Here is a 57,671-nt window from a genome sequence, read left to right on the forward strand (position 1 = left end):
GCAAAATTAATAGTGAGGATGTAACGATAAATAAAGTATCTAATGAAGAAATAAAGTCCTTAGTTTCATATGCTATAGGTTGCTCCCTAGGTAGATATTCTCTCGACCATGAAGGACTTGTTTATGCAGGTGGTGAGTTCAATCCTACACAATATCAAACATTTGCTGTGGCTCGGGATAATATCCTCCCAATCCTTCCGGAAGCCTACTTTGAAGATGATATTGTCTCCAGATTTATTAATTTTGTTCGAATAACTTTTGGAGAAGAAGCACTTTCAGAAAATCTCAATTTTGTGGCGGATGCACTTGGTAGAAAGAAAGGTGAAACGGCTAAAGAAACTTTGCAACGTTATTTTTTAAATGACTTTTATCAGGACCATTTAAAGACTTATAACAAGCGACCAGTTTACTGGTTGTTTACTTCAGGTAAGGAGAAGGCATTTAATTGTCTTATCTACATGCACCGATATGATAAAACGACTTTATCCCGAATCCGTACCGATTATTTGCATGATTATCAAATAAGATTGGATGCAGAAAAGAAAGACTTGCTTAACATCATCGACGGGGATTCAACAGCAAAAGAGATTAGCAATGCGAAGAAAGAACTGAAATCTCTTGAGAAGAAGATTGATGAATTGAAAGCATATGATGAGCTACTACATCATATGGCAGATATGCAAATTGAAATAGATTTAGATGATGGGGTTAAAGTAAATTATGAAAAGTTTGAAGGACTTGTTGCTAAAATTTAATTAACTCTAACTAGGATACATCGGCGTTTTGCTGGTGTATCTTTGTACTATAATGATAATAGAAGGTAGGTGAAGTGATTGAACATAAATCAAATAGAATCTGCATTATCAGATATATTCAATGAGCCATTAAAGGATGGGGAACAACGGAAAATAGTGTTTTGGGTGGACAAGGATGATGAGTTTACCGAGGACATACAACAGCTTACCGTTGATAACGTAAAGTTTCATACACTTACAGATCGTAACCAGTTTCAGACTAAGTATTTGCTCGAAGAAGAAGATACTACGTCTCCCTACTTGATTTATACAAACCTGGAATTAGGTGTGGAAGACAACTGGTTAGCGGATACTGTGTTTTATTCGAAAACGTTCTATGCAGATCGAATTTCTCTAATTCTAAGCGAGTTGCAAATAGACCCGTCACTTCGAGCTGTAATCAAAAAGTATGAACGCTTCTTTAATAACAAAGAGAGATTTAAAAAATTCTCAGCATTGAATATTGAAACCTATTCAGAGGGACTCATTGAACTTTCAATAATGAGTGTATTGTGTAACGTCAAAACACCTGATTTTGAAGAGATTTTAAAGACGGTGTTAATGGATACACTGGAGGATACTGAGAATAGATTCTTGTCCCTTCTTGAGAAATTCTTTGATATTGAAGTGTTCTGGAAGTATGTTTCTAATCACTATGGTTATGAACGAGAGAAGAAAAGCCTAAAAACATTATTCATTCAGTTAGTAGTTACGGCATTTAGCCAATCGGTTGCTGATGAGGATATATGGGATTTAGAAGTATTTATTTCCAATCGAAATAAAACGAATGCAGTTGTGTTTATTGACCATTGGATGCACCATAAGACGGATTATGTGATTTTTGATGAATATGCGGAAATGGCTGAACAGGAAATTCAACTTTCGAATATAATCAATAATCTTCCAATTGGAATTTTTAAACAAGCGGATACTTTTCCATATATCGACCGAGCAATCATCATTTACATAGCTAATGGATTAGTTACACAGCTTGAGGATTATGAAGAATACACGAAACTCATTAAATTGAGAAGAGCAAAGCATTATTATGATAACTTTGCTTCCATATATGAAGCACTATACTACACTGTGAAGATACACGAGTTTTATAAAGAACATCAGCAAGGTATTCCACAGGGACGAGCTATTGATTTGTATAAAGCGTATGTAAATGATTATCATTTAATGGATACATATTATCGTAAGTTTTATGTGGCCTATGATGAAGAGAGTAATCATGATTTATTAAAAAAATTAAAAACACTGATAGAAGATTTATATACAAACTGGTATATGGGTGAGTTGAGTTCCCATTGGTCGCAAGCAGTTGAGTCTGAAATGACAAAGGATTGGTCATTACCAGGCGTTAAAAATCAACAAGACTTTTATTCTGCTTTTATTGACTCTAAAGTTAGGAATGGGGAACGAGTATTTGTTATCGTCTCAGATGCGATGAGGTATGAAATAGGTGTTGAGTTGGCAGAACGGCTCAATACTGAAACGACGGGTGTTTGTGATGTGGAAACATTACTGGGTGTAGTCCCTTCTATTACAAAACTGGGGATGCCATCACTCCTACCACATAAAGAAATAGATATAGATACAAATGGTAGAGTTTTTGTAGATGGAAAAGATTCATCTGGTTTGGAAAATAGGAAAAAGATTATTGCATCAAAAGTGTCTGAGAGTATCGCAGTTCATTTTCAAGACGTACTATCAATGAATAAAGCTGGGCGAAGAGAAACCTTTAAGGGCAAAAAGCTCGTTTACATCTATCACGATACGATTGATGCTATGGGGGACAAGGCTTCAACAGAAGTCTATACGTTTAATGCAGTCGAAACCTCATTAAACCAATTGTATGACTTAGTGAAAATTATTCGAGATGATTTAAGCGGAACGAATGTGTTTATTACGGCTGACCACGGCTTCCTTTACCAAAGAGATGAGTTAGAGGAAAGTGATAAAATTGCTCAGGGTTCAATAGATGCGATTGAAGAGAAACGTCGCTATATTATTTCAAAAGAGTTGAATGGTGTTTCTGGTCAATTGGCTATTAATCTTTCAACCATTATAAAAAATGATCAGCAATTAACAGCATATTTACCCAAAGCGACACTTAGAAACAAAATGCAAGGTTCAGGTATCAATTTTGTTCATGGTGGTGCAAGTCTTCAGGAAGTAGTAGTACCATTGTTAACATTTAAAAACAAACGGACTGGGCAAAAAGGTGCTAAGGTCATTAAAAAAGTAGATATTAAACTTACGAATACTACTCGTAAGGTGACGAATAGCATTTTCAACCTGGAGTTTTTCCAAACTGAAAAAGTAGAAGACAAGATAATTCCTCGAACTGTTGTCATCTATATGGCTGATGAGGAAGGCAGCGTAATCTCTAATGAGGAAACGATTATTGGGGATCGATCTTTTGATAATCCTGCTGAACGTACATTCAAGCTAAAGTTTGTATTGAAAAGTATTCCTTATAATCGTAATAAAACATATTACTTAACTATAAAGGATACTGAGACTGGCATGGTAATAGAAAAAATACCATTTAACATCAACTTGGGTATTATCAGTGACTTTGACTTTTAAGAGGGAGGAGGACAGTGAATGGCAGAAAATATGAATGAAGGATTAACCGTTGATTTAGATAAAAAACTAAATGACGTTTTTGCTGGAAGGGTTGTACGTAAGGATTTAACGAATCTTATTAAAGAGGGAGCGAACGTTCCAGTATACGTGCTAGAATATCTCCTTGGCATGTATGCAGCAACCGATGATGAGGATAGCATTCGTGAAGGGTTAGAACGAGTGAAGAAAATTCTTTCAGAAAACTTTGTTCGTCCCGACGAGGCAGAAAAGATTAAATCAAGAATCCGTGAATATGGTCAATATTCTGTTATAGATAAAATAACAGTAGCGTTAAATCCGAAGATTGATACGTACGAAGCTGAGTTCTCCAACCTTGGATTAAAAGGTGTTCCCATTTCATCTATGTATGTGAAAGAGTTTGATAAGCTCCTTGTCGGTGGTATATGGTGTATGGTCAAAATTGATTATTTTTACGACGAAGAGGTACGCAATTCAAATCCTTTTAATGTTAGTAGCTTACAACCAATTCAAATGCCCAACATGGATATTCAGGAGGTATTTGAGGGCAGAAAGAGCTTTACAAAAGACGAATGGATTGATGTGTTAATTCGTTCGACAGGAATGGAGCCAACTCAATTAGAAGAACGTGTGAAGTGGCATTTATTGCTGCGATTGGTTCCCCTTGTAGAAAATAATTACAACATGTGTGAACTCGGACCTCGTGGTACGGGTAAATCACATGTCTATAAAGAATTATCTCCAAATTCCATTCTTGTATCTGGTGGCCAAACAACGGTAGCCAACCTTTTCTACAACATGTCTACTCGAAAAATAGGACTTGTAGGGATGTGGGACTGTGTCACATTTGATGAAGTCGCCGGGATTCGCTTTAAAGATAAAGACGGCATTCAAATAATGAAAGATTATATGGCATCTGGTTCATTTGCTAGGGGAAAAGAGGAGAAGAATGCTTCAGCCTCCATGGTTTTTGTGGGGAATGTTAATCAGAGCGTAGACACGCTGATAAAAACATCCCATTTATTTGCACCATTTCCTGAAGAGATGGCAAATGATACTGCATTCTTTGATCGGATGCACTATTATCTGCCAGGTTGGGAAATTCCGAAGATGCGTCCAGATCTAATTACTGAAAAATATGGATTTATAGTGGATTATATTGCAGAGTTTTTCAGAGAAATGCGGAAACGCACTTTCAGTGATGCGATTAATCGCTATTTTAAACTAGGAAACAACTTAAACCAGCGTGATACAAATGCTGTCAGAAGAACGGTTTCTGGTATGTTAAAACTCTTATATCCTCATGGTGAATTCACGAAAGAGGATGTTATAGAGGTATTGGAGTATGCTCTCGAGGGTCGTCGTCGTGTTAAGGAGCAGTTAAAGAAAATTGGTGGTATGGAGTTTTATGATGTTATGTTCTCTTATATTGATAAAGAAACACTTGAAGAGCATTACATTTCTGTTCCAGAGCAAGGTGGAGGAAAACTAATTCCTGAAGGAATGGGTAAGCCAGGCCATGTCTACGTTGCTGGACACAGCCATTCTGGAATGATTGGTATCTATAAGCTAGAAAACCAAGTTGTCAGTGGAACAGGTAAATTTGATAAATCAGGTGTTGGTTCCAACCGTGAAGCAAAAGAAAGCCTAGATACAGCATTTCGCTTTTTTACAGCCAACAGTAAAGGCATTAGTAATACCATTAGCACCAAAACAAAAGACTATCTCATGCACATAAGTGATCTTCAAGGTATTGGGTTGACGGATGAACTTGCCATTGCTGAATTAATTGGTCTATGCTCAGGAGCGTTAGGAAAGCCAACACAAGAGAGTTTAGTCGTCATAGGTAATATGACTGTCGGTGGGACTATTTCTAAAGTGGAAGAGTTTGCAAACACTTTACAAGTATGCGTAGATGCAGGGGCTAAAAAAGTATTAATACCTGCAGCATCAGTTATGGACTTGCAGACAGTTCCACCAGATCTTTTGGTAAAAGTGCAGCCAGTGTTTTATTCTGATCCAATAGATGCTGTGTTTAAGGCTTTAGGAGTTAGCTAAATAGAGTCATTATATAAGAAGGAGTCGGTCATCCGATTCCTTTTTTAGTATGTTTACATTAATTTTATGAAGTGAGTTCAAAGAGTTTCCCTTAGAGGAATCTATTTTGATAGCATTTTTTTGTAATTCTTGCTAAGTACAATCTACCTTGATGAAAAGAACCACCTTGACGGTAAAAACATAGCTATTTACTCAAGGGGGGCTTTGCTTGCATTAATTGAAGGGCTTCATTCAACTGCATTAATAGATGATACGAGTGAAACGAGGATGTTACGTCATCTCTTTTAAACGCTATATCTGAACTCTTAGACTAATTTAGATTTCTGTTAAATTCATTGAAAGGGTAAATTCTTTTCTTGTACGAGTGAAACGAGTATATAATGACAATTCTTTTCTTATTCTATTGTTTTACTTTATGAGATTAGGCTATTTATTACCTTAGTGATCTATATCAACTACAATTGCTTCTTATGTATTATGGAAATTCTTAATGTATGAAGCATTTATTAAAAAACGAGTATAACGAGTAAAGGTTACTAAAAGTTTAATAGATTTAATTAATAATCTTGGTTTTCATTATAAGAATGTTAAATATAAATAGAACAACTGCACTCGTTTTACTCGAAAGATACAAAACTCGGGTTAAGAATCCAATACATCAATTATAGTAGGTTCTCACAATGAGTGATTAAATTACATAATAAGGTGAAGTGTATTTAAGCATTAAATAAAGTAAATCAAATTCACTCGTTTTGCTCGTATGAGGTAAGAAGGGCTTCATTCAATGCAATTGATTTCTGTTAACAGGTTCTCTTAATTACAGTAAAGGTTACATGTTTCAGAATGTGAATGAAGGTTTTAATATTCCTATAAATAGATAAAGTAGACTAACTGCTCGTTTCACTCGTTTATGATTGTGAATGTGCTTATGGAAGTCAAACCGTGTTAATTAAGGTAGTTAAGTTTTTTTTCAGTTTAGTTGTTTGGAGCTATAACTAGAATTACTTTATTGTTGCCTTGGAAATTACGAATTAAATAATTTGTATAGCATTCCTTTTAGAAATCCATCACTCTTTGTATCTAGTTCATCCTGTTTTTTCCATATTTCTGCTAATTCTTTACACCATCTGTCAATTCTTTGTTGATCAAAATTTTCCTTTGTCTCTTCATTATCAATTAAGGCTAATAATGATTTAGCACGTTCATGATATTGAGAACTTATATTATTTCTAATCTGCTTCTGGTTTTCTAAATCGGAGGCTAATCTTTGCCTTGTGTAGTCAGCAATAACAGGTATCACTGCCTTGGCTGTTTCCTTTAACAGTGTTTGTCCGAAGGAGCTCGTTTTCTTGGTATCTATTACTTCCATGTCTTTCATATTAATAATCTCTAGGCTTTCTTTAGATGAATTTTTACTCATTTTCCCCATCTACCTTCCAATTAAAAGTTGAATTCAAGAACAAGACTACAATAACCTTATTATACATTAGCGAATATCCCAAACTATTAACTTTTAAAAAATTCGGTAATTTTACTATTTGGTTTACCAAGTGTAATTCTTGAATGAATAAACGCAGCTATACGGGAAATAAAGCCATTCCCTTCAATCCACAATCCAAATAATAGCCTCAAGAATTCCCTCCAAATCCTACTCTGTTTTTTGTCATAAGCTGTCTTATCGATGATCGTAATCGTTTAAGTAAAGTAAATAGAGGAGGTAGGGCGTTAATAATTTTGGTGGGTAGCAAAAGAGTAGTACAATAATATTACGTAAACATCTACTTTCAGTGTTAAACGAAAAAGCCCCATGCTTATCGTGGTATTTAATAAGTTAGACAAAAAATCAGTTGCTCGAACATAAAAAAATATTGACATTAGGCAATAATCGAATATAATAAGAGTATGGACAGGCAATGAAGTTGTGAGGAGATGGATATTTGGAAGAAAATAAAGTACCCAGATTTGGACAACTTATTCTAAAGAAAAGGAAATCTAAAGACTGGTCCCTAGCCAAGTTAGCAAATGAGTCTGAAAAGTATGGGCATCGCCTCAGCGAAAGCTATCTGAATAGATTGGAGCGTGGTGAACGGACAGAGCCGAGTATTAGCGTAGTCATGGTTCTCATTCAAGTGTTGGGGCTTTCTTTAAAGGAAGTTTTTGAAAGCCTTGAAATGGGATACATATACGACAAGGCAATACAGGGTAATACGGCTACGACCTTAGTTCTCCCTCATGACTTGAACAAACTCAATCTTGTGGTTACAACGGAAAAGGACGAAATTTCTATGTCCGATGAACAAAAACAGTTAATTGGCAAGATGATCGCTGATTTATATGAAATCACACTCTATGGTGAACCTAGTTATTTTGAAAATGAGTCAGCAGGATATGTCCTAAGTTTAGGTAGAATTTTAGAAAAAGATCTGTACTTAATTGAACTAGAGAATCAAGGATTCAAACTATTCTTCGATGTTAGAGTAATGGTTAGCAAGTATAACCTCCTAAAATATGATATTAAATCATCGCTGGAAAACATCAATATAAAAGCATTGTATAATACCGAAATGTCTATTCCTTTACCAATACTAGATGAATATTGGTCGACAGTAAGAGAAGAGGACAAAATAATAATAGTAGACAAAGTATCAGAAACATTAAAACCTTATATAAAACCTTAGTAATGGGGGAAACCCCATTATAATTTCATCACAATATTGCCTAAAGGCAATTTATATAGTGGTGAACTACACAATATAAGGAGGAACCATTATGCTAAAAGAAGAAAAGATTTTGAATTATGATCTACCACAGGAATTAAGAGAGGCTCGAATTTTTGTTTGTACAAAAACTGAGCAGATAGGTAAGGAAGAAGTAACCACTTCATGGGACCCAACAACTGATGAACAAGTAGATGCAAGTAATCCATCCTACTTGATGACTTTAGAGGATGCACTTGAATTGAAGGAAAATGCCCCTAAATATGCAAATGCAGGAATAGGGCTTGTATTAAGACGAGAAAATCCCTATATTTCAATTGAAATTCTTGATGCAAAGAATTCAAATGGGGAATTAAGTGAAGTAGCAAGAGAAACCACAGACATGCTTACAGGCAGTTTCTATGGGGAATTTGTTGGATCATCTTTAAAAATGATTGTAAAAGGCTTCTCTATTGGAAATCATCAATTTAAAAATATCAAGGTGAACTATTTTGACAGTGATCATTTGGTGCCATTAAAAGGAAGTGTATTTAGGAAACCTAAATCTCCGTGGAGTCAATCTGAAGGGTTGGAAAAAATCAAAGAATATCATTTCAAAAAGAACTGTCAGGTTGATGAGAACTCAAAAACCCTTCCAGAACATTATATAAAAACAAATAGTGGTCTAAAGCTGCTACCTAATGTTCTCGTATCGACACTATTGAGACAAAAAGAATGGCTCATCTGTAATTCAATGGTCTATGCTAGGGATAAAAGTAAAGGTATTTTTCAAAAAGTTGGAATTGATGAAGTTGAACTTGAAATACTAGATTACATGTCACCTAAATATCTAACAAACAAAGATATTGAGGACACCAAAAAACTCCTATTGAAAAGAATACCCAAAGATAATGAATTGACAGATTCGATTCGAATGAAGGAAAAGGTAAACTTCAAAAATGGCGTTTATGACATAGAGTCAAGTACATTTGGGTCTTATGAGCAAAGCTACAAAACTGCTTTTCAATTAAATGTTGGGTATCAGATGGATGCACAGTGTCCTAGATTTGAAGAATATATAGCAGCTTCATTAACAAAAGAAGATGCTGACACAGTTCAGGAAATGATAGGTTACTTGCTTACAACAGAAATGAAGGCACAGAAGGCCTTTATAATGTACGGTCCTGGAAATACGGGCAAATCAACATTAATTGAAATCATTGAGGGAATTATTGGTAGAGATTATGTGTCCAATGTTCCATTTCAAGAATTAGGAGCAAAATACCGTACAGTGAAGCTATTCGGAAAATTACTGAATTCCTATGCTGACCTCCCGCAAGGAACCATTAAAGATACCTCCGTATTTAAGGCGTTGGTCTCTGGAGATAGTATGCACGCAGACGATAAGTATGAAAAAGGATTTGACTTTAACAATACCGCTCGTCTCCTATTCGCCGCAAACAAATTACCTTCGAATTACGTTGATCAAACCTCTGGATTTTACAGAAGATTAACCCTAATCCCCTTCCAAAATGTTGTTTCCAATGAAAATATTGATCGAAATTTGAAAGAAGAAATGTTTAAAGAACGAGAAGGCATTGTCCAGTGGGCTTTAATTGGTTTGAAACGTTTAATTTCAAACAATTACCAGTTCACGGAAAGTGATGGTTCAAAGAACTTAATGAAGGAATACAAGAAAGGAAATAATAGTGTTCTTTGGTTTTGTGATGAATTTTGTCTTTTAAATTTAGCAGCAAAGGTATCTGGCAAAAGACTTTATGATGAATATAAGAAAGAATGCTTAGATGCTAAGGTATCAGCAGTCCCTCAACGTGAATTTTATTCACAAGTGGAATGCTTATTTGCTAATGAGGGTGTTGCAAAACGACAAGGGTCACAAACTAGAGCTGTTGAGTTTGTTAGCATCAAATTAAGATGAAAAATTCAGGGAAATCGATGTCCTAAAGTAAGACATCAAACTATCAAAAAAATATCCAATAAAGTAAAGGAGCTGGAGAGGGTTTCAATAGTTCTCTCCTCCAGATACCTTATAGAACAACCAAAAAACAAAGAAAAAGGAGTAGATCATAATGACAATTTCAAGAGAATTCCATCCATATCGTTCTGCATTTATCCAAGAAAAAACTTTAGCAAAAAAGGAATTATCTAAAAGTGAAAAGGACTTTAAGTGGAAAAAAAGGAAGTACGACGCTTCAGCAATTTTTGGTGACATAAATACTCATGATGAGTTTGAAAGAGTATCAGAAGAAAAGAATGTCTTTTCGATGGTATTTACAAATTTAAAGGATATAAAGGAAGAAGCACTTTTTCCTTGTGAAATATTTGATGGAAACGAAGCGTGGATAGGTAAGGATGCCATAGGAAAATACAAGTATTTCACAGGGGAACCCTTCAATGAAGCTGTGGCTTATTCGATTTTTGATTTGCTGCTTTGCTTTCAAGGAGTACAAGGAAAGGGGTATACACAGCAACGAAAGTTCGTAAGAGATGAACTAATCAATTTGTTGAACGTGTTTAATGGTGATGCGGATTGGGAGCAAAAGGAAAGGGAGAAATACATTGAAAATATACACATTCTCACCTTGTTTAAAAATCAAGAGTTTCAAGCGAAGTATCCCAATCTGTTCAAAAAAATAAAGTCTTATCTGTATGTACTCGAAGATATGTTAATTCATGGTCAAAAGTTCATTAACATAGAAAAAAGGAATGAGAAAAACAACTCTATCTTCTCAATGTATGCTAGTCAAAGTAAAGTATCTCCAGCAAGTTTCAGTAATGTTGTCAAAAGGTTCAAGGAATTAGGATTCCTTTTTGCTGAAGAAAAAAGGGTAACTTTTTTCGATAAGAGGATTCAATCAGAGTGCCTAACCAACACAACATTCTACTCATTTCCTCTTTACTCGGAGACATTCTTCAAAGAAATAGAAGAAAGTTTAAAACACAACAAGGGACATAAATAATTAAGTGCCCACATTTCCACTCGTACCCACCCCACTTGAGCTTGATTCAAAAAGCTGCGAACCTCACCATAACTTAGAATCCAAAAGTCAAACAGCATAGAATTAGGTGCAGAAATCGTGCCGATTTAGCTACAGGGATTTTCGCAAAAATTTGAATCAATTTAAAAATCCAAATCAAAAAAGAAATACGTAATTAGAATTAACAAAACCAATTACAGGAGGAATTTACATGGGAACACAAGCATCATTCATCAAATTTAAGGATAGTTCGACAATGAAAAGAGAGTTAAGAAAGTATGACAAAAGAGTTAAAAGTGATGATGTAGTAGAGATTGTAGCCTTAGAAAAGGTTAAAAGAGATATTTATCCATTTGAGAAAGGTGAAATTGTTGCAGTTGTAGTAGGAGAACGCTGGATTCAAAAGGAAACTAAAGAGCTTTGTAAGGAGCTGGGTGTAAGAAGCATTGTTGAAATAGTATTTGTCGATAATCCATATTATTGGGATTTGGCAATTGAAAAGGATAGAAGCCTTGATGAAATGCTTGGTGAGCATTTTGAAAAGCTCTCAGATGAGGAATATGAGGTGCTTTTGCAATAAATGACTCAACACCACTTGAACATTACTATTTTGATTATTTTTGAAGTCAAATAGTAAGATAAATTAGATGTTATCAATCATAAAACAAAAGGAGAAATGAAAATGATTAAAATTATTGATGGAAAACGTTACAACACTGATACAGCAGAAGAAATTTGTGATTGGACAAACGGTAAGTTTGGTAAATTCGAATATCGTGAAAAAACAATGTTTCGAACAAAGAAAGGTAATTGGTTTATTTATCATTATGGAGGGCCAATGACTGACATGGCAATTTCTGCCGGCATGAATTCATGGTCTAGTAGTGAAGATATTGAACCGGTTACTGAAAAGCAAGCTCTCGATTTTTTGGAAAAATATAATGGTTACAAGGCTATTGAAAAGTATTTCCCAAATCAACTTCAAGATGCTTAATTAAGTTGCTTAAATTCAAGAAACTTCTTTATGAAGAACCCCCTTCTTCAAAAAATTTCCACAATTGAACCCTCAAAGTCTTCATTAGGCAGCACTCAGAGTATTTTTTCCAAATCAATGAATTCACTGATATGTTCATTTCTTTGAAACTCTAATTCCAACTATTGGTTCTATCTTATTTCAAAATTGGTCTTTCGGCTATTTTCTGCTAGAGGTAAACAAGTGATAGCAGGAATAAAACAGGGTAGAACCTTGAAGGGTGATTAAGCAAGATGGAAAAGAATAGGGTAAATAAAATATAAAAACAAGAAAAGGGAGAGATGTTCCTATGAAAAATAACGTAATTCAATTAGATCAGAATAGCCACAACAGTATGTATGACTTCGATTTTGAAAGTTTGCTAGAGATGATATTGGACCACGAAGATGATTTAGATAAACCAATTTGCAAAAGTGCTAGGTTAGATAAAGATGGGAAGCAATATGATGAGGAATTCTTTTCGAATAGGGATGGAGAGATCGTTTGTGGATTAATCTTAACCAGTTTTAAAGAATGTGAGGCATTTGACGGAGAAATAAACATTCACTGGGAGATTTTTGTCACAAGGTCCGGAGAATGCTTGGTCTTTTATGCGACTTATGAAAAGATTTATGACCGCAACAATGATGAAGAAAAGAGTAGAGTATATCGTTTCTTTCCTACGGATCAATCCCTATTGGAGGAAGAAAAATCGGAAGCCATTAATGAGCTATTTTATAGACATTATAAGGGCTAAATGAAATCCAGTTTTGAGAACCGTTCAAAAAATAGTCAACTGAAAGGTAAGGGATTGGATGACTTTCCATCCCAGCCACCGTTATCCAATCTAAAAAGGAGATGATTCAAAATGAATGAAAAGGTTAAACAAATACAACAAGAGTATCGGGAAATTCGGGAATTATCGAATTACAGTATTTTTGATATTGAAAGTAGCCTTAAAAGTTTTGCAGAGAAAGGATTTGTCTGGATTCTGAAAGATCTAAAAGACATCTGTGAAGCTGAGGGAATCCTAATTGAACACTATTGCGATAAGTTCAGCTCCTGCCAGATTTACGACAGCCTCGAAGACTCCCTCTCCTCAAAACCCTCAAATGAATCTGCTTCAACATCACCCAACCAATCTTCATTAAATATAGTACCTGTACACAAAGAAAAACAACCCAAGCATCAACAGCACCTTGAAGTAAGAGATGTAAAGCAATTCTTAGGTTATAAGAAAGCCAAGGAATTGGAAGAAAAGATTATTGAACTATGCAAAAGTTTTCCCTCGTATGAAAAGAAACATGTTATCGACCAAATTCATAGGAGTGCAAAATCAATAAAAGAACGAATCGCTATTGGAGAACAGATGTATATTGGTGAAAAGTTTAACCAATATAGTGTGAGCATAGGATCGGCAAAAGAAACTTCCGCATGGTTACAAATCTCATTGGGACAAAAATATATAACACAAGAGCAATATGATGATTTGGATTACTTGGTAAACCAAGTGGTGTCTATCTTAACCAAAACCCTATGTCATTTAAAGGACAACCATGGCAAGGGGATAAATTTGCCTAATCCTTATACTCCAAATGTGAAAAATTTTGGAGCATACGAGAATGCTCTATTGCTGGTGGAAAGAATTTATGAGATTACAAGGCAACGAGAATTTTGGCGGGAAAAAGATATTTTATATGGCATGCGACAATGTTCCACTTCATGTATTGCCAATATCGCAGAAGCTCATCAGTTGTATATACCCAAAAAGTTTCGTTTCTTCAATGATTCATTGAAGGCGTTACAAGGGCTCGACAGTTTGTTGGAAACATCCTTGAACAAAGGTATTATTTCTGAAGCGACCTTAAAAGAAATTGAAGAGTTAAGGATTTCTATACGAAATGTACTTTCATCGAATATGGCAAACATTAGCGATCAGAAAGTGAGCTAACCAATGGAAGGATAAGGAGATATAATGCTCTTTATCCTTTCTTGTTTGGATGGAATATATGATTTTAAATTTGCTACTAATGTAGCTTAAAAACTTATATATAAGTGTGCGGATTCTTTATTACTGATAATGCCTCAGCCTGCAATCTCTCGTTCTGGAAATCCTTGAACTGTCTACATACCTTAAATCCTTTTTATAACATTGAAATTGGAACCCTTAGCTGGAACAGGTGTTATACTAATTAATTGTGTCCTATCTATTTTGCTTTTGCTAATTTACATCCTTTCTTTTAATTATATTTGTTTTATATTTCGCTGATGTTTTTGTTATTATATAGTAGTATTCGTATTACCATATTTTCATCCATAATGCAACGTGGTTTGGAGGATGAAAGTGCTTTATAGTTCGGTTGAAAGTTATACATATATATGCTACTTGAAGCATCATATTTTAATATATATAGTGTTTGTTTATCTAGCGAATTTGAAAAAGTGAATAAAAGAGATGAAATGGAAACATAAGAGGAACATAAAAGATTGATAATGATAGAATTTGGATATATAATAAAATTAGGTAAATGGGAGGCGGTAGAATATATGGATTTTAATATTGAATGGTATTCACCAAGTATTGGAACACCAATTGTTTCCTTGGCGGAATATGGTGTTGTTTTTAACAAAGCTGCTATAGTATCGCTAGGATCCCCACACTCTATAAAATTAGGTTTCGATAAAGAAAATAAATATATAGTCGTAGTAGGAGTTACAGAAGAGGAATCACCAGAAGATACAATTGTTTTTAATAGTAAAGAAAAAAATGGTTTTATCCGTATCAATAATAAAGATTTTATTCGTTTCGTTCTCCGATATTGCCCCGAAATAAAACTTGACAAGGCAAAAAGATTTTTAAGTATAAAAGAGGGCGACTTTTTGGTTGTGGACTTGAATTCACCTGTTGATGTAAACGATGATGCAAACGGATTTGATTAAGGAGGAACTTGTGTGGGAATTTTTTATATAGATGAAGCAGGGAATACAGGTCTTCAAGATAAACAGCAAAAGCTATTAATTTACGGTGGACCCTATGTAAATGTCTCGGAGTGGAAAACAATAGGTAATGGACTAGCGGGAATACAAAATAAATATTTTAGTATTATTGTAAGTAGGTTTCAATCAGGGTTAGGTCCGGATACCAATCCTACTCAGTTTTTTAGGGATATAAGCAGCCATGTAGGTTTCCTTCAAGATTTTCATTTCCACGCTAAAAATATCGTTAATAGGACAGGGTTGTGGAGTAAATTAAATAATGATGAACGCTTTGATGTATTAGAAGACATCTTAGATTTGTTGATTAAACATAATGTCACCTTATATATCGGAGCCTTGGATAAGGCACAATATATTGCAAATCCTAAAAATTCTAAGAAAAAAATGGCTGAATATAAGTTTTTACATAACTCATTTTTGGAATTCTTGGAAAAGGATGTTCCTGATCAAGATCAAATTATTACAATAATTGATGATGGAGATATTACAGAAAAGAAAGTATTAAAAGACAGTCTTAATAATTCATCAAGGAGAAAATTCTTTGGAGAATTGGTGAGTGGTAAAGCAAGAGACTATCCTTTGTTACAAGTAGCAGATGTTGGAATTTGGATTTTCCAGGCCTTTCATCGTTTAGATGAGGAAAGAGACGATGAATATGCTAATAGAGTTAGGAGTTTGTATAAAAAATTAGAAAGTACCACGAAGTTATATAGATGCTAAATAAAAAAAGCTCCAGGTCGCACGATCCGTAGCGGCCTGGAGCTTTTCCTCACACGATCCGTAGTGAGGATATTTAATATTATGCCCAATAAGGGGGGAATATACATCTTTGCTATCGACAAAAAAAGCCAAATCACTATGATTGGCCTTTTTCATCAAAACCCACACGATCCGTAGTGAGTTTTAACAGGCCGAACGATCCGTACCGACCCAAGATTGTATGTAAGTAAGTCACACGATCCGTAGTGGCTTACTTATCTGTATCTTTATTATAGCTCAAATAGATAAGATGTCAACAATATAGGTCAGTTTTGTCAATCTTATTTATATGTGATTTGAATTAGTTGGAGTTTTTATTAACTCTAACTCGCTCTATATATTACTTCTATATCGCCTCATTTAATTCCTTCTTATTAGTAGAAATTAAATGTATAGTTAAAAGGTTTGGAATTGCTGTTTAGCCTAAATCTAGTTTAAAGTTGTTTCTAGCTTATTCCCATTTTTAAAATTGTCATCCCAAGTGATAATGATTTCATAAGGTAGTGTGGTATTACCAGCAATAGACAATAGGATATTTACTGTCTGTCCTCCATTTATTTTTGACGGAATTTTATCTATTATTGGGTTAATTTTACGTTTCTCACCCTTATTAAAACGGTTATAATTGTAGAATTCAACCTGGACAGCTCTAGCTTCCGATTGTCCGATGTTATGTAATAAAAATCTATCTTGCATTTGTCTTGATCCCATTTGTTTGGTTCGTTCAACTTGGAAAATTGCTTTTTTCTTTGCTTCAAGGCGTTCTTTTTCTACTCGTTTCGTAATAGTTGTTCTTTGTTGATTTAAAACTAACGCCCAAATCCCTGTTATCGAGCCGAGAATCGCTAATCCTAATGAAATCCATTGTGTCCATACAGGCAATATTTTCACCTACATTCTATAAGCTGGTAATTTCCTTTGTTTTCCATTATATCAAATATACGAAAGGTTTTGGAAGATTGTATCGGAATAATTAATTTACTTACATAACGATACGGTTTATGAGTGTGCAAATAATATTTTGAAGATTACTTTACAAAACCCTGTTGTGTAAACAAGAAAATCCTATTAAATCAGCATTTTTATTTTTGGATTTTGCCTCTAGGCTGTTGAACCTTACTTAAACAGCGATATACAATGATTATGTAAGATTCAAAAGGAGGTGAACAAAATTGAAAGTTGTTCAGCCGATTCGGGATTTAAAACAACTTGAAGCTGTAAAAGGATACCTTCGTGGGAAGAACAAAAGAGACTATTTGTTGTTTATGGTTGGAATTTCATCAGCTCTAAGAATTTCTGACATTTTGATGTTGAAAGTAAATCAAGTATGGGATGGTAGGAAACCTACAGAATTTATTGAAGTAAACGAAAAGAAGACTGGTAAATATAAGCGATTTCCGATTACACCAAATTTAGCGAAGAGTATTAAAGAGTTTGTGATAGAGTTTCCTGATAAGAAACAAGATGACTTTCTTTTTACCAGTAGAAAAGGAACAAATCAACCTATCACAAGGCAATATGCTGCGTCGATGTTGAACGAAGCCTGTGATATGGTAGGGATAAATGAAAGATTTGGCACCCACGGCATGCGGAAAACTTGGGGACTATTTGCTTTTAAGAAAGGAATATCACTTGATTACATTTGTATAGCCCTTAATCATAGATCCGTTGCAGAAACTAAAAGGTATCTTGGTATATTGCAAGAAGATCTTGATGAGTTGTACTTACAGGTTAATTTATAAGAAATACATAATAGTAGAGGCATTTGTTGCTGACTTTGTTATTGGGATTAAAAAAAACAATCCTTTTTGACAAAAGTCAAAGCAGCAAATGTCTTTTTCTATTTAAAGGGGGTACTATGCGATGGACAAAATTAATGCTGTCATTCAATTCATTGATGAGCATTATCATGATGAGATTTGCAATAAACATGTAGAAGAATTAACGGGTAGTTCTTTTGTTGATTTTGTTTCTGAATTCCAACGAGTAACAGGGCTACAGTTCTTACGTTATTTGATCCGTAGACAATTAACTTTAATAAAAGAAGAGTTATGTCGTACTGATGATTCACAGGTCCAAAATTTTTCTCCATTTAATGGTTGGAATGAATTTTCTAATCTCTTTAAATGTGAATTCAAAACAACTGTTGGTGCTGCAATTGAAAATGAACACATTATTCTTCAAGAACGAGGAAGTAGGGAGATGCTGCATGATTAGAGAGTGGAATGAAACAACTATCAATAGGTTCCTGAAAGAAAAACGAGGACAAGGTACAGGAAAAGACTATAAATCATGGCTACAGGTTCAAGACATAGCATCTAAGGGTAGATCCACTCGTATCTTTGGTCATACAACCCAAAGGGTTTACCATCTATTAAGTGATTTGCAGTTATATTACTTCTATTTATTGGAGTTTGATGACAATGTTACTGACATCAGGGAACAGTACCCTTTACTAGATTTTCACGACATGAATATCCAAGTGGATGATGAACTTACAACAAAGCTATTTGATACGAAGACACAAGTACCACATATCTTTACGGTTTCTTTTTTGGTTACAAGGAAGGGGATAAATGGTGAGCCATATTATCAAGCAAGAATCATTAAACAATCACAAGAGCTGGAGAAAAATGCTACCTTGCAAAGGTTGGAATTACAAAGAAGGTATTTTGAAAAGAAAGGTATCGAGTTTGGAATTGTAACAGAAAAAGAGATCAATAGACAATTGGCACGAAATATTGGGTGGGCTTTGAACTCCTATGATATTCAAGACTACCCATCGCTCATTGTGAATTTGCCCCACTTGAAAAGAGAGATGGTTCAGTATTTGACGAATAAAGACCATACGTTTCAAACAATTTTTCACCGTCTGGAGAGAGAATACAACCTAGATGAAGGCTTGGGACTAATTCTGTTTAAACATCTGATTGCTAATAAAGAAATAAGCATGAATTTGAACAAGAAAATCTATTTGAATAATGAAGTTGAAAATTATCAAGTTGAATTTACTGGTGAAAATGGTGGTGATGTAGGGTATGCAGTTGGTAATTAATGATTTATTGCAAAGCAATGAAAACCCTGAATTTATTCAAAGGATAGTCTGGGTCGATAATAAGCATCATCTTTGTTTTCTAGTAAATGTCCATGAACCATCTTTTCCTTACAGTGAGGAAATACACAATATAGAAAACTCTTTAAACAAAGGAGAGTTTATGAAAGTTGCAATTGATCCATGGGCTATCAGTGTAGATGAAGAGGATTTATCAAAACAAGAAATTGAAAAACGTGATAAGGCATGGCTGGTAATAAACCAAATCTATTTAATCCCTGATCTTTTCATTCCGAAACGTAGAGCAGAGCTAATAAAATTGGCCAGTAAGAAATTTTCCATTAGCACAAAGACAGTTCGACAATATTTAAAACGCTATTGGTCAAGGGGGATGGTAAAGAATGCTCTATTACCTGACTTTAATAATTGTGGAAAACAACAGGGAAAGGAACGTAATTTTAACAAAAAAGCGGGTAGGCCTTATGTTTATTCTTCAGCTATTCAGAGAGCAGCAATCAATGAAGAGTGGAAGAAAATAATTAGAATAAGCCTAGAAAAACACTACTTTATTCGTTCAAAACCTTCATTAAAATATGCTTATCAACAAATGGTAAAGGAGCATTTTTCTAAGGAGGATGAAAAAACAGGCTATAAAGTATTGGATATGGACAGACCAGTAATTTCTTTTGATCAATTTTACTATTGGTACCGCAAGTGGTTTAAACCTGAGGATGCTATTCACAAAAGAGAGGGAAGAAGAGAATTTTTACAAAACTATCGTGCTATAACTGGTTCCGCTACAGAAGACTCAATGGGGATAGGTACATATGCGATTGATGCAACCATTGGTGATATTTATTTAGTATCAAGTTTTGATCGGAATAAAGTGATTGGCCGTCCTGTCATATACTTAACTGTGGATATATTTTCCAGATGTGTTGTCTCAGTGTATGCAGGAATTCAAAGTATGTCAAAGGAATCAGTGAGATTAGCTCTTGCGAATGCTTTTGAAGATAAAAAGGAATTTTGTAAGAGAACTCTCGATATGGATATTGATAAAGATGATTGGCCCATTCATTATCTACCGCATACTATTTTAGCGGATCGAGGTAGCGAGTTAATTTCCAATGAATTAACACAAATCACGGAGGACTTAAACATTAAATTACAAAATTTGGGAGCATACAGACCGGAGTTAAAGGCCGTATGCGAAAAATACTTTGATCTTCTTCAAGAACACATATCTCCCTTCCTCCCTGGAGCGGTTCAAAAAGATTTTATGAAACGTGGGGGGAAAGATTATAGGAAAAAGGCAGTTTTAAACCTAAATGAATATGTCCAGATTTTAGTAAGAACGGTTCTATATTATAACAACCATAATTATTTAATGGGCTATCCTTTAACACAGAGTATGATACAAGAAAATATTCCTCCGATACCGATTGAAATATTTAAGTGGGGGTTACATAAAGGAACAGGTTTATTGAGGACTATTCCTTTAAATGCCATAAGAAGCAGCGTTTTACCCAAAGGTAGTGCAAAAATTACCCCGAAAGGAATCAAATTTGGAAATCTATACTACACTTGTTCGATAGCATTGAAAGAACGGTGGTTTTCTAAGGCTCGAATACAAGGCAGCTGGAGTATGGGAGTGCATTATGACCCTCAAGATGTCTCGAATATCTACATTCGAATAGATAGACAGAAACACGAAGTCTGTACACTAATTAAGCAATATGAAATGTATCGTGGTGCAATGATCGAAGATGTTGAGAGTTTGAAAAGTGATATAAAGCATAAAGAAGCAGAATATGAGGAAAGCAGATTAAATGGAGCTATTCAATTAGCACAGGACATTGAAGAGATTGTTAAAAATGCAAAGAATGAGGCTAAACAAATCCCAAATAGTAAGGTTCCTAAAGATATAAAAAATATAAGAGAAAATAGAGAAAAAGAGAACTTAGTAATGAAAAGTGAAAACTTAGTGTATCCAAATGACCCAAAAGTGAAATTGAATTCGGTCAGTCATGAGACAGAGTCAGGAAAGGTACTGGATATTTTCCGTAAAAAACAAAAGGAAGTGCTTTACGATGGAGAAAATTGAACTGGCTAATGGAACCCAAGTTCATATTGCCGATTATAGAGAACAAGAGATATTAGAATATCAAGGGAATCCTCTTATAGAAGCGTTGCCACCCATCTATTCTCAGGAGGAGGTCATCGATCGTTTAAGTATGTACCCTCCATATAATAAGGAAGAAAGATTTTTGAGTGACCATCTCAGAGTTCATCTGATTTCTAGGTTACTGCATTACTTTCAAGCAATTCCCATTCATTTAAAAATTGAGTCATCAATATCTAGGTTAATTCGAACAGGTTACACCTATCGTAATCCATTAAGTCCTACTTATGCACAAACTTTTGTGGATAATTGGAATAATATACAAAATAAATCATTTGATAAGTCTATTATTCAAACTGGTCAAACATTGAGCATCTTAGGCGTTTCGGGGGTAGGAAAAACAAGAACATTACAGCGAATCTTGCAAACTATTCCACAGTTGATTTCACATGTTTCATATAAAGGGCAATTATTAAATCACTATCAAGTTACCTATTTAAAAATAGAGACTCCTTTTGATGGGTCTGTAAAATCTATTATTTTCGATTTTATGTATCAAGTTGACCTACTTCTAGGCTCTAATTATTTTAAAAGATATGTGAACAGTCATTTGTCAACAAGTCAGCTAATGCCCATAATGGCTCAGATAGCTAAAAGCATCAACCTTGGCATGCTATTCTTAGATGAGTTACAGCATTTAAAGGGTATCAAAAGTTCTAGCTCAGCACAGATATTAAACTTTTTTACAGCGTTTATCAATACGATAAATATCCCTCTCATAATGGTTGGAACCCCAAAGGCAATGGATGTTTTGCAATCACAGTTCAGACAAGCAAGAAGAAGCACTAATATGGGGAATATCATGTGGGATCGCTTTGAAAAAGATGCTATTTGGGATTTATTTGTTGAGGGAATGTGGAAATATCAATGGACAAAAGAGGAAATCCCTTTTACAGAGGAGGTTTCTTCAGCTTTATATTATGAGTCTCAAGGAATCTCGGATATTGCAATAAAGCTCTATATGATGGTGCAGCTACGTGCCATTAGTAGTGGTAAGGAGAAGATTACTACGACATTAATTAAGCAAGTGGCCAAAGAAGAGTTGAAAATGGTTCAACCGATGTTAAATACTTTAAAAAGCAAAGACTATAGCAAACTAGCAAAATACGATGACTTGATGCTACCAAATATAGAGGACTTTATTGAACAGGAACGAATTAATCTTGATCAAAAACAGGTGATGGATTCACTTCAAGAAGGAGTAAAACGGAAAAGTGAGCAGACAAAATTAATTGATGGTGCTGTTTTTCGTTTAGGAATGCTTGGTGTTAGTAATGATATAGGGGTTAAGGCAGTACAAAAGATTGTTTCAGAGAATAGTCATATTAGGGACGTATCGCAAGTCGTAAAAGATGCTTTTCTTCTATTAAATAGTAATGAAAAAAGTATGGATAAATTAATAAGTAATGACCTAAGAATCATTATAAAAAAGGGGAAAGAACAACAAATAACTGTGTATCAATCATTACTAGATGCTGAAATAATCAAGCAAGATTATCCTGAGCGAGATGTTTCATGATTATACAATTCCCAACTCCGTATCCTGATGAACTTTTATATAGTATTCTAGCTCGGTTTCATATCCGGTCAGGAAATGTCTTTTGGAAACATACGTTGGAAGATTTATTCGGAAAGAGGACCATATGTGCTTCGGTATTGTTGCCATCGGGGATTGGTTCACTTGTTCAGCATTTACCTGAAAACACGACATTGGATGAACAGGTACTTATCGAAAAACATACAATGTATCCATTCTATACTGTGTTCTTACCAACAGAAAAGGCTCAATCAATTTACGATTCTATGATAAGTGATGACGGAAAAAAGATTTATATGCAATCAGGAATTATGGCAAGTTCGATACCACAAAACAAGTTTTTAAAGTATTGTTCAGCCTGTGCTGAGGAGGATACTGTTATGTATGGAGAATTATACTGGCATCGTCTTCATCAGTTACCAGGAAATCTGATTTGCTCGAAACATGAACTATGGTTAGAGCACAGTTCAGTCCCAATCATCCATTCAAATAAACAAGCCTTTATATTACCAACCACGAGCAACTGTGACTTGACTAAAGTAAGGAAGGTAAATGGGGAGTTACTGCAACAATTAAAGGAAATCATGTATCAAGCAGAGCTTCTATTGAATGAACGTTTTAAAAATCAGGCCTTTTCCCATTTCACGCAATTCTATCATTATCATCTAATCCAAAAAGGATTTGTTAGTTTTAAGGGACAAGTAAAACAGAAGGAGTTGCAGCAAGCCTTATATAGTTTTTACTCTGAAGAAGTATTGAAAAGTCTTTATATAGATAGTGAAAAGTTACATTGGATAGCTGATTTTTCACGAAAACATCGAAAATCGTTTCATCCTTATTACCATTTGTTGATGCTTAACTTTCTTGATTTAAAGGTGAATGCAGTGTTCAAGAAGATTTCCTTTGAAAATACTCCATTTGATTATCCGAATTGGCCTTGTTTAAATGCTACATGTCCAGATTATAAGAAAAATACGATAAAAGAGGTAAGGGTTAGAAGGTGTGAAAAGACGAAGAAGCCAATTGGTCGATTTACTTGTCCTACTTGTGGCTTTTCATACACAAGAAAGGGAAAGGATCAAAACAAAGAGGATCGTTACAAATATAGTCGAATCATGGATTTTGGCTTCCTATGGAAGAGAGAGCTACAATCTTTGCTAAATGATGGATTGAGGTATCGTGAGATAGCTAGGCGACTAGGTGTGGATACCAATACGGTAATTAAATACGAGAAAATCATTAATAGCAAAAGTGATTCAAAGAAGAGAATCCATAAAGATAATGATTTGCTAAATGAACGTCGAAGTGAATGGGTTCAGTTGCAAAAGGAATATCCTTTCCTTTCGAAAACCAAATTGAGAGAGAAAGTACCAGCGGTTTATGCTTTCTTATATAGGAATGATAGAAATTGGCTAAACGAAAACTCTCCAGAACTGCAAAAGGTTGAAACCATAAATAACCGTGTTAATTGGTTGGAAAGAGATCAAGAGGTATTAAAGAATATCCGTAAAGTAGTTGAAGATATAAACAGTAGAAATGGAAAGCCCCTAAGAATTACAGTAAAGGTACTTGGAGAAGGCATTGGAGAGAGAGCTCTATTAGAAAAGCATATGGATAAGTTGCCAGAGACGAAGAAATTCATTGAACAAGTTTCTGAATCAGAACAGGATTTTCGTTTGAAAAGGGTAGAGTATGTAATTAATGAAATGAAAGAGAATGGGGAAGTAATTAAAGAATGGAAGGTTTTAAGAAAAGCAGCAATTAAAAAAGAGTTTTATGAGGAGGTTCGTGAGTTCTTAAAACATGAGAATGAATTTTTAAAAATTGTAGGGGCTAAGGATAAATGTATGAGAGTTCAAGGGGTTTTCCCTTGAACTTTGTAACTATCACAACTGATGATGATGACATAAAGGTTGTGAGCGTCTAAAACATACATAGGGTGGTTGAAAATTTGCAAAAGATAAAAGCAGAAGTTGTAATAACAATACCGGAGGACATGGTGCTTATTACAAGAGTTGAATATGAGAAATTAAAGCAAAGTGAATTATCAGGTATGTACTGGAATATGAAAGATCTTGAAAAACGCATCAATAAGAAGTCGGAATGGATAAAAGAGAATATTCTGTATCCTAAAAGGTTCAGAAGAACACTTGATATTGATAATGGGGGATTTGTTTATTATCCAGAAACAAAGGGCCAACATTGGTCTTTTCAGGCTACTAAAATGTCTGTATTTCTGGATAATAACTTTGGTAAGATATTTGGTTCTGTAAGCAATACAGCAAAATAAATTAACCTATATAAGATGAAGACAATAGGCTATTAAGTTCAACATTAGGGTCGTTATTACGACTCTTTTCCTTTTCACAAAATTGGAAAGTATGATTATTCGGTAGCGGAATAACGGTATATCTCATATTCCTTGCTGTTAAGTATGCTTGTCCATCGTAACCCCGAAATTTCAGGAAGTAGGTCTCTATAATCTCCCCAATTTAGAATGTGAATATCTTGCAGTTCGACACCTAGGATGGATGTGAGGCTTTTTGAGTTATAGGCTGGTTTGTGTACATTGATCAAAAGTTTTTCTGCAAAATCAATCTCCTTAGACCAAACATCTTCTTCGGGAGTGTGTTCACCGGCGATTCGACCCGCATAAATTTTAAGTTGATTAGAGTCATTTGTATTCCACCAATTTTCTTGTGATATTCTCTTTCCAATCGTTTGTCTGTCGGCTTTACCTATATATAACAGGACATCTTTCCCATAGACAATGTGTTTACCGTAGATTTGATAGATTCCATAGTCGTGAGAATCATTGGTTAAGAGGTTTAGCTCGTTTAAAGTAAAGGGACCTTCCCAATCTATTTGGATCAATTTTACTTTTCTGTTTTGCATGGCAATCTTCCTTTAGAGTTTTGTATGATATTAATTAAAAAGTTAAGCAGGTGACCAAATTCCTTTAGAAATTTTAGAAGTTTTCTCTTAACTGTAAGGAAAGAGCTTGTGTACCCTCAAATCTTTTAACGAAACGCTCCTTGTTGCTGCCTTTATTACCATTCCCAGTGATAAAAGGTGCAACAATGGTAGGTATATGTTCTATCTCAATAATTTTGCTCCCTACATATTCGGAAAATTGTTCTCTTTTATAACCAAACAATGTAAAGGATTGTGCACCTAATAAATAGATAAGTTGTGGTTTTATAAATTCAATTTCCTTTTTGATGAATTCAAATGAGGTAACCTTATCAATCTTTTGATGTTCTTTCGATAGATTATTAGCCTCATACACTTTTCTTGCATCGGTTAGGTAAAGAAAATCTAAATTTACTTGCCAAGAATTCAAGGCAAATAAAACATCTTGATAACTGTTGTAGCCAAATGTCTTTTTTGGTAAATGATTATAAAACTGAGTATTGTATATCTTTTTATCCCAATTTAAAGGAAGTAAAGGGGCATAAAAAACTATACTTCCAGCATCCTCGGACAGAGAATCTTGTGCGATTATCATAGTTCGCAGCCCTTTTTCCTCTTTTAAGAAGTATTTTTCACCCCAAAATGGCAAATCTGCTCCTCTTTGTATTGACTTTTTAGGTAAAATTTCTTTCATCTGATCTATTGAATGGAAATACCTTGTATGACTGCAATGTTTTTTGATTAACATATATGGTGAATCCTCTTGTTCTAAACATGCCCTAGAAGCAATTTGATATTCCGCAAACAAGTTGGCAAGTCTATCCAGACCCATTTTAATTCATCCTTCCTTAATTTTTTTGGAGAACGATGGAAACAACTATTAAAAAGACTGATAGTGTTTAATAGATTCCTTGCCAAATTCCCTAGTATTCAATTTAATACGGTCTGTTGGTTCGAAGTCAATTTTAAAAGAAAATTCTTTGTTCAACTTTTTAAGCTCTCTATACATATTTTTGATAGGTGCTTCATGTCCATCAGTAACCTGATACATGACAAGTTTAGGTAGAGCATTACCATCATTAAAAAGATAAATACGATATAATCCATTTACGGAATTGACCTCGATCGTTTCCAGTAACTTGTTCATGCAATAACCTCCGAATTAATTCCATTTGTATCCATATTATATCATTTGTTTTTGAGCTGTCCCTCAATTTATTAGGTTCAAATAGGATTTGTGTTCTCATTCTTTTCTATTTCTAAATGTATTTGTTTTAAGTAAACAAGATTTCCAACTTATCCTCAAGCTGTCACAATACCATGTCTTTACTCCTCTTTTTATTAAAGAAGAATAGTTTGTGAATTGTGATAAAATTGAGAAAATAGGTAAAGAGGTATTTAGTTCAGGGGGGATTAAATGTCAACTTCAAAAATTAAAGTAAAAATGTTTCCTGCAAAAAACGGGGATTGTTTTTTAGTGTCGCTTGGTTTAGAAAATAGGAAACATATTTTAATAGATTGTGGTTATGCAGATACTTATAGGAATTTTTTGAAAAAGGAACTACTTGATATTGCGAATAATGGTGAAGCAATAGATTTAATGGTGGTAACACATATAGACCAGGATCATATTTTAGGTGCATTAGCATTTTTAGAGGAAAATAATAAGGATCCTTTTATAGAGATTAAGGAAGTATGGCACAACAGTTACAGGCACTTACAATTTGAGAAGGAAAAGGTTGAAAAAGTAACTGAGCAAGAGTTAACAATCCTGAATAGAGAAGTAGTATTAGGTAGCTCATTTTTACGACAACAAATGGGGCAAACTGGGGTCCGTGATGAGGACATTAGTGCAAAACAGGGCTCTATGTTAGCTGCTTTGATATTGGAAGGTGGATACCCTTGGAATGAATCTTTTGGTGGTAAGGCAGTGAACTACGAAAACAAGAATTTTGTTGTAAAGGACCAATACTCTCTTACCTTATTATCACCTAATACAGATAAACTAAGAAGATTATCTCGTACATGGTTTAGAGAGCTAAAGAAACAAAAAATGAACTTTTCACTTAGCGATGAGCAAATATTCGATGATGCTTATGAATTCTATTTGATAAGACAAGAGGAACAAAAAGTTTTAGAAAGTAATATTTCATCAAGTGCTAGTAACTATGATGAAGTAAATATAGAAAATATTGTTTTGCAAAATTCAAAAGAAGAAATTGATGATTCTGTAGTAAACGGTTCCTCAATTTCGTTTATTATTGAATACGAGAGTAAAAAGCTACTCTTTTTAGCAGATGCTCATCCTGACATTATTGATGATAATATTGCTAGGTTAGAGGAGAATCAATTTGACTTGGTAAAAGTGTCACATCATGGTAGTAAAAAAAACATAACAAGAGATCTTATAGAGAGGATAAACTCTGAGGTATTCTTAATTTCAACTAATGGCGATAAGCACGGGCATCCTGATTTTGATTCACTGGCAAGGATTCTTTATTATCAAAGACATAGATCAAAGACACTGGTATTTAATTATCAAACAAGCACTTCAAGGTTATTAAATAATGCTAGATGGAAAGAGAAATATAACTACGAGGTTCAAATCTCAGAAGGTAAAGCAGTGTCAATAGTTGAATTGTGAGGAGGGTAATTATGAAGACTGAATTGAAACATGCCATTCCCAAATTAGTATGTGGTAAGGAGACAGCTACCGCATTCATGATTTCAGAGGATATTGCAATAACTGCAACGCATGCTCTTATTGACTTTTTTGAGGAAAAAAAGTCTGTTAAGTTATTCTTTAATGTAAATAACCAGGTTGAGGAAATTGATGTAGAACCGATTATTCTTGATGAAGATTGTATAAATCAACAAATTATTGCATTAAGGTTAAATAAAGTGATAGAAGGTGTTACGCCAATAAAGTGTATTGATTTTAAGTTCAACACTTCTTTGGTGTGTGAAACATTTGGATACCCCCCTGCAAGAAGAGAGCAAGGAACTTTTATTGATTTACAAGTCAAAGATGAAGTACATGTAGAGAATTATCGTTTGTTAAATTCGGAATGGAATGTCGATTTAAGTAAGAATGATGATATTCGAGATTATAGTGGAGTATCTGGTGCTCCGTTAGTATTAAATGGTCATGCAGTTGCTGTCCTATTAAAACAAGTTGAGGAGGATGGACAAGCAAGTAGACTATCTGCAGTAAGTCTGTATTTATATAAAGAATACATTAAGGGTATTGGGATAGACATTATTGAAAAAAGAAATGAACCGTATTATGAACCATATCTAACAATGTTACAAGATCAATTAGATCAACAGCTAGAAAATACAATTCTAAGAAAATTGAATAGGCAATCTAATAATGCAGTTGGTTTAGGGTTCACTTTTAAATTTACTAAAGATAACCAACGAAGTGAAAAGTTAGAATCGTATATTGAATTACTAAAAAAAGATGAATCTGCTGTGATACTATCCGAACCAGGGGGAGGTAAAACTTATCTTTTATCAATGTTAGCGAAAGATATGATTGAAAATCCTTTAATAGAAAAAGGTAAAATACCTATCATATTAAAGGCCAGAAAATGGTCAAGATCCTTTTCTAATATAGCCGAAGGAATACTAACAGAGTTGAGGTACTCAATTCCATCTATTAGCGAAAAACAAGTACAGCAAGATTTAACTGATGGTAGATTTTTAATTCTTGTTGATGGTCTTGATGAAGTAACATCATCAGCAGATTTACTAATTGATGAGCTCATTAAGGTGTCTAAAATTAAGAAAGCACATATTTTAGTGACCTGTAGAAAGGAAAACTATTATAAGCAACTGAATACGCACTTCTCTGAATATACAATAGATGAATTAGATGATGAAATGATAAGGGCGTACATTGAAAGGGAACTAAATTTACCTGGATGGCAAACTTTGCATAGTATTGATGGTAATCTAAGAAGTCTTATAAAAAATCCATTATTTCTATTTATGACTGTCTCTGTTTTAAAAATAACTGGTGGCACAACACTTCCAAAAAACAGAGCGGAACTATATGCAAATTATATAAGATACCTTATGGAAGAGAGAAATTATCAAAAGGGTTTAGTCACTCCTTTTCAAATAGATGTATCGACTAAGGAATTGATATTATCTGAGTATGCTAAGCGTACTTTTAGAGATTTCCCTACCAGAGTAGAGTTTTCAGAATCTGTTTGTACGTTTTTGCAAAGAGATAAAGTTGAAATAGTTAAAAGAGAATTAATGGACACTGGCTTATTAATTGAAGATAATGGGGATTTGACTTTCTTTCACCCATCATTCCATGAATACTTTTTTGCCTTAAACATATCTCAAGTATCAGACGAAGAATTGATAGGGTTCATAATGGAATATGATAAAAATGACACTTACTATGAAGTGTTCATTTATTTAGCAGGTTTGCTAAAAAGAGATAACAGGCAGAAGAAATTTCTCGATTATTTAGAGAAGAATAATTTGTATCTATACAGAAGATGTTTAGAAGCGAGGTTTGATTTTACTAATCAGCTAAAAGAAATTTGGTCTAAGGAATATACACTTAGCTATTTTGAACAAGTTCGAAAAAGTTATTTAGAAATAATAGATAGTCACTTTAAATCTATTAAAAAATATTTCTATCCGTGGTATTCATTAAAAGAGAACGAATTATCTATTCCTTTGAAGTTAATAATCGAGGGAAGTATGGACTTCAGTACACCAGCAATTGACTTTAGGTTTTTACTTGTTCCAGAGGCCAATAAGGAAGTCCCAGAAGTAATATTAAGAGATTATGCTGGTGGACCACGAATATACAAGAAAGATAAACAAGGGAATGACGTCAGTATACCGATAAAGACTTTTAGGGGAGGAAATCATTGGTTCCTAAATTTACAAGCTACAGACATGGGAATTGATTCTGCAAGAGAAGTTGCAATTTATTCAATAAAAGAGCAGTTAGCTGAAATGTTAGATAAGAAGAGATTTTTTGATATTGAACCACCGGAAATGGTTGTAATGCAAATAGAGAAAACTTTGCGTACTTTACCGCTTGAACGTTTTTCCATGGAAGGGGATCGAAAAAATAGAAGACCTTCTCTTTATGTACATTCTATTGATCAAATAGTAGAATTGTTTCTAAAAAGGAATATTCTTCAATATGCTAATTCTTTGAGTAACTCAATCTATTACAGTTCTGAAGAGGTTCTTTATATGACGCTTTCGTCACTCCGATTACAAAAAAGGAAAGTTGATCCTAAAAAATCCTTATTACCACCTCCCGATATTGATTGGGAACAACTAAATAAGAGTCGTGGATATATTTGGGAGGTATGGAGTGACCATCAACTTAGTAAGAGAATAGCTTGTTTTTATGAATATTATCAGAATTCATATAGGTATTTGGTAGAAAATCACTTTTCATCTTTGAAGGAATTTCTTCCATTCTATACAATGGGGCCATTAAGATTTAATATTTGCTTTTATAGGGATGATGAATTTGGTGGCGGAGTTGAAGTGACTTGGGAGCCAGCAGTTGATATAAGTGAGAGTAAACCATATATTGTCCAAATTCCAAAAAGAAAAAATCGAAATGATATAATTCAAGAAGAGAAAGATTATAAAAAAACTAACGAAGCCTTATCGAAATTAGGAAGAAAAAGTCTGCCCTTTTTTAGTAGTAGTAACTCAGCTCTTAGCATGTATATTAGAGATGATGATGAGTTAAGAAAAGATGTGTACGAACGATTAAAGGAAGACCTTGGCTATGTTTTAGGTAAGTTGAAATAATTCACTTTTGTCTAATTGGAAATGTTGGTCTTTTTCTTTTTTCTCTCCTTTTTCTATTATATCGCCCTGTCTTATAGTCGGTTTTCATGCTAAAAAGTCGGTACCTACTGTTAAATAGTTGGTATCCAAACGGCAAAGGAAGCGGGAAGTGCAGCGGGTAGTTCCGATATGTATTCAATCGGTTTTTCAATCATAAAAACAATACAAATCCAGGCTGGATCCAATACGGGTTCAGTCTTTTTCTTTTGCTCAATGTCTGTCCAATCCCTTGTCCAGTCAGGGTTCAAGTGGTTTTTCATATCGTTTTCTATACTGTTCGAAAGAACACGAGATAGAAGAAAGAGAGTGCTGAGGAAAGATGTTTTTCAGTTCTTTTTTCGTGTTTTCCTCTTAATTCTTTTCCCTTTCAGGGAAAATCTATTTAACATTATCTGAATATTCTATGCAAGCCAGAAGGTTGATTTCAGGTCATTTGCGGTGGTTTTAGGGAAGGACTTAATAACATAATGGAGGGAAGAAAAAAGGCGAGATAAGAGGTGTGGAACTTAGAGCCGCAAGGGTTTGACGAGAGTGATAGGGAGGGAAGAACTTTTTGGCAGGGGAATACGGGTGTGGCTTTGAAATAAAGGTTCACCGTTTATAAAAAAGTTGCACCGTTTCACCCCTTTAGATATGATTATCTAAAGGGGTGTTTTGGTGTCGAAACGAAAAAAAACATCTGAAATTGAGAAGTGGATTAAAGAAAGTCGGGGAACGGACAGTGGGGCAGATTATCAGTCTTGGCTTAAAAATCAAGATATTTCCTCATTAGGTCGATCAACAAGATTAACAGGTATAAATCCGGCAGACAACATGAGTTTTTATCGGATTTGGAACGGAACTACTTTTATTTAATTGAATTTTCTGATGTTATCTTGGGTATACATGAACAATTTCCTTTATTACCACAAGAAGAGACGATTGTCATTGCTGAAGCGCTTGGGATTAAACGCTCAGCTGATCCAAAAACAGGCGACCCAATTGTTATGACAAGGGACTTTTTATTAACAGTTGATAGAGGGCAAGGTGTATTTGAAGTCGCTTATACTATCAAAATGAAAGATAAGCTGTTAGAAGAACGTGTGTTAGAGAAGTTTGAAATTGAACGGGAATATTGGAAGCGTAGAAGCGTTAAATTGGGCAACTGTAACAGAGGAAGAAATTCATAAGACAATGGCAAGAAATATTAGTTATATCGATGATTATTTTGATATTCGTGGCTATGATGTATATCAAGAAATGGATGACCAGCATATTGAAGCTTTATCCATGTCTCTTATGAATCGCCTATTGAATAATTCACGAAGTATGCGTGAAATTACTAATGAGTTTGGGTACAGATACACACTTGCATCATAACGGCAAGTCAAGCCCCTGAAGGTGTATGATTGGGCAGATACTATGATTGAATTAATACATTTTTGGATGCTGAAATTGTGGAGGAAAGAAAAAATGAACAAAACTGAGCGGCAGCTTGCAATCACGCTTGAATTACAGCGAAACAAAACGCTGAGGGCAGAAGATTTGGCTTCTCAATTTGAGACAAGTGTGCGTACGATATATCGGGATATTCAAGCACTGAGTGAGGCTGGGGTTCCGATAATAGGCGCCACGGGCCTGGGTTATTCCTTAATGGAAGGATATTTTCTGCCCCCGGTTAGTTTTACAGCAGAAGAGGCCGTATCCCTGCTCATGGGAGCTGATTTTATCGAACAAAGGTTGGATACAGATTACGGTATTTATGCAAAGTCCGCTAAACGCAAAATCGAGGCTACTTTGTCGGAATCAGTTCATAACGAGTCAACGCTTGTTCGGGAAACGATGCGACTGCTTCATGTAGGGGAACCATCAACTGAAGAGAGGGTAAAAACGTATCTTAATCAAGTTCGTGACGCAATTTTGAAACAGTGTAAAATCAGTTTTATGTATATCAAAAAAATGCCAGGAACAGATGGGAATCGGAAAAATAAGCGTGTGGTCTCTCCATATGGATTAACACTGGTCCATGAAAATTGGGTTTTAATCGCACACTGCGATATGAGGCAAGATATACGTCATTTCCGCTTGTCCCGGATGACCGAACTTTCTGTGTTGAAGGATCGATTTCTTCTACCAAATGATTTTGACCTAAGTAGCTATCGGCCACCTGACAATCGAGACGAAAGAATCTTAATTAGGGCAAACCCCGAAATTGCCGACAAGATTATAGAGGTAGTTAATTTTTATATTGAATCCATTGAGGAGCGTAAGGAGGTTGTAATCTTTCAATTTCGTGTTCGGTATCCGGAGGAACTATTGCATTATTTACTTAGCTGGGGCGCAGATATCGAGGTGATTGAACCGAAGTCTTTACGCTTCAGGATTCGAGAAGTAGCGAAAAAGATTTTAGAACACTACTGACATACACCTGTCAGTAGTGTTTTTTTATACTGTGACTATACCAAGATGAAGAGGAGAGTTGCTTGAACGATGAGAAGTACAAAGGAAGTTTTGAAGTCATTTGAATTTACAGTAGAAAGATATTTGACAGAACTAAAAAAACTTAATATGGAGAAATTACATAGAAAGTTGAACGCGGAAGAATGGTCCATTGGACAGATGTATGTACATTTAATTCAATCAGCTTTCATGCATTTGCATAATGTCGAGCAATGTTTAGCTGGCAGCGAATCTACATTGAATCCAGCGAAGGAAAAAACGGAGCAGGGTAAGGTTGTATTTAAAATAGAACAATTTCCTGCCGTTCGTATTAAGGTCCCTGCTTCGCCAAATTATACTCCGCAATCACCCGAGAGCATGGAGCATTTGGTAGAAGGACTTCACAGTGTATGGGAACGGATGAGGAATATGGAGTCAGTTCTACATCAAGCGCCCGTAAGTAACAAAATTCTTCATCCGGCGTTCGGTGCATTAAACGCGCAGGAGTGGTTTTTGTTGATTGAAATGCATTACAGACATCATTTTTTACAACTGGATCGGTTGAAAACGAGTTTAGCGTTTGAAGAGTAGGGGGCGTCATGTCGAGTATAACAAGTCAGAACAGCAGATATTAGATTGGCGTTGTATCCGCTTCGCATGTAAATTTAGCTATAGAAGGTGGGTTTGCACAGTTGTGTCACGGTAAGGCATCGACTTTGCGTCAAATGTTTCGAGGTGATTGGCAGATATACTATTCTCCTCGTACGGACATTTCCAAAGGGAAGCCACTTCAAGCATTTACCGCTATTGGTCAGGTTACGGACAATGGAGCCTACAAACATCAGGTGTCGGAGTCGTTTGTACCATTTCGAAGAGATATTCGTTATATTCCTTGTCGAGAAGTTAAGATTGCGTTGTTGTTAAACCAGCTCACTTTTACGCGTGGAAATCGCAATTGGGGGTTTACATTCCGTAGAGGTCATTTTGAAATTGGAGATGAAGATTTTATGACAATCGTTACCTCGATGTTAGATGGTGAGGAACAGGCTTATCCGATATTAAATTAATCAAAATCTTAAACCACTGACTATAATTTGTGAACAGTTTTACTTAAACTATCGGGGTGCCTTTACTTTAATAACGATCTTCCACAAACAGGCACGATTGTGGAGGAACACAGGTAGAAAATGATCAAACTTTTTTTCAAAATGGATTCTTCTTATTTACCCTAAAATATGGGTTTGTACTCTTGAACAGTTAATTGGACTGTTCTTTTTTTTAAATATTTATTGGCACAAAGATGATGCAAGAAGAAGGAAGAAGAAAATAAAGGTTTATCACGATTGCCTTTTTAATAGTAGCTGTTTAACAGTTTTAATCGTTTTCTCTATTTTTCGACAGAAACATTCATAATAGCCTTTATTTTTCTCATTTATAATTGACAGAAAAATAAAAAACAAGTATTATAATTGAGAATGATAATCATTAACTATTATAAAGACTAGAAAAAGAAGGGGCATACATATGTTTAAAAATCGAAAAAAGCCATTTATTCAAATTTTATTATTCTCCATTGTATCCATCTTGTTATTAGCAGGCTGTTCCAGTCAGTCATCTTCTAAAGCGGATGAAACAAAATCAGCTGATTCCAATACAGATTCTAAATATCCAATCACGATTAAACATGCGTTTGGTGAGAGTATAATTGAAGAGAAGCCAGAACGTGTTGCTACTATTGCATGGTCCAACCAAGATGTTGCGCTTGCACTTGGGGTTGTGCCTGTTGGTTTCTCAGCAGCAAATTATGGTGTTCAGGATGATAGCGGAATGTTGCCTTGGACTGCAAAGAAACTAGAAGAACTAGGTGAAAAAAACCCCAATATCTATCAAGATACAGATGGCTTAGATTTTGAAGCGATTGCCGATTCGAATCCAGATGTTATTCTTGCAGCATATTCTGGTATTACGCAAGAAGAATATGATACTTTAAGTGAAATTGCACCAGTCATTGCCTATCAAGAAAGTCCTTGGGTAGCTTCTTGGCGTGAACAAGTAACGTACAATTCCATGGGAATGGGTATGGAAGAAGAAGGAAAACAGCTTATTGCCGATACAGAAAAATTAATTGCAGATAAAGCGAATCAATATCCTGAAATTAAAGGAAAAAAAGCAGCATTCGTAAGCATGAATGGTTCTGACTTATCGAAGTTTTACATCTACTCCCCAACAGATTCACGCGGTGAGTTCCTTACAGAGTTAGGAATGGAATATCCGGAAAGTATTACAAGTAAAATGACGGATCCAGCTAGTTTCTATTTGGAAGTAAGTGCTGAGAATGCAGATATACTAAACGATGTTGATATTTTCGTATCGTATGGAAATGACGATACACTTGCCGCTTTACAGGCTGATCCAATCTATGGGAAAATTCCAGCGGTCGAGAGAGGGTCTGTTGTCATTATTGAGGATAATACGCCACTTGCAGCAGCAGGAACACCAAGTACACTTTCCATTGAATATACTCTCGATGAGTACTTAAAATTACTCTCAGAAGCTGTAAGTAAAGTGAACTAAATGGATCATACATCCGTTTTAAAAAATAAGCAGTTAGTAATACCGAGAAAGTTTATGAGCGTATTATTACTTTCTATTGTCTTACTCGGTACAAGTATATTGGCGTCTCTTGCTTTTGGCTCTCGTACAGTTGGCTGGAATGAAATAATGGATGGATTATTCCATCCTGACATACAGTCCCATGGGGCCAATGTTGTTCGCCAAAGAATTGCTAGAACTGTATTTAGTTTAATGTGTGGTGCTGCATTAGGAGTTTCTGGGGCTCTTATGCAATCTGTCACACGTAATCCGATTGCAGATCCTAGTATATTAGGAGTAAACACAGGTGCCGCATTATTCGTCGTTTGTGGAATTTCCTTTTTTCATATTGGTTCTGCTAGTCAATATATTTGGTTTGCATTAGCTGGAGCAATTTTAACTGCCATTTTTGTATTCGGAATTGGTTCGATGGGGAGTGGCGGTGCCACCCCCCTTAAACTCGTTTTAGCAGGAGCTGCGACAAGTGCTGCCTTATCCTCTCTTGTAATGGCAATTATGATTCCGCGTTCAAATGTGATGGATCAATTTAGATTTTGGCAGGTAGGTAGTGTAGGGACTGGAAATTGGAACTCTATCTCTATTTTTATTCCTTTTCTCCTTATTGGTATACTAATAGCGGTGTTCTCAGCTCCCGCACTAAATGCTTTAGCATTAGGGGATGAAGTAGCTACAGGATTAGGTGTACGTACCGGCACACTTAGACTTGTTGCGGCATTTGGAGGAGTATTATTGTGTGGGGCAGCAACAGCGCTAGCAGGCCCTATTGGCTTCATTGGTCTGCTTGCAACACATGTGATTCGCCTCGTTATTGGTCCTGATTTGCGCTATATTATTCCAATGTCTGCGGTAGCAGGTGCGATTATATTAACCATTTCAGATGTATGTGGCCGGATTATTGGAAGTCCTGGTGAACTGGAAGTGGGGGTAGTTACAGCCTTTATCGGTGCCCCAATTTTAATCTTAATAACTATGAAAGCGAAAATGCGTACGTTATGATGAATGAATCAATGAATCTTATTATGGTAGGTAGATTAAAAAGACGTCGTCGTTTTATACTTGTGACTTGCCTTCTAGCAATTATTTCTTTTGCGCTATGCTGGACGATGCTTATGTTAGGAAACACTATATATCCTGTTTCAGATGTAATCAGTGTTTTACTAGGCGAGCAAGTAAAAGGGGCTTCCTTCGCAGTGGGAACCATCCGTTTTCCAAGAATGGTTGCAGGTGTTTTTGCTGGCTTTGCGTTTGGTATCTCTGGATATGTATTTCAAACGATGCTTCGTAATCCATTAGCAAACCCAAATGTTATCGGAATAACAACTGGTTCAAGTGCCGCTGCTGTATTTTGTATCATCGTGCTTCATGCAAGTAGTACTTTTGTTTCGATTGCATCTATTATAGGTGGACTAGTTACAGTAATTATTATTTTTCTATTGTCAAAAGGTAATTCGTTTTCGATTGGTAGGTTAATATTGATAGGAATTGGAATACAGGCAATGTTAAATGCGGTAATATCCTATTTATTGCTTATCGGACAGCATCATGATGTTCCTACAGCGATGAGATGGTTAAGTGGTAGTTTAAATGGAGCTAAAATGGATAATCTTTATGCCCTTATGATTACGGTTCTTATCTTTGCACCTATCATCATATTACTTGGAAAGCGATTGGATATGTTAGAGCTTGGAGAGCAAACAGCAACTTCCCTTGGAATTCATACAGACAGAACAAGGCTTATATTGATTATCAGCTCTGTACTTATCATTGCGCTAGCTACTGCTACAACAGGACCCATTGCATTTGTCGCATTCCTTTCTGGACCTATCGCAAAAAGACTAGTTGGTATTGGTTTCTCTAGTGTTATTCCAGCAGGTCTTGTGGGGATCATTTTAGTTTTAGCATCTGATCTTATTGGACAGTTTGCATTTGTTGCTAGATACCCAGTAGGTGTAATAACAGGTATTCTGGGTGCTCCATACTTAATCATGCTATTAATTCGAATGAATCGAAAGGAAGAATTGTAATGGAAAAGATACATGAATTTCGAGCGGAAAAGTTAACATCGGGCTATGAAAATAAAATGATATTAGAAGATATTGAGCTTGAAATTCCGAGTAACAAAATAAGTGTTATAATCGGAGCAAATGGTTGCGGGAAATCGACTCTTTTAAAAACATTATCTAATCTTATTAAATCTTCGTCTGGTAATATTACACTTGATGGAAAATCGATCAGTAAATTTCCACCTAAGCAATTAGCTCGAATTCTTGGTATTTTACCGCAATCTCCTATTGTGCCTGAAGGAATAACGGTAGCAGATTTAGTTGGACGGGGGAGATTCCCTCATCAAACCTTCTTAAGCGGTTGGTCAAAAAAGGATTATGAAGCGGTTGCTGATGCAATGGAAATTATGAAGATAACAGAATTTGCTAATCGTGATATTGATGAGCTATCAGGTGGGCAAAGACAGCGTGTCTGGATTGCTATGGCATTAGCCCAGCAAACAGATATTTTATTTCTTGATGAGCCTACAACTTTCTTAGATATCACCTATCAAGTAGAAATTTTAGATCTATTAACAGATCTTAATCGTAAATACGGAACAACTATTGTGATGGTGCTACATGATATCAACCTTTCTGCGCGTTATGCAGATTATATTTTTGCGCTTGAGAAAGGGAAACTTGTAGGGGAAGGAAAACCAGCAGATATTATTACAAGTTCATTGGTTGAAGATATTTTTGGCCTTAATTGTACGGTTATTAATGATCCAGTCTCTGGTACTCCTTTAGTTGTTCCTAAGGGCAGATATCACGTTAAAATATAGGTTCCCCAATATAGTCAAATTTTTATGGGGAAAACCTTTCAAGTGTTTAAAAGCTTGAGGGTTTTTCCTATGCTTAAGATGACGTATTTTAATCAAAATGCACTTTTGGAATGAAAGGCTTAGAATTATTTCTCTAGAGAATTCTTTATTGTGTAACTATTGTTATGGTTTTTGGGAATATTATCTGTTATACCAACTTTAAAGGATGGTTATCATGTCCCTCGCCATTCTAGCATTGTTAGCTTGTTTAGTGTTGATTGTATTTGCTATTGTTCCCAAAGAATATGGCGAGGAAGAATATTAGCTATCAGTTTGTTAGGTCAATTGAAATAATGAAAATAGATTTGGCTGCGTTGGATATATTAATAAGCATAAATAATAGCCATGATTAGAAAAAGAAAGAATGTGAATGAGAAGAGGATATTTCTCGTTGTTTTTGCTTGAATTTTAACCTAAATAGACCTTTACAAACCTCTATTTACAGGAGTAAGATACAAAAAAATAATAAATTTCAAGTAATGTCGCTGAATCCTCCATGAATGAGGAGCGGAGGACCCAATTTATTTGTGAGTAATCACTTGGGGTGAATCCTTTTTACGAAAGGTAGGGTTAGTTCTTAGACCCGAATCCGACTGCTAACTTCGTAAGCGTTGTAAGAAGAGTGAATCGAACTTGTGCTCATTGCGTAATTCATGGACCACAGTAGGATACCTCTGTGGTTTTTTGGCGTGTGAATTTTAGAATGAAAAATTATGGGAACGGAAATTCTGCACAAGCTATGAAAGAATCATTTTGTAGGACGTTATGTTGGAAGGAAGAGGAGAAAAAATGAGGATTCCTAAGAAAAAGGATATAATTGCATTAAGCCCGCCTCAGATTCTTATTTTCGTATTTTTAGTTTTTACGATACTAGGTACAGTCCTTTTGAAGGTCCCTTTAGCTACAACAGGAAGCATTTCATGGACAGATGCGTTATTCACATCGACTTCTGCGATGACAGTTACTGGTTTAGCAGTTATAGATACCGGGGCTTCGTTTACCTTATTCGGAGAAATTGTGATATTATGTTTAATTCAACTTGGTGGATTAGGAATCATGACGTTTGCTGTTTTAATTTTCATGACCTTGGGGAGAAAGATTGGATTTAAAGAACGTCTTCTTATTCAGCAAGCTTTAAGTCAAACGTCTATGGGCGGAATTATTAAATTAGCGAAGCAGTTATTTTTATTTTCTATTATTCTCGAGACTATTGCGGCAGTTCTACTAGCTATCAGGTGGGTTCCAGAAATGGGATGGGGAAAAGGAAGTTATGCAGCTATTTTTCACTCTATTTCCTCCTTTAATAATGCTGGGTTTTCGATCTGGCCGGATAATTTATCGAGATATGTAGCAGATCCCGTCGTTAATATAGTTATTTCCATTCTCTTTATTGTTGGGGGAATAGGATTTACAGTTGTGTTTGATTTGTGGAAGAAATCGGAGTTTAAAAAACTAACCCTGCATACAAAGATGATGGTAGTTGGGACGATTGTCATTAATGTTATTGCCGTGTTTCTTGTATTCAGCTTTGAATATGATAATCCTCAAACATTAGGAGATTTATCCTGGTCTGGGAAAATCCAAGCTGCTTATTTTCAAGGCGTAGTGCCAAGAACAGCTGGTTTTAATACAGTTGATATTGGAGGCTTAAATGAATCAACCTTGTTTTTAATGATTTTGCTAATGTTTATTGGGGCAGGAAGCGGTTCTACAGGTGGAGGTATTAAACTAACAACCTTCCTTGCTATGATATTGTCTGTTCTTTCGTTTTTAAGAAACAAAGACGAAATCGTTGTTTTTAATCGATCTATAGATGATAGAACCGTTGTAAAATCATTAGCTATTACTATTATTAGTTTGTCTGTGATCTTTGTGGCGATTTTTATTTTGGACGTAACAGAGAAGAATGCAAGGTTCATCGCAATTGTGTTTGAAGTAGTATCTGCTTTTGGAACCTCAGGCTTATCGATGGGATTAACAGGTGCATTAACGTCCATAGGGAAAATTGTAATCGTTTTTGTCATGTTTGTCGGAAAAATTGGACCGTTAACTTTAGCCTTTTCTTTAGCAAAACCAAATAAATCAAAGATTCGTTATCCGAAAGAGGATATTTTAACTGGGTGAATGAGTAAAATGGGATTTGTTCTTATTAAAATAGAACGAATCCCTCTTTAATTTAGCCTTTTCTTTTACGAAATAGAAAAGAGATAATAATAGCATATTTTGTCAGAAAATATGCTATTATTATTTTATTCGAAATACAAAGAGAATTTATTTGAAACAACATGGGGGAATAAGATGAAGACCTGGATACGACTAAATCTATATTGGATGATACCAGGTGTGCTGATTTTATTTGGACTGTTTTTATTATTTTTCCAAAACTTTTCTAAAGTGACAGCACAGCCGGAATCAGATTGGAGCAGGGGGTTGTTAGTTGGACAATCTCAAGTAAATAAATTACCAGCAATAAAGGAAACAGAGGATGGCAATTATTTATTTTCCTTTTTTCAGGAAAATAAATTAAATACTGCAACATTGAACAAGGAGTTTCGTATAGAGAAAGAGAAAAAATATGATATCTCTGTAGATAAATGGACGCAAATATATCAGGGAAATGAGCAGCTTATATATTTTGACTATGAAAATATTTATGACCAAAATAAGACGGAATTAGTTGCTGACGTAGAGGAATTCTACCCGCTGGATTCGTCTATTCTGTATGTAAAAGAAAATACGCTTTTTCAATTAAATCCTGAAACAAAAAAATCTTCAAAACTGATGGAGATTAATCTAGATAAAGAAAAGCTTTCTATTGAAGAGAATGATGATGGCATTCATCTACTGATGTTTACAAAGGGGAAAAGTGATGTAGACCTTACTTTATACCGCCTTCAAGACGAGAAAATAAATCATTTATATGAAACAAAGATAAAGGTTGATCCTGGGAAGATAGTAAATGGGATTTCCTTCACTTTCGAGGAGCAGAAGCTGGCATTATTGCTTCTAGAAGAACTCGAGTTAACACAAGGTAAACCAGAGTATTTCAACTACTTTGCAGAAGTTGATATTACAAGAGCAGAACAACCTGAACAGTATGAGTTAAAATTTCAGGATCCTGCAACAGAGAATGGGAAGCTAACGGAAATTTCGGATGTTGCCTTTACTTATAGGGAGGGCAAGCCACGGCTTTTATTTAAGGCGAATGGTTTTACAGAAACGAAATATAATGAGAAGAAAGGGTTCAATATTTATGAAGCAGAAATAGGCGAAGAGGGAAGCACAGAGACGGAAAGACGCAGCAATACAGCCGCGATTTCTACTATCCCACAATGGCTAAATGAGGATACGGTTGCTTGGATGGATCTTGATGGAGATGGCAATAAAGTTTATGTTTCTTCCAATGAGTTGGTTAAGATAAATAAACAAATTAAACATACATCTGAAGATTGGTTACAGGCATTTGGAAAGACATTTGGAATGATTTCGACTTCCTTTTTTGCATTTGCGCTTTCCTTCATTTGGTTAATATGGCCAATTTTATTTGTCATATTTATGTATGTATTTTTCAGTAGAACCGTAGATTATGATCGACCATGGATTTTCTATACGGGTATCGGAATCTACTTAGTTGCAGCTGTGATATTTAAGGATCGTTTCTTCGTGCCAAATATATTGTCAAGTGCACCAAATTATTTAACTTTTACGGGTAGTACCTATTTCTATTTAGTATTATTTGCGGTTATTGCTTATTTCCTATCGATGCTGACGAAACGTGTGAATGAATGGACAGGAGCACCAAGAATTATCTATTTTGTTGGCGTGCATATTATTTTGTTAACTGTATTTTTTGGACCATATATTATTTATTAACAGGGGTGATAAGCTGATGAGTTTTTTAGAGCATAGGGTATAAGAGATTCCATTTGGATTCGAGCACCGCCAATTATTAAGGAGTAAATAATTAAATTATAATTGGAGGGGATAGGGTGCGTACAGAGAAGCAGATGCTAGATTTAGTATTAACAGTGGCAAATAAGGATAATAGAGTGAGAGCTGTTTGTATGAATGGATCAAGATCCAATCCAAATGTACCGAAAGATACTTTTCAGGATTTTGATATTGTGTATATAGTGGATAATATGAAGTATTTTTTGAATGAGCATGATTGGGTTGATGTCTTTGGAGAACGAATTATTATGCAAACACCAGAAGATTCCTCCCTTTTTCCATCAACGCTTGGTGGAAGATTCTCTTATCTTATGCTATTTGCAGATGGGAATCGGCTTGATTTAATACTTATTCCGATTGAAGAAAAGGAGAGCTACTGCCAAGAGGATGCACTGACAATGGTTTTATTAGATAAGGATGGTATTCTTCCCTATGTGCCACCTAGTACGGATAAGGATTATTGGGTGAAAAAGCCGACAGCCGATCAGTTTGCTGATTGCTTTAATGAATTTTGGTGGGTCTCTACCTATGTAGTCAAAGGATTATGGAGACAAGAGATCCTTTATGCGATTGATCATATGAATATAGTAAGAGCGATGCTTTTAAAAATGCTAGAATGGAAGGTTGGCATAGAAACGGATTTTTCGCTTAGTATGGGGAAAAACAGTAAGTATTTAAAGCGATATGTTGATGGGCAAACATGGCAGAAGCTTATGCACACCTATCCGTGTGGAGAGTATAATCAAGTCTGGGAATCGTTATTTTCGATGACAGCATTATTTGAGGAAACAGGATTAGAAGTCGGAAAACAGTTGGGTTATCATTATTCATTAGAAGAGGCAGAAAAGGTGAAAAGCTATTTAAACCATGTCCGTAAGTTGCATCCTAATGCAACAGAGGTATATTAAAGGTTTTTGGGCGGTTCTTTTGCATCAGCAGATTGACCGCCCTTTTTACTCGTTTTGTAATGGCTGTTTTTGGTTTTAAATAAAAAGCTGAATATCTGACTTCAAAGCATCCTCCAGATAGACCTTGGCATCTACAATTTCGACTTCTGGATAAAATTCTTCTTGCTTAAAGCCGAGTATTTCTACAGATAGTTTACAGGCAAGAAACTTTACTTGTTTCTTTCGGGCCCCTTTTAAGAAAGCTATTAATGGTGGGGCATCTTCATCATCAAGCATTTCTTTCATCATTTTTTTACCTAGACCAGCATAATTCATTTTAGATAAAGGAAGCTGCTCTACGTCTTTGGGAGTGAGGGTACTAAACATTTTTTCATAGATAGACTTACCTTCCATATCGATTTTTTCTGGATCTCTAAGTAATAAGAGCCCCCAAAAGGTGAAAAACATTGTTACTTCCATATTTATTTCCCGGGCGCTGTTGGCGAGAATTAAGCCAGCCATTGCTTTATCATAATCACCACTAAACATTAACAAGTTTAATCTTTTTTCCATGGAATAACCCCTTCTTTGTTATAGAATATCCTTAGCTTTTTTTAAAATGATGTTTGGTATGCGGACGTCACTAGATTGTCATAATTACGAAACGGAAGACGAATAAATTATTAAGGGGATGAAACAGGATGTTGTATCGGAAATTTACAGTAAATGATTTTGCTTTATATTATCAGCTAGTATCTGATAAGCGAGTGATGGCACAGATTACAGAGCGAGCCATTCCATTAAAAGAAGCAAAAGCAAACTACGAGAAGTTATTAACTCGTAATGAAAAGGAGCATGTCTTTGGGACATATGCCTTTTTTCAACCAGAAACAGAAGTGTTTATTGGGCTTGGGCATTTGACTTCAAATGAACAAAAGTCTGATGAGGCAGAACTTGGCTATATGCTTTTGCCAGGACATTGGGGAAAGGGATATGGCAGTACGATTGCGGGGATATTAATTTCATTAATGGAGCAAACAAATGTAAAGGTAGTAAAAGCAATTATTGATCCGGTTAACATTGCTTCGAGAAAAATATTACTGAAAATAGGATTTGTATCAGAGTGGATAGGAGAAATAGATGGCTTGCCTGGAGAGATTTTGAGAAAGGGATTAAGCTGATGCTTATCATGATAATAAGACCAACAAAAGAGGATGTCGAATCATTACATGACTTTTTCCGGCTTGTAATAACAGATACATATCGAAAAGAAGGGATAGCAGAAAAAAAGGAGGATCTATTAGCTGAAATTGAAACGAAGAAGCAATTTCTTGCAATGGATTTGGAAAGTGATGGGGTGGAACGGTGTTTTTTAATCGCTAAGATAGAGGATCTCATAGTTGGCTCCATTGAATATGGCCCTTCCAGTGCACTGATTTGTCAATGCACAAATGCTGAATTAAAGGACATAAAGGAGATAGGAACGGTATTTGTTCATCCTGAATATCAAAGAAGAGGTATCGGAAACCTTTTGCTGAAGGCAATTTATGAGGAAATGGATAAAAAGGGAGTAGAGGTATTCTGCTTAGATAGTGGTTATGTTCACGCTCAGCGTGTTTGGAAAAAGAAGTTTGGAACGCCAGACTATTTATTGAAGGATTATTGGGAGATAGGCAATGACCATATGATTTGGAAGTTGTATCTAGAGAATGTTAGGAATTAAGCGATTTATTATTAGAAAATTCATTGAAAAGTAGTTGAGAACTTTTCCGTGTTCACGTATTATCTAATTTATATGTATTTTTTAAAAGGAGTATTAGATCATGCAATCAAGAATTACTTTTTCAACCTATGCTCTGATTGGTACGATGCTTTTTGGTATGTTTTTTGGAGCAGGCAATTTAATTTTTCCTATCCAGCTCGGACAGCTTGCTGGTACGAACTTTTGGCTAGCGTTAGCGGGTTTTCTGGTTACAGCTATTGGTCTGCCGTTTCTTGGAATATTAGCAATTGGATTATCAGGAAGTAACGGTGTGCGCGAGCTTTCGGATCGTGTCCATCCAGCATTCGGATTCCTCTTTTCTCTATTTCTTTACTTAACAATTGGACCATTTTTTGCGATTCCTCGTACAGCTACGGTTCCATTTGCAGTTGGGATTGAGCCATTTGTAGAGAAGGCATATATCAGCCTTTTTCTGGCTATTTTTAGCTTTCTTTTCTTTTTGCTCGTTTACTATTTTTCATTAAATCCAGCGAAAATTATGGATGTGATTGGAAAATATTTAACTCCTGCATTTTTAGTGTTTTTATTTTTATTAATCATTGTAAGTCTTGTTCGCCCAATGGGGAGCTTTCAAGAGCCACAAGGAACTTACATAGATAATGCTTTTATGACAGGATTTAAAGAGGGCTATAATACAATGGATGCCCTTGCATCACTTGCCTTTGGGATTGTTGTGATTAATGCAATCAAAGGGAAGGGGATTAGCGATGTAAAAAGTATTGCCAAAACAACTTGGAAATCAGGAATTTTTGCCATGTTGTTAATGATGCTTATTTATGGATTTATCACCTATATGGGATCCTCAAGTGTACAAGCTGTGGGAACTTTTGAGAATGGTGGGCTTATCTTTGCCGCTGTCGCAAAGCATTATTTTGGTTCTTTTGGTGGAATACTACTTGCTATTATTATTGTGCTTGCATGTCTAAAAACAAGTATCGGATTAATTACGTCCTGTAGTGAGTTTTTTCATGAAGCATTCCCGAAGGTTAGCTATAAAGCCTTTGTGCTTATCCTATGTGTTGTTTCTTTCTTATTTGCAAATTTAGGCTTAAACAAAATTATTCAATTTGCTGTGCCTGTGCTTATGTTTTTATATCCTTTAGCGATTGTGCTTATCTTGCTTGCACTCTTTTCGCCATTATTTAAAGGAAAGCAGAGTGTGTACTTAACAGCGATTGTCTTAACACTGTTCGTAAGTTTATTGGACGGCTATCAGGCACTCGTTGACAGTATTCCAGATACTAAGCTTGGCTTTTTTGAGCAAATCGGGAATTTTTACGAAAATGTCCTTCCTTTTTATGAAATAGGATTGGGTTGGGTTTTACCTGCATTTGTTGGTGCTTTGATTGGGTATTTCGTTCGTAAATAGGACGGCAGAGGGACGTTCTCCTGCTTCCCTTTTTGGGAAGCGGAAGTACCGTCCCTCTGTTTATTCTAAATCAGCTTTTAAACTTGCAATAAATCCAGAGGGGGTGAGTGTGAATTTAAATAGTCCGTTAATTTCTTCACCGGGGAAATTCCCTGTAAAGAGAACCTTCATGTTGGTAGTATTTTGAGATACTTTGTATTCTATTACCTCTGTTTGTGTTTGATAATTTATAAAATAGGTTTCGAAATAATGCTGAATTTCCTTTTTTCCAACGAGTATTTTTCCTAATGAATCTTCCTTGATAATGGCGTCATCAGAAAATGTTGCTAGGTATCCTTGAGTATCATAGTTGTTTGACACATTGATATAGTCAGATATGATTTGGGGAAGTTTATCCATAATATTGAAACCTCACTTTTCAAAATAGTATTTTGTTTTGTGTACATGGTCCACTTTAACCCCAATTACCTGACTACATTATGTCATATTAAGAGTTGGTTTTTGTATTTGAATATTGATTCAGCATTTGTTGGATTCTATTCTTTAATTCTTTCCTTATGTCTGTAGGCTCGATAACTTCTAAATAGTTTCCATAGGATAAGAGATAGCTGTACAGCCATTCTCCTTTCATATGAGAGATTGTTATGTGATAAAATCCATCTTTCTCGATTGTAATATGTTCCTCATCGAATTCGTCATATATACGATAGCTAACCTCAGGGCTAACTCTTAGAACTAAATCGGCTCGTTCTTGATGGTCATTGTGGAATGGGGGAGACAATGAAAGAGTTTCAACGTTATCCATTTGTTCTAAATGATCATCTGTTACTTCTATTGTGGACATACGATTAATCTTAAAAATTCGAGAAGCTGCTTTATCTAAGCAGAATCCTTTTAAATACCATGATTTGTCTTTAAATAATAATTTCGTAGGGAGAACTCTTCGGAAGCTTTTTTCCCCATTTGAATTTATATAGTGAAAAGAGATTACATGACGATCTAATATAGACTGTTTAAATAGGGAAAAGTACTCCTTTCTTTTTGTATCACTGCCCCATGCTGAAAAATCTACCTCGATCCATTTAGTATCACTCTTTTGAAATAAATGGCCTAGTTTCGTTAAGATGTCATCGATCTCTGGATAATTTGCAACAGATAGACTTTGGAGGGAAAATAATATTTCATCTTGTTCTTTTTCTAAAAGAAATGATTTGTTTAATATAAACTGGTCCATCAAGGTAATTCCTCCGCCTTTACCTTGGGTCGTATAGATAGGGATACCTGATTCAGTAAGTGTTTCAATGTCGCGGTAAATCGTTCGAACGGAAACTTCAAACTTTTCAGCAAGCTCGTTTGCAGTTGTTGACTTTTTTTCTAGTAAGATATATACGATTTGAAACAATCTGCTTATTTTCATATGTAAGTCCTCTCAGTATAAATGTTATGGATATTTTTAAAAATAGTTTTTAAATAGACACTCTATAGTCATATTATAGTCACTACATTTGAAAAGTAAGTAAAATATGACATAATGCTGTCAGGTTAATTGGTTTATACTATTTATATTAGTTGAATTTATGGAAAGAGGATGGTTTGATAAATGGAAACTAGATGCGCTTGGGCAAATTCGAGTGATTTGATGCGAGAATATCATGATAAAGAGTGGTGTGTTCCAAGCAATAATGATCAGTATTTGTTTGAAATGCTAGTACTTGAAGGAGCACAGGCTGGATTATCTTGGTCTATTGTGTTAAAAAAGCGCGAGGCATACAGGCAGGCTTTTCATCATTTTGATTTAGAATACTGTGCAAACCTGTCAGAAATTGAGATGGAAAATATCCGAATGAACACAGAAGTTGTTAAACATCCGCTAAAGATTAAATCAGTTAAAAGTAATGCTTTAGCCATTATGGAAATCCAACGAGAATACGGCAGTTTTGCTGAATTTTTATGGTCCTATGTAGACGGAAAACCACTCATATCCAATTGGCAGTATGATAGTCAAATTCCAGCAGAGACCGATCTTTCAAAGAAAGTCAGCAAAGATTTGAAAAAAAGAGGATTCAAATTCGTCGGCCCCGTAATTATTTATTCCTATCTACAGGCCATAGGAATAGTCAATGATCATATCGTTAGCTGTGCTTACCACGGGAATAAAGGGGACGGTTCTATTGATTCTGCATTTCTTATGCAATAATAATGAAATCAAAGGAGAGCATTATGAATAAAGAAAGCAAGGAAGTAGATTTTACTGAAGCACTGGAGCAATCTAAATATATCCGAGGGCTATATAATCAGTTGGAACAGCTAAGTCTTGGCAGAAAATGGACGTTGCAAGAAGATATGCTCGGGTTTTCCACCGATGTTGGTGTACTGGGGCGCTTAGTGATGGCAAGCAGCGGTACATGGGGTTATCCAGGAGACGAGAAGGAAGAACTTAAGCACAAGCTGTCCGAATGCTTATGGTGGCTTATGGTATTAAGTAATCATTTAGATATCGATATAACAAAAGAATTCCAAGCTTTTATAAACAAGCTCGATACTAATCTAACAAAAAGCATAAAGGAAGCAGAGGGACGGTTCTACTAATCCCCCGCTTTTTGTTTAAACAGTAAGAAATACAATTAAGGGAAGTAGGAGAACCCTCCCTCTGATCACTTAAACAAATGAGGAGTTTTTTCCCATAATGTAAGTGCAGCTTCTTTATCTATGGCCCAGGGTTTGACACCGATTCGATCGCTGTCGTCTGTGGCGAGAGGAGCTATATCTGCATTTTCGCAATAAACACCTCCATAGCCTGCTAGTTGAGGGCTTACTGCACACCATACAATGGTCGCGGCACCTTCTTTAATGGTTTTATGCTCATTATTGTAGCTGTCGTAGCCGCGTTCTCCGTTCTTATTAATTGCTCCCATTGCGGACAATTCTTCATCTGTTAGATTATGAGAGAGGTTTGTAACAATACTTCCTGGATGTACCGCAAAGGATCGAATATTGTCTTTTTTATATAGTTCATCAAGCGCAACGCTCAATAGGGAAACAGCTGTTTTTGATTGCCCATAGGCCACCCACTTATCATAAGGTGTGTCGATAAAGTTAGGATCTTCAAAATGAAATGGAGAGAACCAATGAGCTCTTGAGGTTAAATGGACAACTCTTGCTCCATTCGCATTCTTTAATTCTGGTAGCAATGCTTTTGTTAAAAAGAAATGGCCTAAATAATTTGTCGCTATTTGTAGTTCATTTCCAAAGCTGTCACGGGATAGAGGCGTAGCCATAATCCCTGCACCATTAATTAAAATATCTAATTTTTGATGAGTTTTTTGAAACCATTGGCAGAATGATTTTATGGTGTTTCTATCACTTAAATCAAACGAAGCAGGATAAAGCTCAACATTTGAAATTCCAGCTAGAGAAGCTTGTGCTTTAGCTGGATTTCTTACCGGGATAATAATCGCTGCTCCAGCTTTTGCTAATGTTTTCGTTGTTTCTAGACCAAGTCCGGCTGCACCGCCAGTGATAATGATTATTTTGCCGGATAGATCAATATCTTTTATTACTTCATCTGTTGTAGTTCTAGCTGTATTTCCTGTCTGTAATGGTTGCTGCATTACTTTCCGCCGCCTTTAAGTGTACTAAAGTAAGAAATTTTGTATTGAACTTTCTCTAAAATTTGCTGGCGTTTTGCTAATTCCACTTTCATTTTTTCCGCATGCTCCTGTAATATGCTATAACATTTCTGATTATCCTTCTCTTTATAAGCATCTACATACTTTTTAATTTGCTCCAACGGCATATCTGTATCTTTTAAATTTACGATAAACCCTAGATATTGAACGATTTTGTCATCATATATTTTGTAGCCTCTATCATTTTTTACAGGAGCATCTATCAGCCCTAATTTTTCATAATACCGAATAGTAGGAATAGGCAAGCCAACAAGCTTAGAAACTTCTGAAATTTGATACATTTTTCTCACCTCGTATTTAGACGATACAACATGAAGTTAACTTTATGTCAAGGGAATAATCTGGACCATATCCTCTGCTTCCGAATTATTTACAGTTATGGTATAATAAAAGCAATTAGATGAATGGAGGGTTGCTTTAAGATGTGGAATTCTATCTCGATTTTATACTTTATGTAACTAATTTTATAGTACTTAAAGGCTCTGCCTGTGTGTAGAGTAATCGGGATTAGTATGCCTATTTTTAAATAAACCTTTCATTAACGGTTGTAAATAATTGTTATGATGTAAAGGGAGGAGAGGGTTCTACTCTCTTTTCGTGTCTTCTAGTTAGAAATAATACTTATTTTTGAGCACCTATTTTTCAATAAAATTAGGGTTGTTTCTTAACGATGTATTTTTCTATAAGAAAACAAGGTGTAATTACTAATATTCTTCTTCCGATTATTCAAAACACAGGCGGCGAATCCCTGTGTTTTTTTTATAAGCAGAATGGAGGAACATAAATGGAAGAAAGACAAAAAGCGATAGTAGTAGGCGTTCATTATGATCAGAAAGAAGACTTTTCCAATTCGATGGAAGAGCTCACTCAATTGGCAGAGGCTTGTGATATAGAGGTAGTTGGGGAAGTAACACAGAAGTTAGATCGGGTTCATTCAGGGCACTATGTTGGTAAGGGAAAGCTTCAGGAATTAGCAGCATTGCTAGAAGAAAAGGATGTGAAAATAGTTCTTTTTAATGATGAGCTATCTCCTTCCCAAGTTCGTAATTTAGAGGAAGCTACGGATTGCCGAATCATTGACAGAACGGTATTGATTTTAGATATCTTTGCACAAAGAGCGAAGACAAAAGAAGCGATGCTGCAGGTGGAAATTGCAAAATTACAATATATGCTGCCTCGATTAGCTGGCTTAGGCGAATCATTAGGACGTCAAGGTGGTGGATCAGGGCTCATAAATAGAGGGTCTGGAGAAACGAAGCTAGAATTGGATCGAAGAAGAATTGAGGACAGAATCAGTCGATTGCATAAGGAATTAGATACACTTGTTGTCCAACGTAAAAATCAGCGAAAGATGCGAAAAAAGAAAGAGATGCCAAGTATTGCACTAGTTGGCTATACGAACGCTGGAAAGTCGACCTTAATGAATGTGCTGATGGAAAATTATCAAGCGGCGGCGGAGAAAAAAGTGTTCGAAAAGAATATGTTGTTTGCGACACTTGAAACATCTGTACGAAATATTACGTTACCAAATAATAAATCCTTTTTATTAACGGATACGGTTGGATTTATTAGTAAATTGCCGCACCAATTAGTAAAAGCATTCCGATCTACTTTAGAGGAAGTGGCAGAAGCAGATTTGCTCATCCATGTAGTAGACTACTCTAATCCGAATTATCAAGAGCAAATAAACGTTACAAAAAAGACGCTAAAGGAGCTTAACGCTGAGAATATCCCGACTATTTATGCCTTTAATAAGGTGGATTTAGTGCAGGAGGAGTCTTCGATGGCTGGAATAGAGGTAGTGTACCTATCTGCTAAAAAGCAAATCGGAATAAAGGAACTAGTGGATACGATTGCCAAAAATATCTTTAACCAATATATTTCCTGCGAAATGAATATTCCTTATGATAAAGGAAATATACTCTCTTATTTAAAGGAAAAGGCAAACATTCTGTCAACGGAATACAACAATAATGGCGTATTTATTACGATGGAATGCAAGGAAGAAGACTATAATCGCTATAGGGAATATGTTGTTTAATAGAAAGAGAGCGATAGTTTTATTATTTCTGGGAAAGAGGGGATGGAAGGAACCGTCCCTTCGTACCCCCCTGATTCATTCTACATCCTGTACATACATGGAAAAATCTGCTGATTCTCCATTTACGATTAAAGTTCCATCGTCGGTGAAACGTGGAACGACTAATCGTTCGTTAATGTTATTAAAAGTTGGTAGTTCCTTTAAGACATCGTCTTGTAATTGATATAATTTTACTGTATCAGAGTTGTTCTTCTTTACACTTAATGCAATGAATTCCTTATATATAGCAAAATTATCAAACGGAGGCGTTTTTATTTGATGAAAATTGCCATTAGAGAGATCAATGTAGCCTAAAATAGTTGGGCTCTCGTCTTCATTTGAAAATGCCGCATATATTTTATTGTTTACTAAGGTAACATATTCTGCTGATTTATAAGGAACTTTATATTTTCCAATCTGTTCAAGAGTTGTAATATCATAGACATAGAACGCTGTTTCATTGCTGTTATTTGTTTTGAATTGTTCAGGAATAACAAGGATGTTCTCATATAAATCAGCCTTGCTATTTCTTCCAATTCCTAAGTTTTCATGTATAATGCCTTCCTCCATGGTTGTTAAGTTTATCCAGTTATATCCATAAGCATCACTATAAATCATCCTATTCTCTTTAAGCTGTATATCCCCAATAACATTGTTTATTTGTTTTGGCTGCATTTGTGTTTTTCGATTTAAAATATAAACGTCATCATTTCCTTTTCCCCAAACAAGCCAATTTTCATTTGCGGCCATTTTATAAATATCAATATCTTCCGTAGACTTAACAAGTACTTGCTGTGAGTGAGATGTAAGTGAATAAGAATAGATTATTTTGTTATCGGCAAAAATCAATTCATTCGTACTTCTTATAAAAATAGAACGAATTAAAGAAGAGTAATCTACGTTCGGAATGGTTATCTTTTCTAATGGTGTGTCAAATGTTTCGTGTGAAGAAAGCCGATTTAATAGAGAAGGTCCAATTAAAATAATAAGGAGACCTATGATGGCGAGTGTACTGAATATAGGACGGAATAACTTTCTTCTAGGAGGAGTTGATCTTTGCATGTGTGTATTTGCAGTTTGTAAAATTTTTTGTTTATTTTCTTTGGAAAGAGTTATATCACTAGGGATTGTTTCATCTAATAATTGTTTAATATTTTTTGACATGTTTCATCTCCTCCTCGCTAATTGTTAATTGCGCTTTTTTTCGTCCTCTTGCTAATCTAGTTTTAACTGTGTTGCTGGAACAGTTTAATATATCGCTAATTTCTTAACCGATAATTCCGCATAATAATATAGCCAAATTACTTCCTTATATTTTATTGGAAGTCTATTAAGTATGGCAGCAATATACGATTTGTTTTCTAGGTTTAAATAAGCTTCTTCAGGCGATTCTTTATCAATAAGAAATGTACTAGCAAGCTTGGAAACTTCTATTTTTCGATAAGCCCAGCTTTTAAAATAATTTCGGCATTCATTTACAGTTATCCGGTATAAATATGTTTTAATGCTGGATCTACCTTCAAATTGATCGAGATGTAAGTAATAACGGATAAACACTTCCTGCACAATATCCTCGGCTTTTTGTTTGTCCTTCACAAGGGCATAGGCAAGTCGGGTTAAATAATGACCATAGGTATCCATTGCGTTTTTAAGCATTTTATCTCTTTCTTGCTTCTCCAAATTCCCCTCCCCTTTCTATCTATTGATTTAGACAAAACAAACAGAAGAACGGTTTCTTTTTTTTAAGGATTTTTGAACCATTTTATATAAATTAATTCTAGCACTATATTTACTAACCCATTCATATAATCAAAAGAGGAAGCAGAGGGGGTGCTGTAGATGAATATTTTTGATTGCGTTATTATCGGTGCAGGTCCAGCTGGAATGAGTGCTGCACTTATATTAGGGAGAGCAAGGCGAAATATTGCCATATTCGATGATGGGACAAATAGAAATAGGGTTAGCCATGAATCCCATGGTTTTATTACAAGAGACGGGCTAAGCCCTCAGATGTTTAAAGAGTTAGGAATGGATGATTTAATGAAATACTCGAATATTTCTTATTTCAAAGCTAGGGTAACTGACATTGAGAAGGCAAGAGGTGAAGGGGGACTACTGCTAGTTAAAACAAAGAATCATGATGAATACTTAACAGAAAAGCTTATTATTGCAACTGGTGTTCAAGAAGTAATCCCGATTCCTAATGCAAGGCAATATTATGGGAAAAGTCTGTTTAGTTGTCCGTACTGTGATGGATGGGAGCTAAGGAATCAAGAACTTATTGTTATTGCCCATACGGAAGCGCAAGCCTTACATATGGGGAAATTAATTTATCATTGGTCAAAAGACTTAGTAATCACGACAAATGGAGCAGTTGTTTCAGAGAAAACAAAAGAGGTTTTTCAGAAAAGAAATATCTCCATTATAACAGAACCGATTAATAGACTGATGGGGGAAAATGGCTATCTTCAGCAAGTCGAATTTAAATCTGGAAATAGGATTGCAAGAACAGGTGGTTTTATCATCCCATCCTATTATCGTTCTAATCAATTTGTAGAGCAGCTTGGATTAGAGGTTCATCCTAATGGAGTAGTAGTGACGGACGGATCTGGTCGTACTACTTGTAAAAATGTTTACGTGGCAGGAGAAGCAGAAAAGGCAGGCGCATCCTCTGTCCTTCTATCTGCTGCAGACGGAAGTAGGACCGGGGTGGCAGTAAATACGGACTTAGTAATGGAGCAGTTTTAAAAGAAGCGGAGGGAGTAGTATCCTCCTGCTTCCATTAGAAATGATTTCCTATCCTCTTGTCATTGGCAGCTGGTTGCTGCTATTTTTAACGAGTAAATATTGAATAACATCAATATTGCTTGCTTTAAAGGAAGCAGCACATGCTTGCAAGTATAAGTCCCACATCCGGATAAAGCGTTCATCCTTTATTTTCCGGACTTCCCCTAGATTAGCGATAAAGTTAGCATACCACATTTCTAATGTTTTTTGATAATGGCGACGAAGGCTTTCTAAATCAACTAATTGTAGACTTTCTGTTGTCATATGGCTAATAAGTTCCGAGACACCAGGGATATAGCCGCCAGGGAAAATATATTTATTGATCCAAGCATTAGTTGCGCCACCTTGCTGGCGTGAAATTCCGTGAATCAAGGCTACTCCATCGTCCTTTAGCAAATGGTGAACCAGCTGGAAATATGCTTGAAGATTTTCCTTGCCTACGTGTTCAAACATCCCCACACTAGTGATGCGATCGAATGTCATATCATTTAAATCGCGATAATCCATTAAATAGACAGTTATGCTTTCTGATAATCCTTCTGCTTTAGCCATTTGCACCACATAGTCATATTGTTCTTGGCTTAAAGTGATGCCGGTTGCCTTAACTTGATAGTCTTTCACGGCAGTAAAAATGAGATTACCCCATCCACAGCCAATGTCCAATAAGTCCTGGCCAGGAGAAAGATTTAATTTTTTTAAAATATGGTCTACCTTATTTTGCTGCGCAGTTTCTAATGTATCGGCTGGATTCTTGAAATAGGCACAGGAATAGGTCATGGAACGATCTAACCAAAGTTTATAAAAATCATTGCCGATATCGTAATGATTTTGGACATCTTCTTTACTCTTTGTTTTTGTATGGGACTGTTTGGGAAGAAATTTTCTGAATTTATTGCTTTGCATAAAGCTAGAAGCGTTCTCATAGGCAGAAGCAATTAAATCCTCTATACTGCCCTTGATATCTATTTTCCCATCCATATACGCTTCTCCTAAAGCCAATGATGCGTTATTGTAAATGTCTTTAATACGAATAGGTTTCTTGAAAATAATCTCTATTGCAGGAACACCGTTACCATAAACAGCTGATTTCCCATCCCAATAAGTAACCTTAACTGGAATGGTGAAGGAATTGCTTAAAATAGATTTATATATCGTTTTCTCGAACACATCATTCACCCCTTACTCCCCATTATTTATGTATAATTTTACCTCTATTTCATGAAATATGTGGTCAATATGCTCAAATGGAATAATAGGTGGATACTTTGAGGAAAAAATCATCCCTTGCAAGAGGGAGAATGGTAAGATGGAAACAGGCAGTAGAAACGAAAAAGAGGGGAATCAAATGGAATTTATAAAGGCAGAAGCCAATAGGTTAGCAGAAATTAATAGGATATATGTAAAGTGCAGAGAAAATCTAATCAAAAAAAATATCTTTCAATGGGACGAACACTATCCAAATGTGGACTATTTTCAAGACTGCATAGAAAATAAGATGCTATTCGTTTTATTAGAAGAGGATAAGATTGTAGGACATGTGGTATTAAATGAATGGCAAACAGAGGAGTGGAAGACCCTTCGATGGAATGGAAATAATCCTTTGATTATTCACTCTCTCATGATTGACCCCAGTTACCAAGGTAAAGGAATAGGGGCAATAATGGTCAAGCGTATGGAAGAATACGCTCTGTTAAATGGATATGATAGCATCCGATTAGATACATTTTCAGGAAATCCTCAAGCTCTTAAGTTATATAAAAAGCATG

At 35.4% G+C, this 57,671-nt stretch carries 57 protein-coding genes and 1 riboswitch (2 of these 58 cut by a window edge); of the genes, 42 read left to right on the forward strand and 15 right to left on the reverse strand.

What is annotated here, in order from left to right; genetic code table 11:
* From pglX to brxL, 3 genes are all read left to right on the forward strand, one after another.
* Nucleotides 1-755: the 3' portion of a BREX-1 system adenine-specific DNA-methyltransferase PglX gene (pglX, locus tag AB3U99_RS01170; protein ID WP_400244957.1), read on the forward strand. Its footprint begins 2,674 nt before the window's first position; only the last 755 of its 3,429 coding nucleotides appear in the window; its start codon lies beyond the left edge, outside the window; it ends in the stop codon at nt 753-755.
* A 78-nt stretch (nt 756-833) separates the two neighbouring features.
* Complete coding sequence (gene pglZ / locus AB3U99_RS01175; RefSeq protein WP_400244959.1) at nt 834-3,392, forward strand: BREX-1 system phosphatase PglZ type A; 2,559 nt, start codon at nt 834-836, stop codon at nt 3,390-3,392.
* A gap of 18 nt (nt 3,393-3,410) precedes the next feature.
* Entirely contained in the window at nt 3,411-5,468 is a 2,058-nt protein-coding gene (brxL, locus tag AB3U99_RS01180) for a protease Lon-related BREX system protein BrxL (RefSeq protein ID WP_400244961.1), read from the forward strand.
* Nucleotides 5,469-6,492: 1,024 nt separating this feature from the next.
* Here brxL and AB3U99_RS01185 read toward each other — a convergent pair.
* Nucleotides 6,493-6,888, reverse strand: a complete 396-nt coding sequence (locus AB3U99_RS01185) for a hypothetical protein (RefSeq protein ID WP_400244963.1) — start codon at nt 6,886-6,888, stop codon at nt 6,493-6,495.
* 517 nt (nt 6,889-7,405) lie between these two features.
* On the opposite strand from AB3U99_RS01185, the gene AB3U99_RS01190 reads away from it, so the two are divergent.
* The 9 genes from AB3U99_RS01190 (at nt 7,406) to AB3U99_RS01230 (ending at nt 15,892) form a co-directional block, all read left to right on the forward strand.
* Nucleotides 7,406-8,146: a multiprotein-bridging factor 1 family protein gene (locus AB3U99_RS01190; protein ID WP_400244964.1), complete on the forward strand. Its 741-nt coding sequence runs from the start codon at nt 7,406-7,408 to the stop codon at nt 8,144-8,146.
* 91 nt (nt 8,147-8,237) lie between these two features.
* A complete protein-coding gene (locus tag AB3U99_RS01195; protein WP_400244966.1) occupies nt 8,238-10,103 on the forward strand; it encodes a phage/plasmid primase, P4 family in 1,866 nt (621 codons plus the stop codon).
* 151 nt (nt 10,104-10,254) lie between these two features.
* Entirely contained in the window at nt 10,255-11,145 is an 891-nt protein-coding gene (locus AB3U99_RS01200) for a hypothetical protein (protein ID WP_400244967.1), read from the forward strand.
* A gap of 229 nt (nt 11,146-11,374) precedes the next feature.
* On the forward strand, nt 11,375-11,743 hold the full coding sequence (locus AB3U99_RS01205) for a hypothetical protein (protein WP_400244969.1): 369 nt from the start codon (nt 11,375-11,377) through the stop codon (nt 11,741-11,743).
* A 102-nt stretch (nt 11,744-11,845) separates the two neighbouring features.
* Nucleotides 11,846-12,157: a hypothetical protein gene (locus AB3U99_RS01210; protein ID WP_400244970.1), complete on the forward strand. Its 312-nt coding sequence runs from the start codon at nt 11,846-11,848 to the stop codon at nt 12,155-12,157.
* 328 nt (nt 12,158-12,485) lie between these two features.
* A complete protein-coding gene (locus AB3U99_RS01215) occupies nt 12,486-12,932 on the forward strand; it encodes a hypothetical protein (protein ID WP_400244971.1) in 447 nt (148 codons plus the stop codon).
* Nucleotides 12,933-13,043: 111 nt separating this feature from the next.
* A complete protein-coding gene (locus AB3U99_RS01220) occupies nt 13,044-14,126 on the forward strand; it encodes a four helix bundle protein (protein ID WP_400244973.1) in 1,083 nt (360 codons plus the stop codon).
* Between the two features lie 596 nt (nt 14,127-14,722).
* The gene (locus AB3U99_RS01225; protein ID WP_400244975.1) at nt 14,723-15,115 is read left to right on the forward strand and encodes a hypothetical protein; all 393 of its coding nucleotides are present in this window, start codon (nt 14,723-14,725) and stop codon (nt 15,113-15,115) included.
* A gap of 12 nt (nt 15,116-15,127) precedes the next feature.
* Nucleotides 15,128-15,892 carry a DUF3800 domain-containing protein gene (locus AB3U99_RS01230; protein WP_400244977.1) on the forward strand — a complete coding sequence of 255 codons (765 nt, stop codon included), beginning with the start codon at nt 15,128-15,130 and terminating at the stop codon, nt 15,890-15,892.
* Nucleotides 15,893-16,360: 468 nt separating this feature from the next.
* Here the strand turns inward: AB3U99_RS01230 and AB3U99_RS01235 are convergent, their stop codons facing one another.
* The gene (locus AB3U99_RS01235; protein WP_400244979.1) at nt 16,361-16,813 is read right to left on the reverse strand and encodes a hypothetical protein; all 453 of its coding nucleotides are present in this window, start codon (nt 16,811-16,813) and stop codon (nt 16,361-16,363) included.
* A 290-nt stretch (nt 16,814-17,103) separates the two neighbouring features.
* On the opposite strand from AB3U99_RS01235, the gene AB3U99_RS01240 reads away from it, so the two are divergent.
* The 7 genes from AB3U99_RS01240 (at nt 17,104) to AB3U99_RS01270 (ending at nt 24,992) form a co-directional block, all read left to right on the forward strand.
* Nucleotides 17,104-17,673 carry a tyrosine-type recombinase/integrase gene (locus AB3U99_RS01240; protein ID WP_400244980.1) on the forward strand — a complete coding sequence of 190 codons (570 nt, stop codon included), beginning with the start codon at nt 17,104-17,106 and terminating at the stop codon, nt 17,671-17,673.
* Nucleotides 17,674-17,794: 121 nt separating this feature from the next.
* Nucleotides 17,795-18,148, forward strand: coding sequence for a hypothetical protein (locus AB3U99_RS01245; protein ID WP_400244982.1), 354 nt, complete (start codon nt 17,795-17,797; stop codon nt 18,146-18,148).
* Entirely contained in the window at nt 18,141-18,986 is an 846-nt protein-coding gene (locus tag AB3U99_RS01250; protein WP_400244984.1) for a TnsA endonuclease C-terminal domain-containing protein, read from the forward strand. The genes AB3U99_RS01245 and AB3U99_RS01250 overlap by 8 nt, the downstream gene beginning before the upstream one ends.
* The gene (locus AB3U99_RS01255; RefSeq protein ID WP_400244985.1) at nt 18,970-21,087 is read left to right on the forward strand and encodes a Mu transposase C-terminal domain-containing protein; all 2,118 of its coding nucleotides are present in this window, start codon (nt 18,970-18,972) and stop codon (nt 21,085-21,087) included. The genes AB3U99_RS01250 and AB3U99_RS01255 overlap by 17 nt, the downstream gene beginning before the upstream one ends.
* A complete protein-coding gene (locus AB3U99_RS01260; protein WP_400244986.1) occupies nt 21,074-22,684 on the forward strand; it encodes an ATP-binding protein in 1,611 nt (536 codons plus the stop codon). Before AB3U99_RS01255 ends, AB3U99_RS01260 begins: the two co-directional genes overlap by 14 nt.
* The gene (locus AB3U99_RS01265; RefSeq protein WP_400244987.1) at nt 22,681-24,576 is read left to right on the forward strand and encodes a TnsD family transposase; all 1,896 of its coding nucleotides are present in this window, start codon (nt 22,681-22,683) and stop codon (nt 24,574-24,576) included. Before AB3U99_RS01260 ends, AB3U99_RS01265 begins: the two co-directional genes overlap by 4 nt.
* Before the next feature lie 77 nt (nt 24,577-24,653).
* Entirely contained in the window at nt 24,654-24,992 is a 339-nt protein-coding gene (locus tag AB3U99_RS01270; RefSeq protein WP_400244988.1) for a DUF771 domain-containing protein, read from the forward strand.
* 95 nt (nt 24,993-25,087) lie between these two features.
* On the opposite strand, the gene AB3U99_RS01275 is transcribed toward AB3U99_RS01270, so the two are convergent.
* From AB3U99_RS01275 to AB3U99_RS01285, 3 genes are all read right to left on the reverse strand, one after another.
* On the reverse strand, nt 25,088-25,597 hold the full coding sequence (locus AB3U99_RS01275; protein WP_400244989.1) for a hypothetical protein: 510 nt from the start codon (nt 25,595-25,597) through the stop codon (nt 25,088-25,090).
* A gap of 73 nt (nt 25,598-25,670) precedes the next feature.
* Nucleotides 25,671-26,363: a hypothetical protein gene (locus AB3U99_RS01280; RefSeq protein ID WP_400244990.1), complete on the reverse strand. Its 693-nt coding sequence runs from the start codon at nt 26,361-26,363 to the stop codon at nt 25,671-25,673.
* 132 nt (nt 26,364-26,495) lie between these two features.
* Nucleotides 26,496-26,762 carry a hypothetical protein gene (locus AB3U99_RS01285; RefSeq protein ID WP_400244991.1) on the reverse strand — a complete coding sequence of 89 codons (267 nt, stop codon included), beginning with the start codon at nt 26,760-26,762 and terminating at the stop codon, nt 26,496-26,498.
* Between the two features lie 270 nt (nt 26,763-27,032).
* On the opposite strand from AB3U99_RS01285, the gene AB3U99_RS01290 reads away from it, so the two are divergent.
* Together AB3U99_RS01290 and AB3U99_RS01295 are read left to right on the forward strand one after the other, a co-directional pair.
* Complete coding sequence (locus AB3U99_RS01290) at nt 27,033-28,259, forward strand: MBL fold metallo-hydrolase (RefSeq protein WP_400244992.1); 1,227 nt, start codon at nt 27,033-27,035, stop codon at nt 28,257-28,259.
* Nucleotides 28,260-28,336: 77 nt separating this feature from the next.
* Nucleotides 28,337-31,423: an NACHT domain-containing protein gene (locus tag AB3U99_RS01295; protein ID WP_400244993.1), complete on the forward strand. Its 3,087-nt coding sequence runs from the start codon at nt 28,337-28,339 to the stop codon at nt 31,421-31,423.
* Between the two features lie 110 nt (nt 31,424-31,533).
* Here AB3U99_RS01295 and AB3U99_RS01300 read toward each other — a convergent pair whose 3' ends face one another.
* Complete coding sequence (locus AB3U99_RS01300; protein ID WP_400244927.1) at nt 31,534-31,722, reverse strand: hypothetical protein; 189 nt, start codon at nt 31,720-31,722, stop codon at nt 31,534-31,536.
* 397 nt (nt 31,723-32,119) lie between these two features.
* On the opposite strand from AB3U99_RS01300, the gene AB3U99_RS01305 reads away from it, so the two are divergent.
* From AB3U99_RS01305 to AB3U99_RS01365, 13 genes are all read left to right on the forward strand, one after another.
* Nucleotides 32,120-32,317 carry a transposase gene (locus AB3U99_RS01305; RefSeq protein ID WP_400244994.1) on the forward strand — a complete coding sequence of 66 codons (198 nt, stop codon included), beginning with the start codon at nt 32,120-32,122 and terminating at the stop codon, nt 32,315-32,317.
* Nucleotides 32,293-32,631 carry a TnsA endonuclease N-terminal domain-containing protein gene (locus AB3U99_RS01310; RefSeq protein WP_400244995.1) on the forward strand — a complete coding sequence of 113 codons (339 nt, stop codon included), beginning with the start codon at nt 32,293-32,295 and terminating at the stop codon, nt 32,629-32,631. Before AB3U99_RS01305 ends, AB3U99_RS01310 begins: the two co-directional genes overlap by 25 nt.
* A 4-nt stretch (nt 32,632-32,635) precedes the next feature.
* Nucleotides 32,636-32,821, forward strand: coding sequence for a hypothetical protein (locus AB3U99_RS01315; protein ID WP_400244996.1), 186 nt, complete (start codon nt 32,636-32,638; stop codon nt 32,819-32,821).
* A gap of 93 nt (nt 32,822-32,914) precedes the next feature.
* A complete protein-coding gene (locus AB3U99_RS01320) occupies nt 32,915-33,862 on the forward strand; it encodes a helix-turn-helix transcriptional regulator (protein WP_400244997.1) in 948 nt (315 codons plus the stop codon).
* 69 nt (nt 33,863-33,931) lie between these two features.
* Nucleotides 33,932-34,471 (forward strand): DinB family protein, encoded by a 540-nt coding sequence (locus AB3U99_RS01325; RefSeq protein WP_400244998.1) that lies wholly within the window; start codon nt 33,932-33,934, stop codon nt 34,469-34,471.
* Between the two features lie 44 nt (nt 34,472-34,515).
* On the forward strand, nt 34,516-34,947 hold the full coding sequence (locus AB3U99_RS01330; protein ID WP_400247923.1) for an EVE domain-containing protein: 432 nt from the start codon (nt 34,516-34,518) through the stop codon (nt 34,945-34,947).
* A gap of 457 nt (nt 34,948-35,404) precedes the next feature.
* A complete protein-coding gene (locus AB3U99_RS01335; RefSeq protein WP_400244999.1) occupies nt 35,405-36,454 on the forward strand; it encodes an iron-siderophore ABC transporter substrate-binding protein in 1,050 nt (349 codons plus the stop codon).
* Nucleotides 36,455-37,489 (forward strand): FecCD family ABC transporter permease, encoded by a 1,035-nt coding sequence (locus tag AB3U99_RS01340; protein ID WP_400245000.1) that lies wholly within the window; start codon nt 36,455-36,457, stop codon nt 37,487-37,489.
* A complete protein-coding gene (locus tag AB3U99_RS01345) occupies nt 37,486-38,517 on the forward strand; it encodes a FecCD family ABC transporter permease (protein ID WP_400245001.1) in 1,032 nt (343 codons plus the stop codon). The genes AB3U99_RS01340 and AB3U99_RS01345 overlap by 4 nt, the downstream gene beginning before the upstream one ends.
* Nucleotides 38,517-39,320, forward strand: coding sequence for an ABC transporter ATP-binding protein (locus AB3U99_RS01350; protein ID WP_400245002.1), 804 nt, complete (start codon nt 38,517-38,519; stop codon nt 39,318-39,320). The genes AB3U99_RS01345 and AB3U99_RS01350 overlap by 1 nt, the downstream gene beginning before the upstream one ends.
* Nucleotides 39,321-39,832: 512 nt before the next feature.
* A riboswitch (cyclic di-AMP (ydaO/yuaA leader) is annotated at nt 39,833-39,985 on the forward strand.
* Nucleotides 39,986-40,148: 163 nt separating this feature from the next.
* On the forward strand, nt 40,149-41,483 hold the full coding sequence (locus tag AB3U99_RS01355) for a TrkH family potassium uptake protein (protein ID WP_400245003.1): 1,335 nt from the start codon (nt 40,149-40,151) through the stop codon (nt 41,481-41,483).
* Nucleotides 41,484-41,657: 174 nt separating this feature from the next.
* On the forward strand, nt 41,658-43,232 hold the full coding sequence (locus tag AB3U99_RS01360) for a hypothetical protein (protein ID WP_400245004.1): 1,575 nt from the start codon (nt 41,658-41,660) through the stop codon (nt 43,230-43,232).
* 116 nt (nt 43,233-43,348) lie between these two features.
* Entirely contained in the window at nt 43,349-44,218 is an 870-nt protein-coding gene (locus AB3U99_RS01365) for an aminoglycoside 6-adenylyltransferase (RefSeq protein WP_400245005.1), read from the forward strand.
* A gap of 75 nt (nt 44,219-44,293) precedes the next feature.
* Here the strand turns inward: AB3U99_RS01365 and AB3U99_RS01370 are convergent, their stop codons facing one another.
* Nucleotides 44,294-44,770: a DsrE/DsrF/DrsH-like family protein gene (locus AB3U99_RS01370; RefSeq protein ID WP_400245006.1), complete on the reverse strand. Its 477-nt coding sequence runs from the start codon at nt 44,768-44,770 to the stop codon at nt 44,294-44,296.
* Nucleotides 44,771-44,898: 128 nt separating this feature from the next.
* Between AB3U99_RS01370 and AB3U99_RS01375 the strand changes: the two genes are divergently transcribed.
* The 3 genes from AB3U99_RS01375 to brnQ all read left to right on the forward strand — a co-directional run bounded on the left by AB3U99_RS01375 (nt 44,899) and on the right by brnQ (nt 47,349).
* A complete protein-coding gene (locus tag AB3U99_RS01375) occupies nt 44,899-45,378 on the forward strand; it encodes a GNAT family N-acetyltransferase (protein ID WP_400245007.1) in 480 nt (159 codons plus the stop codon).
* Nucleotides 45,378-45,920, forward strand: a complete 543-nt coding sequence (locus AB3U99_RS01380) for a GNAT family N-acetyltransferase (protein ID WP_400245008.1) — start codon at nt 45,378-45,380, stop codon at nt 45,918-45,920. Before AB3U99_RS01375 ends, AB3U99_RS01380 begins: the two co-directional genes overlap by 1 nt.
* A gap of 100 nt (nt 45,921-46,020) precedes the next feature.
* Complete coding sequence (gene brnQ / locus AB3U99_RS01385) at nt 46,021-47,349, forward strand: branched-chain amino acid transport system II carrier protein (RefSeq protein ID WP_400245009.1); 1,329 nt, start codon at nt 46,021-46,023, stop codon at nt 47,347-47,349.
* 60 nt (nt 47,350-47,409) lie between these two features.
* Here brnQ and AB3U99_RS01390 read toward each other — a convergent pair whose 3' ends face one another.
* Complete coding sequence (locus AB3U99_RS01390) at nt 47,410-47,748, reverse strand: hypothetical protein (protein ID WP_400245010.1); 339 nt, start codon at nt 47,746-47,748, stop codon at nt 47,410-47,412.
* An 88-nt stretch (nt 47,749-47,836) separates the two neighbouring features.
* Nucleotides 47,837-48,766, reverse strand: coding sequence for a helix-turn-helix transcriptional regulator (locus tag AB3U99_RS01395; protein WP_400245011.1), 930 nt, complete (start codon nt 48,764-48,766; stop codon nt 47,837-47,839).
* A 183-nt stretch (nt 48,767-48,949) separates the two neighbouring features.
* Here AB3U99_RS01395 and AB3U99_RS01400 point away from each other — a divergent pair, with 183 nt between their 5' ends.
* Nucleotides 48,950-49,546 (forward strand): DNA-3-methyladenine glycosylase I, encoded by a 597-nt coding sequence (locus AB3U99_RS01400; RefSeq protein ID WP_400245012.1) that lies wholly within the window; start codon nt 48,950-48,952, stop codon nt 49,544-49,546.
* A 23-nt stretch (nt 49,547-49,569) separates the two neighbouring features.
* Entirely contained in the window at nt 49,570-49,938 is a 369-nt protein-coding gene (locus AB3U99_RS01405) for a hypothetical protein (RefSeq protein ID WP_400245013.1), read from the forward strand.
* A 65-nt stretch (nt 49,939-50,003) separates the two neighbouring features.
* On the opposite strand, the gene AB3U99_RS01410 is transcribed toward AB3U99_RS01405, so the two are convergent.
* The gene (locus AB3U99_RS01410; protein ID WP_400245014.1) at nt 50,004-50,960 is read right to left on the reverse strand and encodes an SDR family NAD(P)-dependent oxidoreductase; all 957 of its coding nucleotides are present in this window, start codon (nt 50,958-50,960) and stop codon (nt 50,004-50,006) included.
* Entirely contained in the window at nt 50,960-51,319 is a 360-nt protein-coding gene (locus tag AB3U99_RS01415; protein ID WP_400245015.1) for a MerR family transcriptional regulator, read from the reverse strand. The genes AB3U99_RS01410 and AB3U99_RS01415 overlap by 1 nt, the downstream gene beginning before the upstream one ends.
* A gap of 503 nt (nt 51,320-51,822) precedes the next feature.
* On the opposite strand from AB3U99_RS01415, the gene hflX reads away from it, so the two are divergent.
* Nucleotides 51,823-53,079, forward strand: a complete 1,257-nt coding sequence (gene hflX, locus AB3U99_RS01420; RefSeq protein ID WP_400245016.1) for a GTPase HflX — start codon at nt 51,823-51,825, stop codon at nt 53,077-53,079.
* A gap of 75 nt (nt 53,080-53,154) precedes the next feature.
* Here hflX and AB3U99_RS01425 read toward each other — a convergent pair whose 3' ends face one another.
* From AB3U99_RS01425 to AB3U99_RS01435, 3 genes are read right to left on the reverse strand one after another with little or no spacing between them, the layout of a single operon-like run.
* A complete protein-coding gene (locus AB3U99_RS01425; RefSeq protein ID WP_400245017.1) occupies nt 53,155-54,282 on the reverse strand; it encodes a hypothetical protein in 1,128 nt (375 codons plus the stop codon).
* The gene (locus AB3U99_RS01430) at nt 54,266-54,382 is read right to left on the reverse strand and encodes a hypothetical protein (protein ID WP_400247925.1); all 117 of its coding nucleotides are present in this window, start codon (nt 54,380-54,382) and stop codon (nt 54,266-54,268) included. The genes AB3U99_RS01425 and AB3U99_RS01430 overlap by 17 nt, the downstream gene beginning before the upstream one ends.
* A complete protein-coding gene (locus AB3U99_RS01435) occupies nt 54,367-54,798 on the reverse strand; it encodes a sigma-70 family RNA polymerase sigma factor (RefSeq protein ID WP_400245018.1) in 432 nt (143 codons plus the stop codon). Before AB3U99_RS01435 ends, AB3U99_RS01430 begins: the two co-directional genes overlap by 16 nt.
* A 159-nt stretch (nt 54,799-54,957) precedes the next feature.
* On the opposite strand from AB3U99_RS01435, the gene AB3U99_RS01440 reads away from it, so the two are divergent.
* Nucleotides 54,958-55,866 (forward strand): NAD(P)/FAD-dependent oxidoreductase, encoded by a 909-nt coding sequence (locus AB3U99_RS01440; RefSeq protein WP_400245019.1) that lies wholly within the window; start codon nt 54,958-54,960, stop codon nt 55,864-55,866.
* 48 nt (nt 55,867-55,914) lie between these two features.
* Here AB3U99_RS01440 and AB3U99_RS01445 read toward each other — a convergent pair whose 3' ends face one another.
* Entirely contained in the window at nt 55,915-57,072 is a 1,158-nt protein-coding gene (locus AB3U99_RS01445) for a class I SAM-dependent methyltransferase (RefSeq protein ID WP_400247926.1), read from the reverse strand.
* A 139-nt stretch (nt 57,073-57,211) separates the two neighbouring features.
* On the opposite strand from AB3U99_RS01445, the gene AB3U99_RS01450 reads away from it, so the two are divergent.
* Nucleotides 57,212-57,671, forward strand: the 5' portion of a protein-coding gene (locus tag AB3U99_RS01450; protein WP_400245020.1) for a GNAT family N-acetyltransferase. The gene runs 86 nt beyond the window's last position; only the first 460 of its 546 coding nucleotides appear in the window; its start codon is at nt 57,212-57,214; the stop codon falls past the right edge of the window.

The organism is Niallia tiangongensis (assembly GCF_044704065.1).
Classification (GTDB): domain Bacteria; phylum Bacillota; class Bacilli; order Bacillales; family Cytobacillaceae; genus Niallia; species Niallia tiangongensis.

What these genes read in the sequence shown, in the direction of transcription:
- AB3U99_RS01400 (WP_400245012.1), top strand. Translation starts at nt 48,950, where the DNA reads ATGGAAACTAGATGCGCTTGGGCAAATTCGAGTGATTTGATGCGAGAA.
- AB3U99_RS01425 (WP_400245017.1), bottom strand. Translation starts at nt 54,282, where the DNA reads ATGTCAAAAAATATTAAACAATTATTAGATGAAACAATCCCTAGTGAT.
- brxL (WP_400244961.1), top strand. Translation starts at nt 3,411, where the DNA reads ATGGCAGAAAATATGAATGAAGGATTAACCGTTGATTTAGATAAAAAA.
- AB3U99_RS01205 (WP_400244969.1), top strand. Translation starts at nt 11,375, where the DNA reads ATGGGAACACAAGCATCATTCATCAAATTTAAGGATAGTTCGACAATG.
- AB3U99_RS01405 (WP_400245013.1), top strand. Translation starts at nt 49,570, where the DNA reads ATGAATAAAGAAAGCAAGGAAGTAGATTTTACTGAAGCACTGGAGCAA.
- AB3U99_RS01355 (WP_400245003.1), top strand. Translation starts at nt 40,149, where the DNA reads ATGAGGATTCCTAAGAAAAAGGATATAATTGCATTAAGCCCGCCTCAG.
- AB3U99_RS01220 (WP_400244973.1), top strand. Translation starts at nt 13,044, where the DNA reads ATGAATGAAAAGGTTAAACAAATACAACAAGAGTATCGGGAAATTCGG.
- AB3U99_RS01215 (WP_400244971.1), top strand. Translation starts at nt 12,486, where the DNA reads ATGAAAAATAACGTAATTCAATTAGATCAGAATAGCCACAACAGTATG.
- AB3U99_RS01185 (WP_400244963.1), bottom strand. Translation starts at nt 6,888, where the DNA reads ATGAGTAAAAATTCATCTAAAGAAAGCCTAGAGATTATTAATATGAAA.
- AB3U99_RS01380 (WP_400245008.1), top strand. Translation starts at nt 45,378, where the DNA reads ATGCTTATCATGATAATAAGACCAACAAAAGAGGATGTCGAATCATTA.
- AB3U99_RS01410 (WP_400245014.1), bottom strand. Translation starts at nt 50,960, where the DNA reads ATGCAGCAACCATTACAGACAGGAAATACAGCTAGAACTACAACAGAT.
- AB3U99_RS01275 (WP_400244989.1), bottom strand. Translation starts at nt 25,597, where the DNA reads ATGCAAAACAGAAAAGTAAAATTGATCCAAATAGATTGGGAAGGTCCC.
- AB3U99_RS01225 (WP_400244975.1), top strand. Translation starts at nt 14,723, where the DNA reads ATGGATTTTAATATTGAATGGTATTCACCAAGTATTGGAACACCAATT.
- AB3U99_RS01200 (WP_400244967.1), top strand. Translation starts at nt 10,255, where the DNA reads ATGACAATTTCAAGAGAATTCCATCCATATCGTTCTGCATTTATCCAA.
- AB3U99_RS01300 (WP_400244927.1), bottom strand. Translation starts at nt 31,722, where the DNA reads ATGAAAAACCACTTGAACCCTGACTGGACAAGGGATTGGACAGACATT.
- AB3U99_RS01195 (WP_400244966.1), top strand. Translation starts at nt 8,238, where the DNA reads ATGCTAAAAGAAGAAAAGATTTTGAATTATGATCTACCACAGGAATTA.
- brnQ (WP_400245009.1), top strand. Translation starts at nt 46,021, where the DNA reads ATGCAATCAAGAATTACTTTTTCAACCTATGCTCTGATTGGTACGATG.
- AB3U99_RS01250 (WP_400244984.1), top strand. Translation starts at nt 18,141, where the DNA reads ATGATTAGAGAGTGGAATGAAACAACTATCAATAGGTTCCTGAAAGAA.
- AB3U99_RS01360 (WP_400245004.1), top strand. Translation starts at nt 41,658, where the DNA reads ATGAAGACCTGGATACGACTAAATCTATATTGGATGATACCAGGTGTG.
- AB3U99_RS01375 (WP_400245007.1), top strand. Translation starts at nt 44,899, where the DNA reads ATGTTGTATCGGAAATTTACAGTAAATGATTTTGCTTTATATTATCAG.
- AB3U99_RS01245 (WP_400244982.1), top strand. Translation starts at nt 17,795, where the DNA reads ATGGACAAAATTAATGCTGTCATTCAATTCATTGATGAGCATTATCAT.
- AB3U99_RS01390 (WP_400245010.1), bottom strand. Translation starts at nt 47,748, where the DNA reads ATGGATAAACTTCCCCAAATCATATCTGACTATATCAATGTGTCAAAC.
- AB3U99_RS01210 (WP_400244970.1), top strand. Translation starts at nt 11,846, where the DNA reads ATGATTAAAATTATTGATGGAAAACGTTACAACACTGATACAGCAGAA.
- AB3U99_RS01415 (WP_400245015.1), bottom strand. Translation starts at nt 51,319, where the DNA reads ATGTATCAAATTTCAGAAGTTTCTAAGCTTGTTGGCTTGCCTATTCCT.
- AB3U99_RS01345 (WP_400245001.1), top strand. Translation starts at nt 37,486, where the DNA reads ATGATGAATGAATCAATGAATCTTATTATGGTAGGTAGATTAAAAAGA.
- AB3U99_RS01395 (WP_400245011.1), bottom strand. Translation starts at nt 48,766, where the DNA reads ATGAAAATAAGCAGATTGTTTCAAATCGTATATATCTTACTAGAAAAA.
- AB3U99_RS01350 (WP_400245002.1), top strand. Translation starts at nt 38,517, where the DNA reads ATGGAAAAGATACATGAATTTCGAGCGGAAAAGTTAACATCGGGCTAT.
- AB3U99_RS01315 (WP_400244996.1), top strand. Translation starts at nt 32,636, where the DNA reads ATGGCAAGAAATATTAGTTATATCGATGATTATTTTGATATTCGTGGC.
- AB3U99_RS01335 (WP_400244999.1), top strand. Translation starts at nt 35,405, where the DNA reads ATGTTTAAAAATCGAAAAAAGCCATTTATTCAAATTTTATTATTCTCC.
- AB3U99_RS01370 (WP_400245006.1), bottom strand. Translation starts at nt 44,770, where the DNA reads ATGGAAAAAAGATTAAACTTGTTAATGTTTAGTGGTGATTATGATAAA.
- AB3U99_RS01260 (WP_400244986.1), top strand. Translation starts at nt 21,074, where the DNA reads ATGGAGAAAATTGAACTGGCTAATGGAACCCAAGTTCATATTGCCGAT.
- AB3U99_RS01255 (WP_400244985.1), top strand. Translation starts at nt 18,970, where the DNA reads ATGCAGTTGGTAATTAATGATTTATTGCAAAGCAATGAAAACCCTGAA.
- AB3U99_RS01285 (WP_400244991.1), bottom strand. Translation starts at nt 26,762, where the DNA reads ATGAACAAGTTACTGGAAACGATCGAGGTCAATTCCGTAAATGGATTA.
- AB3U99_RS01340 (WP_400245000.1), top strand. Translation starts at nt 36,455, where the DNA reads ATGGATCATACATCCGTTTTAAAAAATAAGCAGTTAGTAATACCGAGA.
- hflX (WP_400245016.1), top strand. Translation starts at nt 51,823, where the DNA reads ATGGAAGAAAGACAAAAAGCGATAGTAGTAGGCGTTCATTATGATCAG.
- AB3U99_RS01290 (WP_400244992.1), top strand. Translation starts at nt 27,033, where the DNA reads ATGTCAACTTCAAAAATTAAAGTAAAAATGTTTCCTGCAAAAAACGGG.
- AB3U99_RS01320 (WP_400244997.1), top strand. Translation starts at nt 32,915, where the DNA reads ATGAACAAAACTGAGCGGCAGCTTGCAATCACGCTTGAATTACAGCGA.
- AB3U99_RS01295 (WP_400244993.1), top strand. Translation starts at nt 28,337, where the DNA reads ATGATTTCAGAGGATATTGCAATAACTGCAACGCATGCTCTTATTGAC.
- AB3U99_RS01280 (WP_400244990.1), bottom strand. Translation starts at nt 26,363, where the DNA reads ATGTTAATCAAAAAACATTGCAGTCATACAAGGTATTTCCATTCAATA.
- AB3U99_RS01440 (WP_400245019.1), top strand. Translation starts at nt 54,958, where the DNA reads ATGAATATTTTTGATTGCGTTATTATCGGTGCAGGTCCAGCTGGAATG.
- AB3U99_RS01265 (WP_400244987.1), top strand. Translation starts at nt 22,681, where the DNA reads ATGATTATACAATTCCCAACTCCGTATCCTGATGAACTTTTATATAGT.
- AB3U99_RS01325 (WP_400244998.1), top strand. Translation starts at nt 33,932, where the DNA reads ATGAGAAGTACAAAGGAAGTTTTGAAGTCATTTGAATTTACAGTAGAA.